The sequence below is a fragment of the Pseudomonas sp. CFBP13508 genome (genome assembly GCF_005233515.1).
In the GTDB taxonomy this organism is placed as follows: Bacteria; Pseudomonadota; Gammaproteobacteria; order Pseudomonadales; family Pseudomonadaceae; genus Aquipseudomonas; species Aquipseudomonas mercuritolerans.
Genome location: NZ_QFZZ01000002.1, coordinates 396,011 through 453,482 on the forward strand (window position 1 = coordinate 396,011; position 57,472 = coordinate 453,482).

At 60.1% G+C, this 57,472-nt stretch carries 52 protein-coding genes, 1 tRNA gene and 1 pseudogene (2 of these 54 cut by a window edge); 25 read left to right on the forward strand and 29 right to left on the reverse strand.

From position 1 onward, the window contains the following. From PspCFBP13508_RS06330 to PspCFBP13508_RS06360, 6 genes are all read left to right on the forward strand, one after another. A protein-coding gene (locus PspCFBP13508_RS06330) for a FecR domain-containing protein (RefSeq protein WP_137213993.1) crosses the window boundary here: on the forward strand, positions 1 to 38 show its 3' end. 928 nt of this gene lie to the left of the window's left edge; the window shows 38 of its 966 coding nt (coding positions 929-966); the start codon falls outside the window, past its left edge; it ends in the stop codon at positions 36 to 38. Positions 39 to 160: 122 nt separating this feature from the next. Continuing rightward, complete coding sequence (locus PspCFBP13508_RS06335; protein ID WP_137213994.1) at positions 161 to 2,746, forward strand: TonB-dependent receptor; 2,586 nt, start codon at positions 161 to 163, stop codon at positions 2,744 to 2,746. A gap of 109 nt (positions 2,747 to 2,855) precedes the next feature. Further along, positions 2,856 to 3,452 (forward strand): biliverdin-producing heme oxygenase, encoded by a 597-nt coding sequence (locus tag PspCFBP13508_RS06340; protein ID WP_137213995.1) that lies wholly within the window; start codon positions 2,856 to 2,858, stop codon positions 3,450 to 3,452. A 162-nt stretch (positions 3,453 to 3,614) separates the two neighbouring features. Next, positions 3,615 to 4,025 (forward strand): YbaN family protein, encoded by a 411-nt coding sequence (locus tag PspCFBP13508_RS06345; RefSeq protein ID WP_137213996.1) that lies wholly within the window; start codon positions 3,615 to 3,617, stop codon positions 4,023 to 4,025. 168 nt (positions 4,026 to 4,193) lie between these two features. Beyond that, on the forward strand, positions 4,194 to 6,332 hold the full coding sequence (locus PspCFBP13508_RS06350) for a methyl-accepting chemotaxis protein (RefSeq protein ID WP_137213997.1): 2,139 nt from the start codon (positions 4,194 to 4,196) through the stop codon (positions 6,330 to 6,332). 191 nt (positions 6,333 to 6,523) lie between these two features. After that, entirely contained in the window at positions 6,524 to 7,891 is a 1,368-nt protein-coding gene (locus PspCFBP13508_RS06360) for a CoA transferase (protein WP_137213998.1), read from the forward strand. Positions 7,892 to 8,068: 177 nt separating this feature from the next. On the opposite strand, the gene arcD (PspCFBP13508_RS06365) is transcribed toward PspCFBP13508_RS06360, so the two are convergent. Further along, positions 8,069 to 9,496: an arginine-ornithine antiporter gene (gene arcD, locus PspCFBP13508_RS06365; protein ID WP_073472012.1), complete on the reverse strand. Its 1,428-nt coding sequence runs from the start codon at positions 9,494 to 9,496 to the stop codon at positions 8,069 to 8,071. 438 nt (positions 9,497 to 9,934) lie between these two features. Between arcD (PspCFBP13508_RS06365) and arcD (PspCFBP13508_RS06370) the strand changes: the two genes are divergently transcribed. The 13 genes and pseudogenes from arcD (PspCFBP13508_RS06370) (at position 9,935) to PspCFBP13508_RS06425 (ending at position 24,890) form a co-directional block, all read left to right on the forward strand. Continuing rightward, complete coding sequence (arcD, locus tag PspCFBP13508_RS06370; protein WP_041479781.1) at positions 9,935 to 11,362, forward strand: arginine-ornithine antiporter; 1,428 nt, start codon at positions 9,935 to 9,937, stop codon at positions 11,360 to 11,362. 35 nt (positions 11,363 to 11,397) lie between these two features. After that, positions 11,398 to 12,654, forward strand: coding sequence for an arginine deiminase (gene arcA, locus PspCFBP13508_RS06375; RefSeq protein WP_016773516.1), 1,257 nt, complete (start codon positions 11,398 to 11,400; stop codon positions 12,652 to 12,654). Positions 12,655 to 12,722: 68 nt separating this feature from the next. Next, a complete protein-coding gene (locus PspCFBP13508_RS06380) occupies positions 12,723 to 13,733 on the forward strand; it encodes an ornithine carbamoyltransferase (RefSeq protein WP_024014074.1) in 1,011 nt (336 codons plus the stop codon). 38 nt (positions 13,734 to 13,771) lie between these two features. Next, positions 13,772 to 13,861, forward strand: a pseudogene (locus PspCFBP13508_RS27580) (metal ABC transporter ATP-binding protein); the annotation flags it as partial. Positions 13,862 to 13,924: 63 nt separating this feature from the next. Further along, positions 13,925 to 14,854, forward strand: a complete 930-nt coding sequence (gene arcC / locus PspCFBP13508_RS06385) for a carbamate kinase (RefSeq protein ID WP_024014075.1) — start codon at positions 13,925 to 13,927, stop codon at positions 14,852 to 14,854. 62 nt (positions 14,855 to 14,916) lie between these two features. Next, entirely contained in the window at positions 14,917 to 15,279 is a 363-nt protein-coding gene (locus tag PspCFBP13508_RS06390; RefSeq protein WP_042607276.1) for a DUF5064 family protein, read from the forward strand. Between the two features lie 383 nt (positions 15,280 to 15,662). Continuing rightward, complete coding sequence (locus tag PspCFBP13508_RS06395) at positions 15,663 to 17,171, forward strand: sigma-54-dependent transcriptional regulator (protein WP_110646607.1); 1,509 nt, start codon at positions 15,663 to 15,665, stop codon at positions 17,169 to 17,171. A 450-nt stretch (positions 17,172 to 17,621) separates the two neighbouring features. Further along, positions 17,622 to 18,005, forward strand: coding sequence for a glycine cleavage system protein GcvH (gene gcvH, locus PspCFBP13508_RS06400; protein ID WP_039758162.1), 384 nt, complete (start codon positions 17,622 to 17,624; stop codon positions 18,003 to 18,005). Between the two features lie 11 nt (positions 18,006 to 18,016). Next, on the forward strand, positions 18,017 to 20,869 hold the full coding sequence (gcvP, locus tag PspCFBP13508_RS06405; RefSeq protein ID WP_137213999.1) for an aminomethyl-transferring glycine dehydrogenase: 2,853 nt from the start codon (positions 18,017 to 18,019) through the stop codon (positions 20,867 to 20,869). Between the two features lie 207 nt (positions 20,870 to 21,076). After that, on the forward strand, positions 21,077 to 22,453 hold the full coding sequence (locus tag PspCFBP13508_RS06410) for an L-serine ammonia-lyase (protein WP_016773512.1): 1,377 nt from the start codon (positions 21,077 to 21,079) through the stop codon (positions 22,451 to 22,453). 110 nt (positions 22,454 to 22,563) lie between these two features. Next, positions 22,564 to 23,688: a glycine cleavage system aminomethyltransferase GcvT gene (gcvT, locus tag PspCFBP13508_RS06415; protein ID WP_137214000.1), complete on the forward strand. Its 1,125-nt coding sequence runs from the start codon at positions 22,564 to 22,566 to the stop codon at positions 23,686 to 23,688. A gap of 403 nt (positions 23,689 to 24,091) precedes the next feature. Beyond that, on the forward strand, positions 24,092 to 24,304 hold the full coding sequence (locus PspCFBP13508_RS06420; protein ID WP_003227496.1) for a cold-shock protein: 213 nt from the start codon (positions 24,092 to 24,094) through the stop codon (positions 24,302 to 24,304). A gap of 97 nt (positions 24,305 to 24,401) precedes the next feature. Continuing rightward, a complete protein-coding gene (locus tag PspCFBP13508_RS06425; protein ID WP_137214001.1) occupies positions 24,402 to 24,890 on the forward strand; it encodes an RDD family protein in 489 nt (162 codons plus the stop codon). Positions 24,891 to 25,068: 178 nt separating this feature from the next. Here PspCFBP13508_RS06425 and nadA read toward each other — a convergent pair whose 3' ends face one another. The 19 genes from nadA to PspCFBP13508_RS06525 all read right to left on the reverse strand — a co-directional run bounded on the left by nadA (position 25,069) and on the right by PspCFBP13508_RS06525 (position 40,125). After that, entirely contained in the window at positions 25,069 to 26,127 is a 1,059-nt protein-coding gene (gene nadA / locus PspCFBP13508_RS06435; protein ID WP_016773509.1) for a quinolinate synthase NadA, read from the reverse strand. 272 nt (positions 26,128 to 26,399) lie between these two features. Continuing rightward, positions 26,400 to 26,475: transfer RNA gene (locus tag PspCFBP13508_RS06440), tRNA-Lys, on the reverse strand. Positions 26,476 to 26,537: 62 nt separating this feature from the next. Next, complete coding sequence (gene queC / locus PspCFBP13508_RS06445; RefSeq protein ID WP_071173362.1) at positions 26,538 to 27,230, reverse strand: 7-cyano-7-deazaguanine synthase QueC; 693 nt, start codon at positions 27,228 to 27,230, stop codon at positions 26,538 to 26,540. A 1-nt stretch (position 27,231) separates the two neighbouring features. Then, positions 27,232 to 27,879, reverse strand: a complete 648-nt coding sequence (gene queE / locus PspCFBP13508_RS06450) for a 7-carboxy-7-deazaguanine synthase QueE (protein WP_041479789.1) — start codon at positions 27,877 to 27,879, stop codon at positions 27,232 to 27,234. 167 nt (positions 27,880 to 28,046) lie between these two features. Continuing rightward, positions 28,047 to 28,886 carry a tol-pal system protein YbgF gene (gene ybgF / locus PspCFBP13508_RS06455; protein ID WP_041479790.1) on the reverse strand — a complete coding sequence of 280 codons (840 nt, stop codon included), beginning with the start codon at positions 28,884 to 28,886 and terminating at the stop codon, positions 28,047 to 28,049. A gap of 6 nt (positions 28,887 to 28,892) precedes the next feature. Then, complete coding sequence (gene pal, locus PspCFBP13508_RS06460; RefSeq protein WP_003178634.1) at positions 28,893 to 29,390, reverse strand: peptidoglycan-associated lipoprotein Pal; 498 nt, start codon at positions 29,388 to 29,390, stop codon at positions 28,893 to 28,895. Positions 29,391 to 29,442: 52 nt separating this feature from the next. Further along, on the reverse strand, positions 29,443 to 30,723 hold the full coding sequence (tolB, locus tag PspCFBP13508_RS06465) for a Tol-Pal system beta propeller repeat protein TolB (RefSeq protein WP_178083739.1): 1,281 nt from the start codon (positions 30,721 to 30,723) through the stop codon (positions 29,443 to 29,445). A gap of 17 nt (positions 30,724 to 30,740) precedes the next feature. Further along, complete coding sequence (gene tolA, locus PspCFBP13508_RS06470) at positions 30,741 to 31,817, reverse strand: cell envelope integrity protein TolA (protein ID WP_130912234.1); 1,077 nt, start codon at positions 31,815 to 31,817, stop codon at positions 30,741 to 30,743. Continuing rightward, positions 31,817 to 32,269 carry a protein TolR gene (tolR, locus tag PspCFBP13508_RS06475; RefSeq protein ID WP_160767866.1) on the reverse strand — a complete coding sequence of 151 codons (453 nt, stop codon included), beginning with the start codon at positions 32,267 to 32,269 and terminating at the stop codon, positions 31,817 to 31,819. The genes tolA and tolR overlap by 1 nt, the downstream gene beginning before the upstream one ends. Positions 32,270 to 32,292: 23 nt before the next feature. Beyond that, a complete protein-coding gene (gene tolQ / locus PspCFBP13508_RS06480; protein WP_008080223.1) occupies positions 32,293 to 32,988 on the reverse strand; it encodes a protein TolQ in 696 nt (231 codons plus the stop codon). After that, positions 32,978 to 33,445, reverse strand: a complete 468-nt coding sequence (gene ybgC / locus PspCFBP13508_RS06485) for a tol-pal system-associated acyl-CoA thioesterase (protein WP_137214002.1) — start codon at positions 33,443 to 33,445, stop codon at positions 32,978 to 32,980. The genes tolQ and ybgC overlap by 11 nt, the downstream gene beginning before the upstream one ends. A gap of 127 nt (positions 33,446 to 33,572) precedes the next feature. After that, positions 33,573 to 34,634: a Holliday junction branch migration DNA helicase RuvB gene (gene ruvB / locus PspCFBP13508_RS06490; RefSeq protein WP_024014087.1), complete on the reverse strand. Its 1,062-nt coding sequence runs from the start codon at positions 34,632 to 34,634 to the stop codon at positions 33,573 to 33,575. After that, a complete protein-coding gene (ruvA, locus tag PspCFBP13508_RS06495; protein ID WP_024014088.1) occupies positions 34,635 to 35,243 on the reverse strand; it encodes a Holliday junction branch migration protein RuvA in 609 nt (202 codons plus the stop codon). 114 nt (positions 35,244 to 35,357) lie between these two features. Next, entirely contained in the window at positions 35,358 to 35,885 is a 528-nt protein-coding gene (ruvC, locus tag PspCFBP13508_RS06500) for a crossover junction endodeoxyribonuclease RuvC (protein WP_016773501.1), read from the reverse strand. Between the two features lie 156 nt (positions 35,886 to 36,041). Further along, positions 36,042 to 36,788 (reverse strand): YebC/PmpR family DNA-binding transcriptional regulator, encoded by a 747-nt coding sequence (locus PspCFBP13508_RS06505; RefSeq protein ID WP_034153419.1) that lies wholly within the window; start codon positions 36,786 to 36,788, stop codon positions 36,042 to 36,044. 119 nt (positions 36,789 to 36,907) lie between these two features. Continuing rightward, on the reverse strand, positions 36,908 to 38,683 hold the full coding sequence (aspS, locus tag PspCFBP13508_RS06510) for an aspartate--tRNA ligase (protein WP_041479793.1): 1,776 nt from the start codon (positions 38,681 to 38,683) through the stop codon (positions 36,908 to 36,910). 98 nt (positions 38,684 to 38,781) lie between these two features. After that, a complete protein-coding gene (locus PspCFBP13508_RS06515; RefSeq protein ID WP_016773499.1) occupies positions 38,782 to 39,003 on the reverse strand; it encodes a zinc ribbon domain-containing protein in 222 nt (73 codons plus the stop codon). Positions 39,004 to 39,133: 130 nt separating this feature from the next. Next, the gene (locus PspCFBP13508_RS06520; protein WP_130912236.1) at positions 39,134 to 39,472 is read right to left on the reverse strand and encodes a ribbon-helix-helix domain-containing protein; all 339 of its coding nucleotides are present in this window, start codon (positions 39,470 to 39,472) and stop codon (positions 39,134 to 39,136) included. 182 nt (positions 39,473 to 39,654) lie between these two features. Further along, a complete protein-coding gene (locus PspCFBP13508_RS06525) occupies positions 39,655 to 40,125 on the reverse strand; it encodes a Dps family protein (protein ID WP_016773497.1) in 471 nt (156 codons plus the stop codon). Positions 40,126 to 40,436: 311 nt separating this feature from the next. On the opposite strand from PspCFBP13508_RS06525, the gene PspCFBP13508_RS27755 reads away from it, so the two are divergent. Next, complete coding sequence (locus PspCFBP13508_RS27755; RefSeq protein WP_137214003.1) at positions 40,437 to 41,039, forward strand: cold-shock protein; 603 nt, start codon at positions 40,437 to 40,439, stop codon at positions 41,037 to 41,039. Between the two features lie 63 nt (positions 41,040 to 41,102). On the opposite strand, the gene PspCFBP13508_RS06535 is transcribed toward PspCFBP13508_RS27755, so the two are convergent. Further along, positions 41,103 to 41,309, reverse strand: coding sequence for a SlyX family protein (locus PspCFBP13508_RS06535; RefSeq protein ID WP_016773495.1), 207 nt, complete (start codon positions 41,307 to 41,309; stop codon positions 41,103 to 41,105). Positions 41,310 to 41,312: 3 nt separating this feature from the next. Continuing rightward, positions 41,313 to 41,738, reverse strand: a complete 426-nt coding sequence (locus PspCFBP13508_RS06540; protein WP_137214004.1) for an HIT domain-containing protein — start codon at positions 41,736 to 41,738, stop codon at positions 41,313 to 41,315. A gap of 888 nt (positions 41,739 to 42,626) precedes the next feature. On the opposite strand from PspCFBP13508_RS06540, the gene PspCFBP13508_RS06545 reads away from it, so the two are divergent. After that, positions 42,627 to 43,991: an OprD family porin gene (locus tag PspCFBP13508_RS06545; protein WP_130912239.1), complete on the forward strand. Its 1,365-nt coding sequence runs from the start codon at positions 42,627 to 42,629 to the stop codon at positions 43,989 to 43,991. Positions 43,992 to 44,108: 117 nt separating this feature from the next. On the opposite strand, the gene PspCFBP13508_RS06550 is transcribed toward PspCFBP13508_RS06545, so the two are convergent. Further along, positions 44,109 to 44,951: a mechanosensitive ion channel family protein gene (locus PspCFBP13508_RS06550; protein WP_137214005.1), complete on the reverse strand. Its 843-nt coding sequence runs from the start codon at positions 44,949 to 44,951 to the stop codon at positions 44,109 to 44,111. Positions 44,952 to 45,101: 150 nt separating this feature from the next. Beyond that, on the reverse strand, positions 45,102 to 45,587 hold the full coding sequence (locus tag PspCFBP13508_RS06555; protein WP_016773491.1) for a YajQ family cyclic di-GMP-binding protein: 486 nt from the start codon (positions 45,585 to 45,587) through the stop codon (positions 45,102 to 45,104). Between the two features lie 139 nt (positions 45,588 to 45,726). On the opposite strand from PspCFBP13508_RS06555, the gene PspCFBP13508_RS06560 reads away from it, so the two are divergent. From PspCFBP13508_RS06560 to PspCFBP13508_RS06570, 3 genes are read left to right on the forward strand one after another with little or no spacing between them, the layout of a single operon-like run. Beyond that, on the forward strand, positions 45,727 to 46,644 hold the full coding sequence (locus PspCFBP13508_RS06560) for a putative 2-dehydropantoate 2-reductase (RefSeq protein WP_137214006.1): 918 nt from the start codon (positions 45,727 to 45,729) through the stop codon (positions 46,642 to 46,644). 45 nt (positions 46,645 to 46,689) lie between these two features. Next, entirely contained in the window at positions 46,690 to 48,726 is a 2,037-nt protein-coding gene (locus tag PspCFBP13508_RS06565) for a HAMP domain-containing sensor histidine kinase (RefSeq protein WP_130910016.1), read from the forward strand. Between the two features lie 3 nt (positions 48,727 to 48,729). Further along, positions 48,730 to 49,314, forward strand: a complete 585-nt coding sequence (locus PspCFBP13508_RS06570) for a cob(I)yrinic acid a,c-diamide adenosyltransferase (RefSeq protein ID WP_137214007.1) — start codon at positions 48,730 to 48,732, stop codon at positions 49,312 to 49,314. A gap of 122 nt (positions 49,315 to 49,436) precedes the next feature. Here the strand turns inward: PspCFBP13508_RS06570 and PspCFBP13508_RS06575 are convergent, their stop codons facing one another. The 4 genes from PspCFBP13508_RS06575 to secA all read right to left on the reverse strand — a co-directional run bounded on the left by PspCFBP13508_RS06575 (position 49,437) and on the right by secA (position 55,270). After that, positions 49,437 to 50,381, reverse strand: coding sequence for a Nudix family hydrolase (locus PspCFBP13508_RS06575; protein ID WP_137214008.1), 945 nt, complete (start codon positions 50,379 to 50,381; stop codon positions 49,437 to 49,439). Further along, positions 50,378 to 51,010: a glutathione S-transferase family protein gene (locus tag PspCFBP13508_RS06580; protein ID WP_137214009.1), complete on the reverse strand. Its 633-nt coding sequence runs from the start codon at positions 51,008 to 51,010 to the stop codon at positions 50,378 to 50,380. The genes PspCFBP13508_RS06575 and PspCFBP13508_RS06580 overlap by 4 nt, the downstream gene beginning before the upstream one ends. Positions 51,011 to 51,188: 178 nt before the next feature. Continuing rightward, on the reverse strand, positions 51,189 to 52,406 hold the full coding sequence (gene argJ, locus PspCFBP13508_RS06585; RefSeq protein ID WP_137214010.1) for a bifunctional glutamate N-acetyltransferase/amino-acid acetyltransferase ArgJ: 1,218 nt from the start codon (positions 52,404 to 52,406) through the stop codon (positions 51,189 to 51,191). A gap of 122 nt (positions 52,407 to 52,528) precedes the next feature. After that, on the reverse strand, positions 52,529 to 55,270 hold the full coding sequence (gene secA, locus PspCFBP13508_RS06590; RefSeq protein WP_130910013.1) for a preprotein translocase subunit SecA: 2,742 nt from the start codon (positions 55,268 to 55,270) through the stop codon (positions 52,529 to 52,531). Positions 55,271 to 55,578: 308 nt separating this feature from the next. Here secA and PspCFBP13508_RS06595 point away from each other — a divergent pair, with 308 nt between their 5' ends. Then, positions 55,579 to 56,034, forward strand: coding sequence for a DciA family protein (locus PspCFBP13508_RS06595; protein ID WP_110646619.1), 456 nt, complete (start codon positions 55,579 to 55,581; stop codon positions 56,032 to 56,034). A 90-nt stretch (positions 56,035 to 56,124) separates the two neighbouring features. Here the strand turns inward: PspCFBP13508_RS06595 and PspCFBP13508_RS06600 are convergent, their stop codons facing one another. Beyond that, positions 56,125 to 57,472: the 3' portion of a helicase HerA-like domain-containing protein gene (locus PspCFBP13508_RS06600; protein WP_137214011.1), read on the reverse strand. Its footprint extends 140 nt past the window's final position; the window shows 1,348 of its 1,488 coding nt (coding positions 141-1,488); its start codon lies beyond the right edge, outside the window — the gene reads right to left on this strand; it ends in the stop codon at positions 56,125 to 56,127.

Below are 57,472 nucleotides of genomic sequence, written 5' to 3' on the forward strand. Positions count from 1 at the left end.
GCCTGCAGGAATTCCCTGCACTGGTGATCCTGAACTGAATGAGAATTATTTTTACTCGATAGCTCGCGGTAGTACGTCTCGTTATAGCCAATGCAATTGATTCGCATCTAACCATGCCGATCAGCACCTATAAAGATTCGTGCGACACGGAGCGCTATCGATGTCCTCACGCCTTACCCGCCAGACTGCTTCCCCTTCCCGCGTACTGTCACTGCTGACTGCGGCCATCCTCATGGCTGGCACCGCACCGCTGCTGGCGGCCACCGAGCAACCGACACGCAACATGGGCGATTACGCCTTCGCCATCGGCCAGCAACCGCTGGTTTCGGCACTGAATGCCTTTACCGCCGTGACCGGTTGGCAGGTCGGCTTGCCGGCAGAGCTGGGGCAGAACGTCTCGTCGCCGGGCGTGCGCGGTTCGCTACCGCCGGAGAAAGCCCTCGAGCGCCTGTTGGTGGGGACCAACCTGAGCTTTCGCAAGCTGAGCAACAACAATGTCGTGCTGGAAAAACGCAACAGCAGCGGCACCCTCAATCTCGATCAGGTGACCATCAGCGCCACTCGCCAGGAACAGTCGGTCAACAGCGTGCCCTCGACGGTCAGCGTGCAGGATCGCCAAGCGCTTGACCGCAACAACGTCAATACCATCAAGGATCTGGTGCGCTACGAGCCAGGCGTTTCCGTTGGCGGTGCCGGTCAGCGCGGCGGCATCAGTGGCTACAACATTCGCGGTATCGACGGCGACCGCATCCTGACTCAAGTCGATGGCGTGGAAATCCCCAACGGCTTCTTCAACGGCCCGTATGCCAAGAGCCAGCGCAACTACGTCGACCCGGAAATCGTCAAGCGCGTGGAAATCCTGCGCGGCCCGGCCTCGGTGCTGTACGGCAGCAACGCCATCGGCGGCGCGGTCAGCTACTACACGCTGGACGCCGACGACATCATCAAACCGGGCAAGGACGTCGGCGCGCGCCTGAAAAGCGGTTACAGCTCCGCCGATGACAGCTGGCTGAAGTCCGCCACCGTCGCCGGGCGCAGCGGTGAGTTCGACGGTCTGCTGCATTACAGCCAGCGAGACGGACACGAAACCGAGTCCTTCGGCGGCAACAACGGCACCGGCCTTGCGCGCACTGCCGCCAACCCGGAAGACGTGCGCGCAACCAACGTCCTGGCCAAGCTCGGCTGGAACTACAACGACGATTCGCGCCTGGGCCTGACCTACGAAAAGTACAAGGACGATCGCGACACCGACCAGAAAAGTGCCTACGGCGGCCCGTACGCCAATGGTGCGCCGACCATCCCGAGCAGCGTCCTGCCCGGCGGTATGTACCAATGGCGCACCGGTAACGACACCATCACTCGCGAGCGTTTCGGCATCGAACACTCGTTCGCCCTCGACAGCCTGCTGGTCGATAACGTTAAGTGGAGCCTCAACCACCAGATCGCCAAGACCGACCAGAGCACCGAAGAGTTCTACTACCCCATCACTCGTAAAGTGCTGCGTACCCGCGACACGATCTACGAAGAAAAACAGTGGGTGTTCGACGCGCAACTGGACAAGGCCTTTGCCATCGGTGACACCGATCACCTGCTGACTTACGGCACCACGATCAAACAGCAGAAAGTCACCGGTTCACGCAGCGGCGACGGCACATGCCTGGCGGTCGGCCGTGGCTGCACGGCGATTGGCGCGACCAGTGCGGCGGATGTACTGGCCAAGGCCTCTGATTTCCCCGATCCGACCATCAACACCTACAGCCTGTTCGCCCAGGATCAGATCAGCTGGAACGACTGGACCTTCCTGCCGGGCCTGCGCTACGACTACACCCAGCTCAAGCCGCACATCACCCGGGAATTCCTCAACACCGTAAATGCCGATGGCAAAGGCACGGTCAGCGACAAGAACAAGACCTGGCACAAAGTCTCGCCGAAATTCGGCCTGACCTATGCGCTGACGGACAACTACACCTGGTACGGCCAGTACGCCGAAGGCTTCCGCACGCCTACGGCAAAATCGCTGTACGGGCGTTTCGAGAACAGCGCCACCGGCTATACCGTTGCGCCAAATTCTGGCCTCGAGCCGGAGAAAAGCAAAGGCTTCGAAACCGGCCTGCGCGGGAATTTCGAGCAGGGTTCGTTCGACGTCGCGGTGTTCTATAACAAGTACCGCGATTTCATCAACGAGGACGCGGTCAAGCCGGGCGATGATCGGTTGACCTTCCAGAGCAACAACATCAAGCGCGCCACGATCAAGGGCGCGGAAGTCAAAGGTCGCTTGAATCTGGACGCGTTCGGCGCGCCGCAAGGCCTGTATACCCAAGGTTCGATCGCCTACGCCTACGGGCGCAACAGCGACAACGGCGAGCCGATCAACAGCGTCAACCCGCTCACCGGCGTGTTCGGCCTCGGTTACGACCAGGACAACTATGGCGGTCTGCTGAGCTGGACCGTGGTGAAGAAAAAGGATCGCGTCGACGACAGCAACTTCAAGTCGCCGGACGGCGTCAGCAGCCAGTTCAAGACCCCGGGCTTCGGCATTCTCGATCTGGCCGGCTATTACAAAGTCAGCGACGACGTCACCGTCAGCGGCGGCGTCTACAACCTGACCGACAAGAAGTATTGGCTGTGGGATGACGTGCGCGGTTACGACAGCGTTGGCGAAGCCTCGGTGACGCAACCGGCCAACCTCGATCGCCTGACCCAACCGGGACGCAACTTCGCGATCAACCTGATCTGGGACATCTGATCCGCCCGGCCTCACTGCGCGTGTTCGCGCCGCGCAGTGGGTTTTTTTTACTGTCCGGCGTCCGCCCGTACGTCTTGTTATCAAGCGCCTCATTTATCAAGGACACCCCATGACTGCCTCGGAAAAAACCCTGCGTTCGCAACGCCTGAACCAGATCACCCATGAGCCGCACAGCAAACTCGATGCGCTGGTCAAAGCCCACGCACCCTTCGAAACCCGCGCCAGCTTCGCCCGTTTCGTCGTCGCGCAATACCTGTTCCAGGCGGAACTGGTCGAGCTGTACAACGATGCCGAACTGACCGAAATCGTCCCGGATCTGCCGGCCCGTTGCCGCGCCGAAGCCGCCAGGGCTGACCTCGCCGACCTCGACACCGAAGTCCCGGCGCCTGTGGCCGGCGCGCTGAAAAACCCGAGCAAGGCGCGGGCGCTGGGCTGGATCTTTGTTTCCGAGGGTTCCAAGCTCGGCGCGGCGTTTTTGATCAAGCGTGCGGTGGCACTGGAGCTGAGCGAAACCTTCGGTGCCCGGCATCTGGCTGAACCGCAAGGTGGCCGCGCCGAGGGCTGGAAAAGCTTTGTGCGCACCCTCGATGCGTTGCCGTTTACCGCTGAGGAAGAGGCGGAAGTTGAGCAAGGTGCACTGGATGCGTTCAACCGCTTTACCGTGCTGCTGGAACGGGCTTATGCCATAGAAGCCGAAGTGGCCTGAAGCAACTCGTATCCCTTGTGGGAGCGAGCCTGCTCGCGAAGACGGCAGCACATTCAACATCAATGTGCCTGATCAACCGCTTTCGCGAGCAGGCTCGCTCCCACAGGGCTCACCACAAATCTGTAAGATCCCCGTTCCGCTTCAGAAGCCGCCGCTGAGCCCATGCCCACACCCGCCGCCTCAAAACTCGCCCGTCTGCTGTTCGGCCTGCTGGCCTATGTCAGTCTCGGCATCGGCCTGATCGCCATTGTCGTGCCCGGCCTGCCGACCACCGAGTTCATCCTCCTTGCCGCGTGGGCCGCGACCCGCAGTTCGCCGCGCTTGAGTGCGTGGCTGGAAAATCACCGCCTGTTTGGGCCGATCCTCAGTAACTGGCGCAACGGCAGGATCATCGCGCGCAAGGCCAAGCTCAGTGCCACCGTCAGCATGCTGCTGTGCGCCACTTTGATGCTGGTGATGCTCGATCACGGCTGGCCGATCTATCTGGCGATTGCCGGCATGGCCATGGGCAACCTGTGGATCTGGTCGCGCCCGGAGACGTCCGTCGCGGTAGTGAAACATTCCTGTAATTAAAGACTTTTCAGCACTTTCCCCTGCGCAAACGTTTAGCGGCGACCGTCCGTCGGCAAGCGCCTCATGCCGTTTCGCTTAACGCCGATGAGCATTGAATGGCGCTGAATGGATTTGGCAAACCGGGCTCCCGGCCCAGCCACCTGTTTATTCCATTCGCGAGATCGCCCCATGTTCGACTCTCTGTCCATTCGCCTGAAAATCGTCCTGCTCTCCGGCCTGTGCCTGCTCGGAGTGGTGGTGCTGATCGTCAGCATGAACATCTACCAGACCAATCAGAACGACGCGCTGGTCAGTCAATCCAGCAACCAGTTGCTCACCGCCAGCGTGCAGAACCTGCTACAGGCCAAGGCCGCCGAACAAGCGGTGCGGGTGCAGAAAACCTTTGGCGAAAGCCTGCTGGTGGTCACCGCCCTCGCCGACCAGATCAAGGATCTGCGGACGATGGCCGCCAAGCGTTCACTCGAAGCCGGTGCCGTTCGGGAAGAGTTGAACCAGAATCTGAAAACCTCTTTCGAGCGCAACGATAAAGTCCTTGGCATCTGGCTGGCCTTCGAACCCAACGGCCTCGACGGCAAGGACAGCGAATTTGCCAACGATGCCGCGCGGCAGTCCAACGAAGCCGGGCGCTTCGCCTCGTACTGGAGCCGTGCCGCCGGCGCCGCGCTGAATACAATCATGGTCGAAGATGACCTGACCAAGACCACCCTCAGCGTCAGCGGCACGCCGTACAACAGTTGGTACACCTGCCCTCGCGACAACAAGCGCACCTGCCTGCTCGACCCGTATGCCGACACCGTCGGTGGCAAGGAAATGCTCATGACGACCATTTCCGTTCCGCTGCTGGTTGATGGCAAAGCGATCGGCGTGGTCGGTGTCGACATCGCGCTCGATGCCTTGCAAGCCGCCGCCGTCGACTCGCAGCGCAGCCTGTTCAACAACGCCGGGCACATGCTGATCGTCTCCGGCAGCGGTGTGCTGGCGGCCGACAGTGCTGACGCGACGCGGGTCGGCAAAAAAATCAGCGACACCCTCGGCGCCGATGGCAAAGACGTATTGCAACTGGTCGGCAGCGGTACGGCAAAAATCCTCGAACAGGGCGACCTGATTCGCGCGGTTTACCCGGTCGACCCGATCGGCAATTCGCGCGCCTGGGGCGTGGTCATCGACCTGCCCGAGCAGGTGCTGCTGGCCGACTCGGTGAAGCTGCAAACGGTACTGGATGATGCGCAAAAAACCGGCGTGATCACTGCGCTGCTGGTAGCGGGCGTGGCCGGTCTGGTCGGCCTGCTGCTGATCTGGCTCACCGCCTCCGGCGTCACCCGTCCGATCAACAGCGTCGCCGACATGCTGAAGAACATTGCCAGCGGCGAAGGCGATCTGACCCAGCGCCTGAACTACAGCAAGAAAGACGAGCTCGGCGAACTGGTGAACTGGTTCAACCGCTTCCTCGACAAGCTTCAGCCGACCATCGCGCAGATCAAACAGAGCATCACCGAAGCACGTGGCACGGCTGATCAGTCATCAGAAATTGCCCGCCAGACCAGCGAAGGCATGCAGGTGCAGTTCCGCGAAATCGATCAGGTCGCCACCGCGTCCAACGAAATGAGCGCCACCGCCCACGACGTTGCCAACAGTGCCTCGAATGCGGCAAACGCCGCCAAGGGTGCCGATCAGTCGGCGAAGGACGGCATGGCGATCATCGAGCGCAGCACCCGCGACATCAATCAACTCGCCGATGAGGTCAGCAAAGCAGTGACCGAGGTCGAAGCGCTGGCAGTCAACAGCGAGCAGATCGGCTCGGTGCTGGAGGTGATCCGCAGCATCGCCGAACAGACCAACCTGCTGGCTCTCAACGCCGCCATCGAAGCCGCCCGCGCCGGCGAAAGCGGTCGCGGTTTTGCCGTGGTCGCCGACGAGGTGCGCAACCTCGCCAAACGCACGCAGGATTCGGTGGAAGAAATCCGCATCGTCATCGAGCGCATCCAGACCGGCACCCGTGGCGTGGTCGCGACCATGCACTCAAGCCAGACCCAGGCGCACAACAACGCCGGGCAGATTCGTCAGGCCGTTGATGCCCTGGGCAAGATCAGCGACGCGGTGACGGTGATCAGCGACATGAACCTGCAGATCGCCAGCGCCGCCGAAGAACAGAGCGCGGTGGCCGAAGAGGTCAACCGCAACGTCTCGGCGATCCGCACCGTCACCGAAACCCTGACCGAACAGGCCACGGAATCGGCAGCGATCAGCAGCCAGCTCAACAGCCTGGCGAGCCAGCAGATGAAATTGATGGATCAGTTTCGCGTGTAACAATCCAGCATAAATCCCTGTGGGAGCGAGCCTGCTCGCGAAGAGGTCGTCATATCCAACATCGGTGTTGACTGACACGACGCCTTCGCGAGCAGGCTCGCTCCCACAGGGGAAACGGGTTCACACCCTGGTTTCATCTGAACCGCGATTCTTTTGCACTATCATCACCCTCTCGCTCCGGAGGGCCTTCGATGACTGATCTGCTCACGTCCATCCAAACCGCACTCGGCCTGCCTCACACGCCAATACCCTTCACCGGTGACGGCGCCCTGCCCTCGGCGTTCGCGGTCACCGAACTGGCCTGCGCCAGCATCGCCGCTGCCGGGCAAGCGCTCAGCGAATTGCTCCACCAGCAAACCGGGCACTTGCCTGCGGTTGCAGTCGACCGCCGTCTGGCCTCGTTGTGGTTTTCCACCTCGCTTCGGCCGATCGGCTGGCAGGTGCCGCCGCTGTGGGATCCCGTCGCCGGCGACTATGCGACCCGGGACGGCTGGATCCGTCTGCACACCAACGCCCCGCATCACCGCGTCGCCGCTGAACGCGTGCTCGGCGCCTGCGCCGATCGTGCCGCAATGGCGGCGAAAGTCGCACAGTGGGCGAGCGCGGAGCTTGAGCAGGCGGTGGTCGATGCCAAGGGCTGCGCCGCCGAAATGCGCAGTTGGACGCAGTGGCAGCAACATCCGCAGGGGCTGGCGGTGAATGCCGAAGCGCTGGTGCAATTCATCGAGCAGACGGACGAGAACCGCAGCCCATGGCAAGGCTCGATCGCACGGCCTCTGGCAGGGATCAAGGTGCTCGACCTGACCCGCGTCCTCGCCGGCCCCACCGCCAGCCGCTTCCTCGCAGGGCTGGGCGCCAACGTCTTGCGCATCGATCCACCGAGCTGGAACGAACCCGGCGTCGTTCCGGAGATGACCGTGGGCAAACGCTGCGCGCGGCTGGATCTGCAAGTGCCAGCGGATCGCGCAGTGTTCGAAGGTTTATTGCAAGACGCCGACATTCTGCTGCACGGCTACCGCGCCGATGCGCTGGAACATCTGGGGTTTGGTATTGAACGTCGAAGGCAACTGGCACCGGGGCTGATCGACGTCTGCCTCAATGCCTACGGCTGGAGCGGCCCCTGGCAGAACCGCCGGGGCTTCGACAGCCTGGTGCAGATGAGCAGCGGCATCGCCGAGGCCGGACAGCATTGGAAGCACAGCGATAAACCGACGCCGCTGCCGGTGCAGGCGCTGGATCATGCGACCGGGTATCTGCTGGCGGCGAGTGCGATCAGATTGCTGACTGAACGACTGGCCAACGGTCGCGGGGGTTCGGCGCGGTTGTCGCTGGCACGGACGGCGAAGCTGTTGCTCGAGCATGGGCCGGCGACGCATGACCCGCTGCGGGCCGAAGATGCGCTGGATCAGGATCCGGCGATTGAACACACCGCGTGGGGCCCGGCGCGCAGATTGCGCGTGCCGGTGCAGGTCAGCGGGACGGTGGTGCGGTGGGATTGGCCGACGACGGAGTTGGGCTCGCATCCTCCGTGTTGGCCCATGAGAAGCCCCTCACCCTAGCCCTCTCCCAGAGGGAGAGGGGACTGATTGGGGGGTATTGGAGAGTTACGCCGACGTGAAAGATTTTCGTCGAATCCATAATCGACTCGATCGCTCAGGTCGATGTATAGCGCCAGACACCTCGGTCGGCCCCCTCTCCCTCTGGGAGAGGGCTGGGGTGAGGGGCGGCTTTTCAGATCACAACGACAACACTCCGCTATACAACCCATACGCCGCCAGCCCCGCCCCGATCACCACGCAGGCAAAAATTCCTTTCTCCACCGTAGTGAAAACCGGCTGGCCCTGTTCACGCTTGGCCTTGGCAAACAGAATCACCCCCGGCGCATACAGCAGCGCCGATAGCAGCAGATATTTCACCCCGCCGGCATACAACAGCCACACCGCGTAAACCAGGGCGATGCCGCCAATCAGCAGATCCTTGGTGCGCTCGGCCGACGCGTGCTCGTAGGTTTCGCCGCGCCCGCTGAGCAGTACCGCGTAGGCCGCTGACCACAGGTACGGCACCAGAATCATTGACGAGGCCAGGTAAATCAGACTGGTGTAAGTGCCCGCCGAAAAAAGCGTGATCAGCAGGAAAATCTGGATCATCACATTGGTCAGCCACAGCGCGTTGACCGGCACGTGATTGTTGTTTTCCTTCTTGAGGAACGCCGGCATGGTCTTGTCCTTGGCCGTGGCGAAGAGGATCTCCGCGCAGAGCAAAGCCCATGACAACAACGCGCCCAACAGGGAAATCGCCAGCCCGACGCTGATCAGCAACGCGCCCCACGGCCCGACGATGTGCTCGAGCACCGCCGCCAGTGAAGGGTTCTGCAGGTTGGCCAGTTCCGGCTGGCTCATGATCCCCAGCGACAGCACGTTGACCAGCACCAGCAGCGCCAGCACGCCGAGAAACCCGATCACCGTGGCGCGGCCGACGTCGCTGCGTTTCTCCGCGCGGGCCGAGTAGACGCTGGCGCCTTCGATGCCGATGAAGACGAACACGGTGACCAGCATCATGTTGCGCACCTGATCCATCACCCCGCCGAAGTTCGGATTGCTGCGACCCCAGATATCGCGGGTGAAGATGTCAGCCTTGAACGCGACGGCCGCGATGACGATGAACATGATCAGCGGCACGACCTTGGCCACGGTGGTCAACTGGTTGATCAGCGCCGCCTCCTTGATCCCGCGCATCACCAGAAAATGCACCGCCCACAACAGCACCGAGGCGCAGCCGATGGCGATCGGCGTATTACCCTGGCCGAACACTGGAAAGAAATAGCCGAGGGTGCTGAACAGCAAAACGAAATAACCGACGTTGCCCAGCCATGCACTTATCCAGTAACCCCAGGCCGACGAAAACCCCATGTAGTCGCCAAACCCGGCCTTGGCGTAGGCGTAGACGCCCGAGTCCAGCTCCGGCTTGCGATTGGCCAGGGTCTGAAAGACGAACGCCAGGGTCAGCATGCCGATCGCAGTGATGCCCCAGCCGATCAGGATCGCCCCTGCATCGGCGCGCGCAGCCATGTTCTGCGGCAACGAGAAAATCCCCCCGCCGATCATCGACCCCACCACCAGCGCGATCAACGCACCAAGGCGCAGCTTTTGCGTCGGTTGCGACATGCAGATCTCCTTGAAAGAGTCGTTGTTGTTTATTTGTAACAACACCCGACTAAAAGCCTAAGGGTAGATGACGTTTATCAGGTAATGCCGAATCTCGCAGGGTTATATATAGCCGACCACGATAAGGCGTAGCACATTAAGTCAGTTTTGTGCACCGATCTTGATTATTCGATTCTGTGCTGAAAACAGATGACCGACATTTGCCAATCGCTGAAAAGCAACTAGCGTCATAGTTCGAAAGCATTAATAGCTATTCCCAAATGCGTCAGCGAAACGTCTCTGGAACGGGCCTTTGAGGCTACAGCGTCATGCCCCGCAACGAGTGGATAAGTCATTCATTAACAATGGAATGTGACCATGCACTGATCCATGTCAGCTGTTCGAACAGACAACAGTACTAGGCTGTGAGCTCTCCTTTCCTGCAATGGAGTCATGCAAATGTCTGAAGCGCCCGGAAAACTAAGACTCGGTGCACTGGTTGCACTGGTAGTCGGTTCAATGATTGGCGGCGGGATATTTTCGTTGCCACAAAACATGGCCGCCAGCGCCGACGTCGGTGCAGTGCTGATCGGCTGGGCCATCACCGCAGTCGGCATGCTCACCCTCGCATTTGTCTTTCAGACCCTCGCCAATCGCAAGCCTGACCTGGACGGCGGTGTCTACGCCTACGCCAAGGCCGGATTCGGCGACTACATGGGTTTCTCATCGGCCTGGGGCTACTGGATCAGCGCCTGGCTGGGCAACGTCGGCTACTTCGTTCTGCTGTTCAGCACCCTCGGCTATTTCTTTCCGATCTTCGGCGAAGGCAATACCCCGGCGGCGGTGATCGGCGCGTCCTTGCTGCTGTGGGGCGTGCATTTTCTGGTGTTGCGCGGGATCAAGGAAGCGGCGTTCATCAACCTGGTGACCACCGTCGCCAAGGTCGTGCCGCTGCTGCTGTTCGTGTTGATCGCGGTGTTCGCCTTCAAACTGGACATCTTCACCGCCGACATCTGGGGCGTGAAAAACCCTGATCTGGGCAGTGTGATGAACCAGGTGCGCAACATGATGCTGGTCACCGTCTGGGTGTTCATCGGCATCGAAGGCGCGAGCATCTTCTCCGCCCGCGCCGAGAAACGCTCGGACGTCGGCAAGGCCACCGTGATCGGCTTCATCACCGTGCTGCTGTTTCTGGTGCTGGTGAACGTGCTGTCGCTGGGCATCATGACCCAGCCGGAACTGGCGAAACTGCAGAACCCGTCAATGGCCGCCGTGCTTGAGCACGTGGTCGGTCACTGGGGTGCGGTGCTGATCAGCGTCGGCCTGATCATCTCGCTGCTCGGCGCGCTGCTGTCGTGGGTGCTGCTGTGTGCCGAGATCATGTTCGCCGCCGCCAAAGACCACACCATGCCGGAGTTCCTGCGCAAGGAAAACGCCAACCATGTGCCGGTCAACGCCCTGTGGCTGACCAACGCGATGGTGCAGGTGTTCCTGATCATCACCCTGTTCTCGGCCAGCACTTACCTGTCACTGATCTACCTCGCCACCTCGATGATTCTGGTGCCGTACCTGTGGTCGGCGGCCTATGCCCTACTGCTGGCGGTGCGCGGCGAGAGCTACGAAGGCTTTGCCGCCGAGCGGCGCAAGGATCTGATCATCGGCGGTATCGCCCTGATCTATGCGGTGTGGTTGTTGTACGCCGGCGGGGTCAAGTACCTGCTGCTGTCGGCCCTGCTCTATGCGCCCGGCGCGATCCTGTTCGCCAAGGCCAAGCTGGAACTCAAACAACCGGTTTTCACCAACGTCGAGAAGCTGATTTTCGCCGCAGTGGTCGTGGGCGCCGTGGTGGCGGCCTACGGTCTCTACGATGGCTTCCTGACGCTGTAACCCCTGATTGAATTGTCATCTGGAGGAACACAGAAATGACCACGGAAAAAGTGAAGTACGGCGTCCACTCCGAAGCCGGGAAACTGCGCAAAGTCATGGTTTGCTCCCCAGGTCTGGCCCATCAGCGGCTGACCCCGAACAACTGCGATGAACTGCTGTTCGATGACGTGCTGTGGGTGGCGCAGGCCAAGCGCGACCACTTCGACTTCGTCACCAAAATGCGCGAGCGCGGCATCGACGTGGTGGAAATGCACAACCTGCTGACCGACATCGTCGCCATTCCCGAAGCGCTGGACTGGATTCTTGAGCGCAAGGTGACCGCCGACTCGGTGGGCCTGGGCCTGATCAGCGAAGTGAAATCCTGGCTGAAAAGCCTCGAGCCACGGCACATCGCCGAATTCCTGATTGGCGGCGTGTCGGCCGATGATCTGCCGGACAGCTTCGGTGGCAAGACCATCCAGATGTTCCGCGATTTCCTCGGCCACTCCAGCTTCATCCTGCCGCCGCTGCCCAACACCCAGTTCACCCGCGATACCACCTGCTGGATCTACGGTGGTGTGACGCTGAACCCGATGTACTGGCCGGCGCGCCGTCAGGAAACCCTGCTGACCACCGCCATCTATAAATTCCATCCGCAATTCACCAATGCCGAATTCGAGATCTGGTACGGCGACCCGGACAAGGATCACGGCAACTCGACGCTTGAGGGCGGCGACGTCATGCCGATCGGCAACGGCGTCGTACTGATCGGCATGGGCGAGCGTTCATCGCGTCAGGCCATCGGCCAACTGGCGCTGAACCTGTTCAACAACAAGGCGGTGGAAAAAGTCATCGTCGCCGGCCTGCCGAAGTCCCGCGCGGCAATGCACCTGGACACCGTGTTCAGCTTCTGCGACCGCGACCTGGTGACGATTTTCCCGGAAGTGGTCAACCAGATCGTCGCCTTCACCCTGCGCCCAGACGAAAGCAAACAGGGCGGCATCGACATCCGCCGCGAAGAAGGCAGCTTCCTCGACACCGTCGCTGCGGCGCTGAATCTGCCGAAACTGCGCGTGGTGGAAACCGGCGGCAACAGCTTTGCCGCCGAACGCGAGCAATGGGACGACGGCAACAACGTGGTGGCCATGGAACCGGGCGTGGTCATCGGCTACGACCGCAACACCTACACCAACACCCTGCTGCGCAAGGCTGGCGTGGAGGTCATCACCATCAGCGCCGGCGAACTTGGTCGCGGCCGTGGCGGCGGCCACTGCATGACCTGCCCGATCATCCGCGACCCGATCGATTACTAATCTTTGAGCCTTCGCCGCGACTTATCGAGCGCGGCCAAGGGGATAACCGAAACCCAAGGAGATCCATCATGGCTTTTAACATTCACAACCGTAACCTGCTCAGCCTGGAACACCACACCCCACGTGAGCTGCGTTACCTGCTCGACCTGTCCCGCGATCTGAAACGCGCGAAATACACCGGCACCGAGCAACAGCATCTGAAGGGCAACAACATCGCCCTGATCTTTGAAAAAACCTCGACCCGCACCCGTTGCGCCTTCGAAGTGGCGGCCTATGACCAAGGCGCCAACGTCACTTACATCGACCCGAACTCGTCGCAGATCGGCCATAAAGAGAGCATGAAAGACACCGCCCGCGTGCTCGGGCGCATGTACGACGCCATTGAGTACCGTGGCTTCAAACAGGAAATCGTCGAAGAGCTGGCCAAGTTCGCCGGCGTGCCGGTGTTCAACGGCCTGACCGATGAATATCACCCGACCCAGATGATCGCCGACGTGCTGACCATGCGTGAACACGCTGACAAGCCGATCCACGAAATCAGCTACGCCTACCTGGGCGACGCGCGCAACAACATGGGCAACTCGCTGCTGCTGATCGGCGCCAAGCTCGGCATGGACGTGCGCATCTGCGCGCCAAAAGCACTGTGGCCGCTGGACGATCTGGTGGCGCGCTGCAAAAAATACGGTGAGGAAAGCGGCGCACGCATCACCCTCACCGAAGATCCGAAAGAAGCGGTCAAAGGCGTCGACTTCATTCACACCGATGTCTGGGTATCGATGGGCGAACCGGTGGAAGCCTGGGCCGAGCGTATCCAGCAACTGCTGCCGTATCAGGTCAACGCCGACCTGATGAAAGCCACCGGCAACCCGCGTACCAAGTTCATGCACTGCCTGCCGGCCTTCCACAACAGCGACACCAAGGTCGGCAAACAGATCGCCGAACAATATCCGCACCTGAAAAACGGCATCGAAGTGACCGACGACGTGTTCGAGTCGCCAGCCTGCATCGCCTTCGAGCAAGCGGAAAACCGTATGCACACGATCAAGGCGATTCTGGTCTCGACCCTGGCTGATCTCTGACGCCACAGCGCTCCCACTGAAGGAACCGGAAACCCAATGTGGGAGCGAGCCTGCTCGCGAAAGCGTCAGATCAGACAACATCACTGTTGAATGACATACCGCATTCGCGAGCAGGCTCGCTCCCACAGGGATTCCGGTTCCGACAGGGGGATCGAATCGTTTGTCATTCCTCTGCTTAGAAGGATTGCACCATGCGTATCGTCGTAGCCCTGGGCGGTAACGCCCTGCTCCGCCGTGGTGAGCCGATGACCGCTGACAATCAGCGCGCCAACATCCGCATCGCCACCGAGCAAATCGCCAAGATCCATCCCGGCAACCAACTGGTCATCGCCCACGGCAATGGCCCGCAAGTCGGTCTGCTGTCGCTGCAAGCGGCGGCCTACACCTCTGTCACTCCCTACCCGCTGGACGTGCTCGGCGCCGAAACCGAAGGCATGATCGGCTATATCATCGAACAGGAACTGGGCAATCTGCTCGACTTCGAAGTGCCGTTCGCCACCCTGCTGACCCAGGTCGAAGTCGACGCCAACGACCCGGCCTTCAAGAATCCGACCAAACCGATCGGCCCGGTGTACGAGAAAGCCGAAGCGGAAAAACTCGCCGCCGAAAAAGGCTGGGCGATTGCCCCGGATGGCGACAAATTCCGCCGCGTGGTCGCCAGTCCACGGCCGAAGCGCATCTTCGAAATCCGCCCGATCAAGTGGCTGCTGGACAAGGGCAGCATCGTCATCTGCGCCGGTGGCGGCGGCATTCCGACCATGTACGACGAGCAACGCAACCTCAAAGGCATCGAGGCGGTGATCGACAAGGATCTGTGTTCGTCGTTGCTTGCCGAGCAACTGGAAGCCGACCTGCTGGTGATCGCCACGGACGTCAATGCAGCCTTCATCGATTACGGCAAACCAACCCAGAAAGCCATCGCCGAAGCGCACCCGGACGAACTCGAACGCCTCGGCTTCGCCGCCGGCTCCATGGGACCGAAGGTGCAGGCAGCCTGCGAATTCGCGCGCCATACTGGCAAGGTCGCGGTGATCGGTTCGCTGGCCGATATCGAAGCCATCGTCCAGGGCACCGCCGGTACGCGGGTCAGCACGGCGAAGCCGGGGATCAGCTACCGATAACAATAAACGCCGGGGCAGGCTCAAGGCCTGCCCCGCCTCCATGCCTTGAAAGGAGTAGCTCAATGGCCCAGTTCGAACCCGGTCACCTGCACATCGAGCGGCACGCGTTGACCGACGATGACGTCAATTACAACGTGCATCTGGACTATGAAGTGTTCACCGATCCGCAGAAAGGCAAAGGTATTCAGTTCACCCTGCACGGCAGCATGCAGGGCAAGGACATGAAGGAGACGTTTTTCCTGCCCAAGGAAGAAGCCTACAACTTCGCCCGCGATGTCACGCGGATCGCCGAGAAGTACGGAATTCCCAAGACCCACAGCCAGATCGGCTCGGTGCACAAGCATTACGATCTGATGTTTGAAGACATTCGGCAGAAGTTGAATATGCAGTCGGGGGATCCGGTGAACCTCGAGCATTTCGAATAAAAATCAAAAGCCCCTCACCCTAGCCCTCTCCCGGAGGGAGAGGGAACCGATTGGGGATGCTGCAGCATTGCGTCGACCTGATCCTGCATCACTGAATCCATAATCGCCCGGTACTTTCAGGTCGATGCATAACCCCAGACACCTCGGTCGGCTCCCTCTCCCTCCGGGAGAGGGCTGGGGTGAGGGGGCGGCGCTGGCGACATTTCAAAAAGCGTCCCGATCCGGCTTTACCGAATCCATAGCCGCCCGGTACTTTCAGGTCGATGCATAACCCCAGACACCTCGGTCGGCTCCCTCTCCCTCCGGGAGAGGGCTGGGGTGAGGGGGCTTTTGATTTAAGGCATACTTGCCCCCCTCCGCTCTGCAGATCACTGAACCGCCCCATGCGTATTCACGTCAGTTTCATCGACCGCGTCGGCATCACCCAGGAAGTCCTGGCTATCCTCGGTGGGCGCAATCTCAATCTGGATGCGGTGGAGATGATCCCGCCGAACGTCTACATCGACGCGCCGACCCTCAGCCCGCAAGTGCTCGAAGAACTCAAAGACGCGCTGTTTCGCGTGCTCGGCGTGGAAGCGGTGACCGTGGTCGATATCCTGCCCGGCCAGCGTCGGCATCTGCAGCTAGATGCCTTGCTCGCAGCGATGACCGACCCGGTGCTGGCCCTCGACAGCGCCGGCAAGGTGCTGCTGGCCAACCCGGCGCTGATTGCCCTGTACGGTCGCGAACCGGCCGGCGAAAGTGTCTCGGCGTTGTTCAACGATCCCGGTCTGCTCGACACCCTGCTGGAAAACGGCTTTCGCCTGCCGCTGCGCGAGATCACCGTCAACGGCCAAACCCTGCTGCTCGACGCCACGCCGATCACCGACGCCGGCGCCCTGCTGACCCTGTATCAACCGAACCGCATCGGCGAACAACTCTCGGCACTGCATCACGATCACGCCGAAGGCTTCGACGCGTTGCTCGGCGAGTCTCCGGCGATTCGCACACTCAAGGCCCGCGCGCAACGCGTCGCCGCCCTTGATGCACCGTTGCTGATTCAAGGCGAAACCGGTACCGGCAAAGAATTGGTGGCCCGTGCCTGTCACGCGATCAGTGCGCGGCACAGTGCTCCTTTTCTGGCGTTGAACTGCGCAGCGCTGCCGGAAAACCTCGCCGAAAGCGAACTGTTCGGCTACGCCCCCGGCGCCTTCACCGGTGCGGCGCGTGGCGGTAAACCGGGGCTGATGGAACTGGCCAACCAGGGCACGGTGTTTCTCGATGAAATCGGCGAGATGTCGCCGTACTTGCAGGCCAAACTCCTGCGTTTTCTCAACGACGGCAGCTTCCGCCGTGTGGGCGGCGATCGCGAAGTGAAGGTCAACGTGCGCATCCTCAGCGCGACCCACCGCGACCTGGAAAAAATGGTCAGCGAAGGGCTGTTCCGCGAAGACCTGTTCTATCGCCTCAACGTGCTCAACGTCGAAGTGCCGCCGCTGCGTGAACGCGGTCAGGACATCCTGCTGCTGGCGCGCTACTTCATGCAGCAGGCCTGCGCGCAAATCCAGCGCCCGGTTTGCCGCCTGGCGCCGGGGACTTACCCCGCCCTGCTCGGCAATCGCTGGCCGGGCAACGTACGGCAATTGCAGAACGTGATTTTCCGCGCAGCGGCGATTTGCGAGAGCAGCCTGGTCGATATCGGCGACCTCGACATCGCCGGCACTTCAGTGGCGCGCCAGGCCGATACCGACGTCGACAGCCTCGAGCAAGCGGTCGAATCGTTCGAAAGAGAGCTGCTCGAGAAGCTCTACGTCAGCTATCCCTCGACCCGGCAACTGGCGAGCCGCTTGCAGACCTCGCATACCGCCATTGCCCATCGCCTGCGCAAATACGGCATTCCCAATAAACCCTGACTCACCGCGCATCCCTTTTGAAGGAAATTCCCCATGTGGGAGCGAGCCTGCTCGCGAAAGCGGTCTATCAGCAAAATGGCTGGCGCCTGACACACCGTATTCGCGAGCAGGCTCGCTCCCACAGGATTTATGGCGGATTCGAAATCCGTCCAAAAACGACCTCCACCTGTACCGAAAGCGCTACAGCGGAACGATATCGATACACCCGCCTGTGACCAGCGCTGCGCAACGCTTTGATCCCGTTCAGCTTTTCTCCTCGCCCCAAGCTGTAGCGATTTCGCTACAACAGCAACATCCCAACAAACATCAAAACAACACAAGCCATTGATTTATATAGATAAATTAACCTTGGCCGCATTCTTGCTACCTGCCTCCTCATCTATTAAGGGCTTCCCCGCCCCAAGCTTTCCACCGCGTCCACCAGACGAGTCTGGCCCCTGAGGAGTTTCCATGAGCGAGTTGCGTTTTACTGAAGATCACGAATGGCTGCGCACCGAAGCCGACGGCAGTGTCACTGTCGGCATCACCGCATTCGCGCAGAACGCCTTGGGCGACGTGGTGTTCGTGCAACTGCCTGAGCTGCAGGCTTACGAAAAAGGCGCTGAAGCCGCCACCGTGGAATCGGTGAAAGCCGCCAGCGGCGTGTACATGCCGCTCGATGGCGACGTGCTGGAAGTCAACCCGGCGCTGCAAGACGCTCCTGAGCTGGTCAACGAAGATCCCCTGGGCGAAGGCTGGTTCTTCCGCTTTCAGCCAAGCGACGCCGCCGCTGTCGGCAAACTGCTCGATCAGGACGCTTACGACCGTCTGATCAAAGCCCAAGCCGAAGCCTGAGGAATTACCCCATGACCGCTATCAATCTCGGCACCGCCAACGAATTCATCGCCCGTCACATCGGCCCGCGCGCCGGTGACGAGCAAGCCATGCTCAACAGCCTCGGCTTCGACTCGCTCGAAGCCCTGAGCGCCAGCGTCATCCCGGAAAGCATCAAGGGCACCAGCGTGCTGGGCATGGACGACGGCCTCAGCGAGGCCGACGCCCTGGCGATGATCAAATCCATCGCTGGCAAAAACCAACTGTTCAAAACCTACATCGGCCAGGGCTACTACAACTGCCACACGCCGTCGCCGATCCTGCGCAACCTGCTGGAAAACCCGGCCTGGTACACCGCTTACACCCCGTACCAGCCAGAAATATCCCAGGGCCGTCTCGAAGCGCTGCTGAACTTCCAGACCATGATCAGCGACCTCACCGGCCTGCCGATCGCCAACGCCTCCCTGCTCGACGAAGCCACCGCCGCTGCCGAAGCCATGACCTTCTGCAAACGCCTGAGCAAGAACAAGGGCAGCCACCAGTTCTTCGCCTCGATCCACAGCCATCCGCAAACCCTCGACGTGCTGCGCACCCGTGCCGAGCCGCTGGGTATTGACGTGGTCGTGGGCGATGAGCGCGAACTGACTGACGTGACGCCATTCTTCGGCGCGCTGCTGCAATACCCGGCGAGCAACGGTGATGTGTTCGACTACCGCGAGCTGACCGAGCGCTTCCACGCCGCCAACGCTTTGGTCGCTGTTGCCGCTGATTTGCTGGCCCTGACGCTGCTGACGGCACCGGGCGAATTCGGTGCCGACGTCGCCATCGGTTCGGCGCAACGCTTCGGCGTGCCGCTGGGCTTCGGTGGCCCGCACGCTGCTTACTTCTCCACTAAAGATGCATTCAAGCGTGACATGCCGGGCCGTCTGGTGGGTGTCTCGGTTGACCGTTTCGGCAAACCGGCGCTGCGTCTGGCGATGCAGACCCGCGAGCAACATATCCGCCGCGAAAAGGCCACCTCGAACATCTGCACCGCGCAAGTGCTGCTGGCCAACATCGCCAGCATGTACGCCGTCTACCACGGCCCGAAAGGCCTGACCCAGATCGCCAACCGCGTGCATCAACTGACCGCGATTCTGGCCAAGGGCCTGACCGCGCTGGGCGCTCAAATCGAGCAGGCAAACTTCTTCGACACCCTGACCGTTGCTACCGGCGCACACACCGCCGCGCTGCACGACAAGGCGCACGCTCAGCAGATCAACCTGCGTGTGATCGACGCTGCACGTCTGGGCCTGTCGGTCGACGAAACCACCACGCAGGCTGATATCGAAACCCTGTGGGGCTTGTTCGCCGACGGCAAGACCCTGCCGGACTTCGCTGCGCTGGCCGCCTCGGTGCAGAGCACCATTCCTGCTGAGCTGGTGCGCCAGTCGCCGATCCTCAGCCACCCGGTGTTCAACCGTTATCACTCGGAAACCGAGCTGATGCGCTACCTGCGCAAACTGGCGGACAAGGACCTGGCGCTGGATCGCACGATGATCCCGCTGGGCTCGTGCACCATGAAACTCAACGCCGCCAGCGAAATGATCCCGGTGACCTGGGCCGAATTCGGTGCACTGCACCCGTTCGCCCCGGCCGCACAAAGCGCCGGTTATCAGCAACTGACCGATGAGCTGGAAGCGATGCTCTGCGCCGCCACCGGTTACGACTCGATCTCGCTGCAACCGAACGCCGGTTCGCAAGGTGAATACGCAGGTCTCCTGGCGATCCGCGCCTACCACCAGAGCCGAGGCGATGAGCGCCGCGACATCTGCCTGATCCCGTCGTCGGCCCACGGCACCAACCCGGCCACCGCACAAATGGCCGGTATGCGCGTAGTCGTCACCGCATGCGATGCCCGTGGCAACGTCGACATTGAAGACCTGCGCGCCAAGGCCATCGAGCACCGCGAACACCTCGCCGCGCTGATGATCACCTACCCGTCGACCCATGGTGTGTTCGAAGAAGGCATCCGCGAGATCTGCGCGATCATTCACGACAACGGCGGCCAGGTGTATATCGACGGCGCCAACATGAACGCCATGGTCGGCCTCTGCGCACCGGGCAAGTTCGGCGGCGACGTTTCGCACCTGAACCTGCACAAAACCTTCTGCATCCCGCACGGCGGTGGCGGCCCGGGCGTCGGCCCGATCGGCGTCAAATCGCACCTGACCCCGTTCCTGCCCGGCCACGGCCAGATGGAACGCAAGGAAGGCGCGGTCTGCGCGGCGCCGTTCGGCAGCGCAAGCATTCTGCCGATCACCTGGATGTACATCCGCATGATGGGTGGCGCCGGTCTGAAGCGCGCTTCGCAACTGGCGATCCTCAATGCCAACTACATTTCCCGTCGCCTCGAAGAGCATTACCCAGTGCTGTACACCGGCAGCAACGGCCTGGTGGCGCACGAGTGCATTCTTGATCTGCGTCCATTGAAAGACAGCAGCGGCATCAGCGTCGATGACGTCGCCAAACGCCTGATCGATTTCGGTTTCCACGCGCCGACCATGTCGTTCCCGGTCGCCGGCACGCTGATGATCGAGCCGACCGAAAGCGAATCCAAGGAAGAACTCGATCGCTTCTGCGACGCGATGATCCGCATCCGCGAAGAAATCCGCGCAGTGGAAAACGGCACCCTGGACAAGGAAGACAACCCACTGAAAAACGCCCCGCACACCGCAGCGGAACTGGTTGGCGAATGGACCCACCCGTACAGCCGCGAGCAAGCGGTGTACCCGGTCGCGTCGCTGATCGAAGGCAAATACTGGCCGCCGGTCGGCCGTGTCGACAACGTCTTCGGCGATCGCAACCTCGTCTGCGCCTGCCCGTCGATCGAAAGCTACGCTTAAAGGAATGAAGGGGCTGAATATCGGCCCCGATTTCAGCAACATCCTAGATCCCCCTGTGGGAGCGAGCCTGCTCGCGAAGGCGCCATTTCAGTCAACGTAAATGGTGGCTGGTCCGACGCTTTCGCGAGCAGGCTCGCTCCCACGAGGTATCTACACCGATTTCAAAAACTGCGCCAATCCCCATAACAAGAAACCGGAGAACCACTCATGTCGTTAAGCGTGTTCGACCTGTTCAAGATTGGCATCGGTCCCTCCAGTTCCCACACCGTCGGCCCGATGCGCGCCGCTGCGCGCTTCGCCGAGGGCTTGCGCCGTGAAAACCTGCTGACCAGCACCGCCAGCGTGCGCGTCGAGCTGTACGGTTCGCTTGGCGCCACGGGTAAAGGTCACGGCAGCGACAAAGCCGTGCTGCTCGGCCTCGAAGGCGAACATCCGGACACTGTCGACACCGAAACCGTCGCGGCGAGGCTGCAAGAGATTCGCGGCAATGGCCGACTGAATCTGCTCGGTGAACACAGCATCGCGTTCAACGAGAAAGAACACCTGGCGATGATCCGCAAACCGTTGGCCTACCACCCCAACGGCATGATCTTTCGCGCCTTCGATGCGGCGGGGATTCAGATCCGCAGTCGCGAGTACTACTCGGTCGGCGGTGGTTTCGTTGTCGATGAAGATGCTGCCGGCGCCGATCGCATCGTCGAAGACGCCACGCCGCTGACCTTCCCGTTCAAAAGTGCCAAGGATTTGCTCGGTCATTGCGCCACCTATGGGCTGTCGATCAGCCAGGTGATGCTGACCAACGAGAGCGCCTGGCGCCCGGAAGCCGAAACCCGTGCCGGCCTGCTGAAAATATGGCAGGTGATGCAGGACTGCGTTGCTGCCGGCTGCCGAAACGAGGGGATTTTGCCGGGCGGTTTGAAGGTCAAGCGCCGGGCGGCGGCGCTGCATCGGCAGCTGTGCAAGAACCCGGAATCGGCGCTGCGCGATCCGCTGTCGGTGCTCGACTGGGTCAATCTTTATGCACTGGCGGTCAACGAAGAAAACGCCAACGGCGGGCGCGTGGTCACCGCTCCCACCAATGGCGCGGCGGGCATCATTCCGGCGGTGCTGCATTACTACATGCGTTTTATTCCCGGGGCGAATGACGACGGCGTCGTGCGTTTTTTGCTGACCGCTGCCGCGATCGGCATTCTTTACAAGGAAAACGCTTCGATCTCCGGCGCCGAAGTCGGTTGTCAGGGTGAAGTCGGTGTGGCCTGCTCAATGGCGGCCGGCGCTCTGTGCGAAGTGCTCGGCGGCAGCGTGCAACAAGTCGAGAACGCCGCGGAAATCGGCATGGAACACAACCTCGGCCTGACCTGCGACCCGATCGGCGGTCTGGTGCAGGTGCCCTGCATCGAGCGCAACGCGATGGGTTCGGTGAAAGCCATCAACGCGGTGCGCATGGCCATGCGTGGCGACGGTCAGCATTTCGTCTCCCTCGACAAAGTCATCCGCACCATGCGCCAGACCGGCGCCGACATGAAAAGCAAATACAAGGAAACCGCCCGCGGCGGCCTGGCGGTCAACATTATCGAATGCTGATTACGAACTCAGCCAAACGTAACTAGCTCCCTCTCCCTCCGGGAGAGGGCTGGGGTGAGGGGCTCTTGATCTTGCCTCTCACCCGCAACCCAAATTCAAAGGAGCCACGCATGTCCACCGAAACCTTGTCGAAAACCCCGCTACACGCACTGCACCTCGAACTCGGCGCGCGCATGGTGCCGTTCGCCGGCTACGACATGCCCGTGCAATACCCGCTCGGCGTGATGAAAGAACACCAGCACACCCGTGAGCAAGCCGGGTTGTTCGACGTATCGCACATGGGCCAGATTCGTCTGACCGGCGCCAATGCGGCCAAAGCCCTGGAAACCCTGGTGCCGGTGGACATCATCGACCTGCCGGTGGGCATGCAGCGTTACGCGATGTTCACCAACGAAAGCGGCGGCATCCTCGATGACCTGATGGTTGCCAACCTCGGTAACGACGAGTTGTTCCTGGTGGTCAACGCCGCGTGCAAGGATCAGGATCTCGCGCATCTGCAAAAACACATCGGCGATCAGTGCACCATTACGGCGCTGTTCGAAGAGCGCGCCCTGCTCGCCCTGCAAGGTCCGGCAGCCGTCACCGTGCTGGCGCGTCTTGCGCCGGACGTGGCGAAGATGACTTTCATGCAGTTCAAGCGTGTGTCATTGCTCGGCGTGGACTGCTTTGTCAGCCGTTCGGGCTACACCGGTGAAGACGGGTTCGAAATCTCCGTCCCGGCCGCCGAAGCGGAAAAACTCGCCCGCGCCCTGCTCGCCGAACCAGAGGTCCAGGCCATTGGCCTCGGTGCGCGTGATTCGCTGCGTCTGGAAGCCGGCCTGTGCCTGTACGGTCACGACATGAACACCGAGACCACACCAATTGAAGCCAGCCTGCTCTGGGCGATCTCCAAGCCACGCCGCCCTGACGGCGCACGGGCCGGGGGTTTCCCGGGCGCCGAGCAAATTTTCGCGCAGCAACAAAATGGCGTCGCACGCAAACGCGTCGGCCTGCTGCCACAGGAGCGCACCCCGGTGCGTGAAGGCGCAGAAATCGTCAACGAGGCCGGCGAGATCATCGGCAGCGTCTGCAGCGGCGGCTTCGGTCCGACCTTGGGCGGGCCATTGGCGATGGGTTACCTTGACAGCGCTTACGTCGCGCTCGATACACCTGTGTGGGCCATCGTCCGTGGGAAAAAGGTGCAAATGCTTGTAAGCAAAATGCCATTTGTTGCACAACGCTACTATCGCGGTTGATCGACTGTTTCTATAAGTAACGCGATTGCGTTATACGTGCACTAATGTGTAACGCAATCGCCATAAAACAGTGCGTTTTTTAACATCCGTTTCGAATATGAACGTTGCTTATAACGTTTGCTGAAAATAGAACCAGACAATCGTCTAAGACTGAACTAGTGTGCTGACGAACTGCCACGAAGAGCAGTAAAACCGGGGCCTTCGCAGGGCTTGTTTTTTCTCCCGTAGTTGGCGTAGAGTTTGTCCACTGTGTTTGCATGGGTCAGCTTGGAATCGTGACCTGGGCAGTAGCCTACAAGTTAGCTACATCCCGCTCGACGTCTTCTTACTCCTTGCAACCAGCTCCAGTACTCTTTCATGTGAAAGGGGCTGTCATCAATTTATGCGTCAAAGGAAATAAGAAATGTCCACACGTCAGAGCGGTACCGTCAAGTGGTTTAACGACGAGAAAGGTTTTGGTTTTATCACTCCAGAAAGCGGTCCGGATCTGTTCGTACATTTCCGCGCCATTCAGGGCAACGGCTTCAAGAGCCTGAAAGAAGGCCAGAAAGTGACTTTCGTTGCTGTGCAAGGCCAAAAAGGCATGCAGGCTGACGAAGTACAAGCAGAAGCCTGATCTTCTGATACGAAAAAGCCCCTGATATTGATATCAGGGGCTTTTTTGTGCGCGCCAATCCGTAAAATGGCGCTTCCATTCGCGTCCCGAGGCTGCCATGTCGAAACACCTGCTCACGCCGCAAGGGGACTTTCCTCCCGTTGCTCTCGGTCGTCGTCTGGCGGCAATGTTCTACGACTTCCTGCTGTGCACCGCCCTGCTGATCGTCACCGGCTTCATCTATAAGTTGATCCAGGCCGCGATCATTGGCGAAGAACGGCTGCGGGTGATGACCGACGCCGGCCAGCTCGATGGTGATCCGCTGTATTCCACGGTGCTGCTGTTGGTATTGTTCGGCTTCTTCGCCAAGTTCTGGACCCATGGCGGGCAGACACTGGGCATGCAGGTGTGGGGCATCCGCGTGCAGAACGCCAACGGCACGGCCATCAGCCTGTGGCAGGCGCTGTTGCGCTTTATGGTGTCGATAGCGTCGTGGTTGTGTATCGGGTTGGGGTTCTTCTGGTCGCTGTTCGACAAGCACAAGCGCACCTGGCATGACATCTATTCGGATACGCGCGTGGTGCGAATTCCAAAGAAGAACAAATAATTTCCATACTCAGGAGTCCCCCCTGTGGCGAGGGGATTTATCCCCGTTGGGTGGCGAAGCCGCCCCAAAATCAACCACCACGGTGTATCAGACACGCCGCGTGCGCTGCTTAACGACCGCTACGCAGCCGAACGGGGATAAATTCCCTCACCACAGGGCTCACTCCTACAAATGGTACTCAGGCGTTACCGGCCAGCTTCATCCGCGCTGCCTGGGTGAAGTCCAGCATGCGCTTCAACGGGCGGATCGCCTGGGGAATCAGCGCCGGATCGACAAAGATCTCGTTGGTGCCTTCCTTCAAGCTCTTGAGCGTGCGCTCCAGGGTGTTCATGGCCATCCATGGGCAATGCGCGCAACTGCGGCACGCCGCGCCGTTACCGGCGGTTGGCGCTTCGATGAAGACCTTGTCCGGGCACAGCTGCTGCATCTTGTAGAAGATGCCACGGTCGGTGGCGACGATCAGGGTCTTGTTCGGCAGGCTTTGCGCGGCAGCAATCAACTGACTGGTGGAACCGACGGCATCCGCCAGTTCGATCACCGAAGTTGGCGATTCCGGATGCACCAGAATCGCCGCGTCCGGATACAGCGCTTTCATGTCTTCGAGCTGCTTGGACTTGAACTCTTCGTGAACGATGCAGGCACCGTCCCAAAGCAGCATATCGGCGCCGGTCTTGCGCTGAATGTAAGTGCCCAGGTGCTTGTCCGGACCCCAGATAATCGTCTCGCCGTTGTCCATCAGGCTTTCGACGATCTCCAGTGCGCAGCTCGAAGTCACCACCCAGTCAGCCCGAGCCTTCACGGCGGCGGAAGTGTTGGCATACACCACCACGGTACGTTCCGGGTGCTGGTCGCAGAACGCCGAGAACTCATCGACCGGGCAACCCAGGTCCAGCGAGCAGGTCGCCTCCAGGGTCGGCATCAGCACGCGTTTTTCCGGGTTGAGAATCTTTGCCGTCTCGCCCATGAACTTGACGCCGGCGACCACCACGGTCTTGGCCGGGTGCGCGTTGCCGAAGCGGGCCATTTCAAGGGAGTCGGAAACACAGCCGCCGGTTTCTTCGGCCAGGGCCTGAATCACCGGATCGCAATAAAAGTGGGCAACCAGCACCGCGTCCTGAGCCTTGAGCTCGGCGGCGATGGCGGAACGGTAATAAGCCTCCTCTTCTGCCGTCAGCGGTTTGGGCTGTTTGGCGTCGAGGTGGGCTTGAACCAGAAGGCGTTCGGAAATCTGCGTCATGTTCGCAAGACCTGCAGGCGCATTCGCGCGAAAGTCGAGTATACACCCGGCTCCGGACCGCTAGAGGGTACCGCCGGGAGAGTGAGTATCATCAGGCACGGGACAGCGTTGAAGCTGCGCAAGGCTACAGAATATCCCGTTGATACAAAAGATGATTCTGACCTGTGTCAGGTCGGGTCGCACTGAAACATCGAACGCCCGAATTGCAGGCAAAAAAAAACCCGGAAATCCTCACTTTCGTGGGCCTTCCGGATTTTCTAAACCGCCAAATATGGTGGGTCGTGTGGGATTCGAACCTACGACCAATTGGTTAAAAGCCAACTGCTCTACCAACTGAGCTAACGACCCGCTGTGTGGTGGCGCGTATAATACTGATTTTTAAGGACTATTCAACACCTTTTTTGAAAAAATCAAAAATAAGGGGTTGGATCGTCCACACCAGCTGCCGCGAAGCCTTCTGCACGCAGGCGGCAGCTGTCGCATTTGCCGCAGGCGCGGCCGTCATCGTCGGCCTGATAGCAGGAAACGGTCAGCCCGTAATCAACGCCGAGCTTCACGCCCGCCTGGACGATCTGCGCCTTGCTCAGGTTCTGCAGCGGAGCCTGGATGCGGAAGCCATTGCCTTCCACGCCAGCCTTGGTCGCCAGATTGGCCATGCGCTCAAACGACTCGATGAATTCAGGACGGCAATCCGGGTAACCGGAATAATCCACCGCGTTGACGCCGATAAAGATATCGCGGGCGCCGAGCACTTCGGCCCAACCCAGTGCCAACGACAGGAACACCGTGTTGCGCGCCGGCACGTAAGTCACCGGAATGCCTTCGCCCAGCTCTTCCGGAATGTCGATGCTGGTGTCGGTCAGCGCCGAGCCGCCCATGCCATTGAGGTTCAGTCCGATGACCTTGTGCTCGACCACACCCAGATCGCGAGCAACGCGGGCGGCGGCGTGCAATTCAGCATGCGAGCGCTGGCCGTAATCGAAGCTCATGGTGTAGCAAGCGTAGCCTTCGGCGCGCGCCATCGCGACGACGGTGGCCGAGTCGAGGCCGCCCGAAAGCAGGATAACGGCACGTTTTTCGGTAGTGTTCAGTTGTTCAATCATCTCAGCGCCCCGGCTCATCATTCCATAGATATTTATGCAACTGCAGTTGCAGCCGCACTGGCAGGTTGTCTGCCACCACCCAATCCGCCAGATCCCTGGCATTGAGGTCATGATGACTTGGGGAGAACAGCACTTCACCCGCACGTCGATCAAGCCCGTACTGGATCAGTTTCGATACCGCCCAGTCATAGTCTTCCCGCGAGCAGATGACAAACTTCACCTGATCGTTGCGGGTCAGCAGTTCGATGTTCTCGTAACGATTGCGATGGGCTTCTTTCGAGCCCGGCGTTTTCAGATCGACGACGCGACTGACACGCGGATCGACAGCGGATACGTCAAGGGCGCCGCTGGTTTCCAGCGACACCTCGTAACCGGCATCACACAAGCGTTCAAGCAAAGGAATGGCGTTCGGCTGGGCCAACGGCTCACCGCCGGTGACACAGACGTAGCGCGGACGATATCCGGCCACTTGCTCAAGAATGTCGTCGAGGGTGCGGACGGTGCCGCCGCTGAACGCATAAGCGCTGTCGCAGTACTGGCAACGCAACGGGCAACCGGTCAGGCGCACGAAAACCGTGGGCAGCCCGGCAGTCCGAGTTTCCCCCTGCAACGAGTAGAAAACTTCGGTGATTCTCAATGTGTCTTGCATAGTCGCCACGGGCGTAACAGCTAAACAGGCTGTCCGCCTCCGTCAGGCACTTCAGGCAATCCCGCCAACGCGTAGACCACAAGAAGCGTGTTTCAGAAAAAGGGCGTGAATTCTAACGAAAAAACCCGCGACAAGCGCGGGTTTCTTCAAAACACGGATAAACAGGCTTACATGCGCTGCAAATCACGCTGGGCCAGCTGCGCGGCGGAAGTGCCCGGATATTGGGACACCACCTGCTGCAGAATGCCTTTGACCTTGTCGGTGTGACCGAGGCGGCGCTCTACGTCAGCCAGCTTGTACAGCGAGTCCGGCACTTTGTTGTGCTTGGGATACAGCTGCGAAACCTTGGCAAAGGCCTGACCTGCACCTTGCAGATCCCCCTTGGCCAGGTTCACTTCGCCCAACCAGTACTGGGCGTTGCCCGCGTACTGGCTGTTGGGGTATTTGCGCAGGAAAGCGGCAAAGGCCTGGCTGGCCTTGTCGAAATCCTTGGCTTTGATCAGGTCGAAAGCGGCATCGTAATACAGCTTTTCTTTCGCCGGATCAGCCGGTTCGCTACCCGCGGCAGGGGCCTGGGCTGCCGCAGCAGCACCCGCGCCTGCGGCAGCACCGGCAGCAGCACTTGCATCGCCACCGGCAGAAGAATTCTCGGGAGTCGCGGCTGGTGCAACGCCGGATCCTATGCGCCGATCAAGATCCTGGTATCGCTCCAGGGATTCCTGCTTCATGCGCGCAACCTGATTCTGCAGTTCTTCGATCACGCCCTGTTGGCGCGAGATCTGATCCTGCATCTGTTGCAATTGGTTGAACAGCATGCCTTGTGCCGAGGCAGGGGCCGAAGCCGCTCCCCCGGCATAGGCGCCGTTCGTACCGTAACCCGCAGGCGGATAACTGCTCCCGCTATTGTTATAACCGGAGTTGTCATCGACCACAGGAACCGCAGCCCACGCCGCAAGCGGCGCGAGGCTGAGAGCCAGAACAGTTACAGCACGACGGCACGTTCGCATATCGAATTACTTACGCAGTTCGACGCGACGGTTCTGGGCCCAGGACTGCTCGTCGTTGCCGGTAGCAACTGGACGCTCTTCGCCGTAGGAAACCAGTTCCAGCTGAGCTGGGGAAACACCTTGCAGTACCAGGTAGCGCTGAACGGCTTTCGCACGACGCTCGCCCAGTGCCATGTTGTACTCACGAGTACCACGTTCGTCGGTGTTGCCTTCCAGAACAACGCGAGCGCCGTTTGCTTTCAGGTCTTTGGCGTGAACGTCCAGAGCGCGCATGGCTTCTGGCTTCAGGTCCGAGCTGTCGTATTCGAAGTAGAAGGTGGTGATTGCGCGCAGAGCAGCTTCTTCGCTCAGGGAACCGTCAACGGCACCAGTGTTTGCGCCGTAACCAGCGTTTGGATCAACAGCGCCTTCACCGGCGTTGTCGCCGCCTTTGGACGAGCAACCTACAGCTACAGCCATGGCCAGAGCCAGCGCAGCAAATTTACCAAACTTCAGCATTTCCATCGTGAAACTCCTAATGAACCCCAGTGTGTTAAGTAAAACGTGTAGCGCCCGCTCACTTCAGGTAAGGGGACCAGGACGGTTCTCTGACTTCGCCTTGAGCGGTAGGAAGCGGGAGCCTCACGCGCCCATTAATGGACACGAGCATCAAGACTCCCCGGCCCTGTTGGCGGGTGGCGTAGATTACCATGGTGCCGTTGGGCGCAACAGTAGGTGACTCGTCCAGAGTGCTATCAGTGAGGATCTTTACACTACCCCGCTGCAGATCCTGAGCTGCCACCTTGAAATTGGTGAAGCCATCCTGACGATGAATCATCACCAAAGTCTTTTCATCAGCCGACAGTTTCGGGTTGGCGTTGTAGTTGCCAACGAACGTCACACGCTCGGCACCACCGCCACTGGCGCTGGTTTTGTAGATCTGCGGCTTGCCGCCACGGTCCGAAGTGAAGTAGATGGTCGAACCATCCTTGCCCCAGAACGGCTCGGTGTTAATGCCTGGGCCGGACGTCACACGGGTGATCTGACGCGAACCGAGGTTCATCACGTAGATGTCCGGGTTACCGTCTTTGGACAGCACGAACGCCAGGCGATTGCCATCCGGCGACCAGGCTGGCGCGCCGTTGAGGCCTTCGAAGTTGGTGATCTGCTCACGGCGACCGGTGTCGATGTTCTGCATGAAGATGCGCGGACGCTTCTGCTCGAACGATACGTAGGCGATACGCTTGCCGTCCGGTGCAAAACGTGGCGACAGAATCGGCTCGCGCGATTGCAGCAGAGTCACTGCGCGGGCGCCGTCATAGTCGGAACGCTGCAGGGTGTAGCGCGTGTTCTTCTCGGAGAAACGCTCGGCCGTCACGTACAGCAGACGTGTCGAGAACGCGCCGTCGATACCGGTCAGTTTCTGGAACGACTGATCGGAAATGAAGTGCGCCATATCACGGATCTGGTCGGTCGTGCCGGAAACACTGCCGTCAGCCACTTTCTGTTCGGTAGCGACGTTGAACAGTGCCCACTGCACCTGCAGGCGACCGCCCGCCGGGGCGATGCTGCCGACCATCATGTATTGAGCACCTACCGCCTTCCAGTCACGGAAGATGATTTCGCTCGGCTGGCTTGGCTGGCTGATCATGTTGGCTTTCGGAATCGGCGAGTAGTAGCCCGAGTTGCGCAAGTCGTTGCCAATGATTTCAGCCATGTCGTCTGGCAGCACGGCGCCGCCCTGCATGCCGAACGGTACGACGGCGATCGGAGTAGCCCGATCGCTGCCGCTGGTGACCAGAATGTTCTTTTCATCTGCCGCCGCGATCCCTGCCATGCAGCAGATCACGACCAGCATTCCTCGAAGAAGGTTTCTCACAAGGCTAGATCCTCAGGTGTGAATGTCATCTTGAATGAACGATACGGAGCGAAATCGCTCGGCTTCATTCCCTGCATTTCTGTCAAACGTCCAATATTCTTCACTGCCGCGACTGCCGAAGCATCGAACGGACCGTCACCACTGGACTTGGATACGGTGACCGAAGTCACGGTACCGTCCGGCAACATGCCAATTTGCAGCACGACCGTCATGCCTTTGCGCGCCGAAGGAGGACGAGCCCAGCCTTCTGCTGCGCGAGCGCGAATCAGATCATCGAAACTGCCGGCGACTTCGTCACCCTGCTCATCGGCCAGGGCCTGCTGGCGCTGCGGCGTGTCGGAAAGCAGATCTGCCAGGGCCTGAGCCTTTTTGTCTTCGGCGGATTTGCGTGCCGCTTCCTGCGCTTTCTTCTTCGCAGCGTCGGCAGCAGCTTTCTTCTTCGCGTCTTCGGCGACTTTCTTTTTCGCCTCTTCAGCTTCAGCTTTCTTCTTGGCGTCTTCGGCGGCTTTCTTTTTCGCGTCTTCGACGATCTTTTTCTTGGCTTCTTCGGCAGCGGCTTTCTTCGCCTCTTCCTCAGCAGCCTTCTTCGCTTCGTCTTCGGCCTTCTTCTTGGCTATATCAGCCAATTGTTTCTCTTCGGCCTTTTTCGCTTCGGCTTTCTTCGCGTCGTCGGCTTTCTTGGCTTCATCAGCCTTTTTCGCTTCGTCCGCTTTTTTCGCCTCGTCGGCCTTCTTGGCTTCCTCGGCCTTTTGAGCCGCTTCCTCTTTCTTTTGTTCCGCCGCCTTCACCGCTTCCTGTTCGATCTTTTTCTGCTCCATCTGCTCGACTTCGGTCTGGCGCGCGGCGGATTTCTTCGCCTCACCCGCAATCTTCTGATTGGTCTGGGTGGTCGCCTGACTTTTCGATTTCAGCTGGTACAGAGTCGCCTGGACAATCGGCTTGGCCGGCGGCAGCTCGGGCGTGAAGGCAAAACTGACGAACAGCATGCCGAACACCAGCACGTGCAGGACAATTGCCAGAACACTAGGCCAGAAGTAGCTTTCCGAGGCGGACGGCTCTCGCTGTTGCTGCATCAGGGGGCCTCGGTAATCAGACCAACGTTACCGACCCCGGCTTTCTGCAACCCGCCCATGGCACCCATGACGGCGCCGTAGTCGACAGTCTTGTCGCCACGAATGAACACCTGGGTGCGTTTGCCGCCCTCGGTGCCGGCGCGGATGATCTTGGTCACCGCGTCGGTCATTTGCGGCAGGGTCATGGCCCTGTCCTGTTGCTTCTCGGTGTCGACTTCGCTGCCAAGGTTCCAGTAGTAGGTCTTGTCAGCCTTGATCGAAATGGTCAGGACCTGGGTGTTGTTGTCCTGCGGCAAGGCTTCGCTGGAAACCTTGGGCAGATCAACTTTCACGCCCTGATTGAGCATCGGCGCGGTCACCATGAAGATGACCAGCAGCACCAACATCACGTCGATGTAGGGCACCACGTTCATCTCGGCGACCGGCTTGCGCTTTTTGCGGGCTCGAGCGATTAAAGCCATCGGGAAATACCTGCTTATTCTTCGCTGGTGTGCACTTTGCGGTGCAGGATCGCCTGGAATTCATCGGCGAAGGTGTAGTAGCGGCCCAGCAAGGTTTCGCTGCGCGCAGCAAAACGGTTGTAAGCGATGACCGCCGGGATCGCAGCGAACAGGCCGATCGCGGTGGCGATCAGGGCTTCGGCGATACCCGGAGCAACGGTGGCGAGGGTCGCTTGCTGGGCGCTGGCCAGGCCGCGGAAGGAGTTCATGATCCCCCACACGGTACCGAACAGACCGATGTACGGGCTGACCGAACCGACGGTGGCGAGGAACGGCAGGCTCTGCTCGAGTTTCTCTTCTTCGCGCGAGATGGCCACGCGCATGGCACGGGCGACACCTTCCATCACCGCTTCTGGATCGACCCCTGGCTGCTGACGCAGACGGGAGAACTCCTTGAAGCCGGCACGGAAGATCTGCTCCACGCCCGAATCCGGATCAGGGTTGCTGCCAGCCTGACGGTACAGTTTGGACAGGTCGATACCCGACCAGAAGCGCTCTTCGAAGCTCTCCAGGGCGCGTCGACCGGCACGCAGCAAATTGCTGCGCTGAAAGATCATGATCCATGAGGTCACCGATGCGGCCACCAGGGTCAACATTACCAACTGCACCACGATGCTGGCATTGCTGACCAGGCTCCACATGGAGGAATGGTCGACGACGTTAGCTTCCACGCTTTATCTCCTGCTTTGAGTGTGTACCCGGGCCGACCGCGTCGGCGAAGGCCGCACGCAGGTCTTCGGGAAGGGCCCGGGGTTTCAAACTGTCGGTGCGCACGCAGGCCACCAAAAACTGCCCTTCGCAGAGCAGCACATTATCCGTGGCCCGCCTGACCTGCTGTTTGAAGCGCAGGCTGGCACGGTTCAATTCGATTACATCAGCGCTTACCAGCAGCTCGTCATCCAGTCGCGCCGGCGCGTGGTAGCGCGCTTCGCTGGAATGCACGACGAACAACAGGTCCTCTCCGGCAAGCTGCGATTGGGCAAAGCCCAGTTCCCGTAGCCGCTCGGTTCGAGCCCGTTCCATAAACTTGAGGTAATTAACGTAATACACGATGCCGCCCGCATCGGTGTCCTCGTAATAAACGCGACAACGATGTGCGAACGGCTCAAGCCCGTTTTGCGCGCGCATACTCTAGTGCTTACTCCTCAGGTTGCCAATCCGGCCAGACAACTGTTTTTCGTGGTTTCAACGCTTTAACGCAAAAGTACCGTCGTCTGACAGTACAAACCCTGAATAAATCACCAGCAAATGTGTATCAATCGTCGACGGCGTCGAGAAACTCGTCTGCCACGGGCATCTCGCCCATGCGTGACGGAACATTCAAACCGAAATGCAGATAGGCATGCCGCGTCACCACCCTGCCCCGTGGCGTGCGCATGATATAGCCCTGCTGGATCAGGTACGGCTCGAGCACGTCTTCAATGGTGTGGCGTTCTTCACTGATCGCCGCCGCCAGACTGTCGATACCGACCGGGCCGCCGTCGAACTTCTCGATCATGGTCAGCAGCAGGCGTCGATCCTGATGATCGAAACCGTGCTCGTCGACATCCAGCAGATTGAGCGCCAGATCCGCCACCGCTTTGGTGATGTGGCCCTTGGCGCGGACTTCGGCGAAGTCGCGCACCCGACGCAGCAGACGGTTGGCAATTCGCGGCGTGCCACGGGCGCGACGGGCGATCTCGAACGAACCTTCCGGATCCAGCGGCAGACCGAGAATGGCTGCCGAACGACTGACGATCGTAGCCAGATCCGCCGTGCTGTAGAACTCCAGGCGCTGGACGATACCGAAGCGATCACGCAGCGGGTTGGTCAGCATGCCGGCGCGGGTGGTGGCGCCGACCAGAGTGAACGGCGGCAGATCGAGTTTGATCGAGCGCGCCGCCGGCCCCTCGCCAATCATGATGTCGAGCTGGAAATCTTCCATCGCCGGATACAGCACTTCTTCAACGATCGGCGACAGACGATGGATTTCGTCGATGAACAACACATCGTGCGGCTCGAGATTGGTCAGCAACGCGGCCAGATCACCCGGGCGCTCCAGCACTGGCCCGGAGGTGCTCTTGATCGACACACCCATTTCCTGGGCAATGATGTTCGCCAGCGTGGTCTTGCCCAGCCCGGGCGGACCGAAGATCAGCGTGTGGTCGAGGGATTCGCTGCGGCCACGGGCGGCCTGGATGAACAGTTCCATCTGCTCGCGCACGGTCGGCTGGCCAATGTAGTCGGCCAGGCTGACCGGGCGGATGGCCCGGTCCTGGACTTCTTCGCGCTCGCGCGGGCTGTGCGCGGCGGCGATCAGACGATCAGCTTCAATCACTTAAATCATTCCCTTCAGAGCGCGGCGGATCAGGTCTTCGCTGCTCAGGTTCTTGTCTTTGATCGCGGAAATCGCCTTGCTCGCTTCCTGCGGCTTGTAGCCCAGGGAGATCAACGCGCTGACCGCATCGGTCTCGGCGCTGTTGACCGGCGCCGGGCCGTCCGGCTGATTGGGCACCAGCGCGAACATCGCCGGCGAGGTTTCCCAGGCCTTGAAGCGATCCTTCAATTCCACCAGCAGACGCTCGGCGGTCTTCTTGCCAACCCCCGGCACCTTGGTCAACGCCGAAGTGTCCTGAGACTGCACGCAGCGCACCAGCTCATCGACTTCCAGGCTCGACATCAACGCCAGCGCCAGTTTCGGTCCGACCCCGTTGAGCCGGATCAGCTCGCGAAAGAAGTCTCGCTCACGCTTGCCGGCAAAACCATAGAGCAATTGCGCATCTTCGCGTACGACCAAATGGGTGTGCAGGGTCAGCGGTTCACCGACCGACGGCAGCCGATACAGGGTGGTCATCGGCACTTCCACCTCATAGCCGAGGCCATTCACATCGAGAATCAGGTGCGGCGGCTGTTTCTCAGCCAGGGTGCCGCGCAAGCGTCCAATCACGTTTTGAATCCTTGAGCGCTGGCCAGCCGTGGGCTGGCGACGATTGAAGGTGGCTTGCACGCCGGCAACACAGGCACCGCAAAGCCACTTTCAGGAAAATTGATGCTGATGCTATCAGAGACGCAGGCGCCCGCCACGACTGCGTGCGGTTCCCAGCCCGTGCGGCAGCAGGCTTGAGCGCGTGTGCGCATGGCAAATGGCGATCGCGAGGGCGTCGGAGGCGTCGATCTGCGGCTTGCTGGTCAACTTGAGCATGTGCATGACCATCATCTGCACCTGCTCCTTATTGGCCGCACCGGTGCCGACCACGGCCTGTTTGACTTGCGTGGCGGTGTACTCGGCGATTTCCAGACACTCTTCGGCGCCGGCGACAATCGCAGCGCCCCGCGCCTGTCCGAGCTTCAGCGCCGAGTCGGCGTTTTTCGCCATGAACACCTTTTCGATGCCCATGGTCACCGGGCCGTAGGTCTTGATGATTTCGCGCACGCCGCGATAGACGATTTGCAGACGTTCATGAAGCTCGCCGGAGCCGGTGCGAATGCAGCCCGAAGCCACATAAATGCAGCCGCCCCGCCCGGTATCGCGAACGATCCCGTAACCGGTAATGCGCGAACCGGGGTCGATACCAAGAATTAGAGTCATAACGCCTGCAGATTCATAAAAACGATTTACCTGACAGCCAATAGCAAATGTGGGAGCGAGCCTGCTCGCGAAGGCGGTATGTCAGCACATACAGGTGCTGAATGACACACCGCTTTCGCGAGCAGGCTCGCTCCCACAGGGAAGACTAGTCGCTTATCAGCCAAGCTGAGCGGCGACGTCTTCCGGGATATCCGCGTTGGAGTAGACGTTCTGCACGTCATCCAGATCCTCAAGCATATCGATCAGCTTGAGCACCTTCTCCGCACCTTCCAGATCCAGCTCGGCACTGGTGGTCGGCTGCATGACGATTTCCGCGTCGTCACCCTTGAACCCGGCCGCTTCCAGCGCGTTACGCACCGCATAGAAGCTGGTGAACGAGGTGAACACGTCGATCGAACCATCTTCGTGGGTGACCACGTCATCAGCGTCGGCTTCAAGCGCCGCTTCGGTCAGTGCGTCTTCATCGACGCCCGGGGCGAAGCTGATCTGGCCCTTGCGCTCGAACAGATACGCCACCGAACCGTCGGTGCCGAGGTTGCCGCCGCACTTGCTGAACGCGTGGCGCACCGCTGCGGCGGTACGGTTGCGGTTGTCGGTCATGCACTCGACCATCACCGCCACGCCGCCCGGGCCGTAGCCTTCATAGGTCAGTTCTTCAACGTTGTCCGCTTCAGTGGCACCGGCACCGCGCGCGACGGCACGGTCGATGATGTCGCGGCTCATGTTGGCGCTCAACGCCTTGTCCAGAGCCAGGCGCAAACGCGGGTTGGAACCCGGATCGCCGCCACCCTGACGGGCCGCAACGGTCAGTTCACGGATCCACTTGGTGAAGATCTTGCCCCTCTTGGCATCCTGACGTTCTTTGCGGTGCTTGATGTTTGCCCACTTGGAATGACCTGCCATAACTTGCTCCGAATGCTCTTTGAAACCTTGCCCGCCCTGCCAAGGCAGCGGCCGGCAATTGAAAAATTCGACCTGAGAAAGAAAAAAGGCGCATCCGAAGATGCGCCTTCAGGCCCGTCTTACTCAGCCTTTGGCGTTTCGCGCAGGCGAATGTGCAGCTCGCGCAGTGCCTTGGCATCCACTACGCCCGGAGCCTGCGTCATCACGTCGGCAGCACTCTGGGTTTTCGGGAAGGCGATCACTTCACGGATCGACTGGGCGCCGGTCATCAGCATCACCAGACGGTCCAGACCGAAGGCCAGACCACCGTGCGGCGGTGCACCGTACTTCAGCGCGTCGAGCAGGAAGCCGAATTTCTCTTCCTGTTCCGCTTCGTTGATGCCCAGCAGACGGAATACCGCTTGCTGCATTTCCTTGCGGTGGATACGGATCGAGCCGCCGCCCAGCTCGGTGCCGTTCAACACCATGTCGTACGCACGGGACAGTGCGCCGGCCGGGTTGGCTTCGAGTTCCTGCGGGGTGCACTTCGGTGCGGTGAACGGGTGGTGCAGCGCCGAGAAGCTGCCGTCGTCGTTCTCTTCGAACATCGGGAAGTCGACGACCCACATTGGCGCCCACTCGCAGGTCAGCAGCTTCAAGTCGTGACCGAGCTTGATCCGCAGCGCGCCCAGGGCTTCGCTGACGATCTTGGCCTTGTCGGCACCGAAGAACACGATGTCGCCATCGACTGCGCCAACGCGATCGAGGATCACGTTGAGTTTGTCTTCCGGGATGTTTTTCACAATCGGCGATTGCAGACCTTCAACACCGGCAGCGCGCTCGTTGACCTTGATGTACGCCAGGCCCTTGGCACCGTAGATGCCGACGAACTTGGTGTAATCGTCGATCTGCTTGCGCGGCATGCTCGCCCCGCCTGGAACACGCAGTGCGGCGATGCGGCACTTCGGATCGTTGGCCGGGCCGCTGAACACCTTGAAATCGACTTCCTTGAGCTGGTCGGCAACGTCGACCAGTTCCAGCGGAATACGCAGGTCCGGCTTGTCCGAACCGTAGCGGCGCATGGCTTCTTCGAAGGTCATGTGCGGGAATTCGCCGAATTCCAGATTCAGCACTTCCTTGAACAGATTGCGGATCATCTGCTCGGTCAGGCCCATGATCTCTTTTTCATCGAGGAAGCTGGTCTCGATGTCGATCTGGGTGAATTCCGGCTGACGGTCGGCACGCAGGTCCTCGTCGCGGAAGCACTTGGCAATCTGGTAGTAACGGTCGAAGCCGGCCACCATCAGCAGTTGCTTGAACAGCTGCGGTGATTGCGGCAGGGCGAAGAACGAACCGGCGTGGGTACGACTCGGCACCAGATAGTCACGCGCGCCTTCCGGGGTGGCCCGGGTCAGGATCGGCGTTTCGACGTCAAGGAAGCCATTTTCGTCGAGGAAGCGACGGATGCTGGTGGTCATGCGCGAACGCAGACGCAGCTTCTCGGCCATTTCCGGACGACGCAGGTCGAGGAAGCGATAGCGCAGGCGGGTTTCTTCGCCGACGTCGGAGAACTCGTTGAGCGGGAACGGCGGGGTTTCCGACTCGTTCAGCACTTCCAGTTCGTAACCGAGCACTTCGATCATGCCCGAAGCCATGTTGGCGTTGGTCGCACCGGCCGGACGCAGACGTACCTTGCCGGTGATCTTCACGACGTATTCGCTGCGCACGCGATCGGCGGCGGCGAAGCTCTCGGCGCGATCCGGGTCGAACACCACCTGGGCCAGACCATCACGATCACGGATATCGAGGAAAATCACCCCGCCGTGGTCGCGGCGACGGTGCACCCATCCGCAAAGGGTAATTTCCTGGCCTTCCAGGCTTTCGTTCAGTTGGCCGCAATAGTGGCTGCGCATCATGGTGTGGTTCGCTTCTCGTAATTCGAAATTCGGTGGAGTAACCGTCGCCTTCAAGCAAGGCGGCAACTCACGCGTGTCGTTCGTTCAGGGTTGGTACCCTAGTCAGCTTTGTCGCCACCGGCCAGATTCTTCTTGGCTCCGGTCTTGAAATCGGTCTCGTACCAACCGTTGCCGCTGAGGCGAAAACCCGGCATGGACAGCTGCTTCTTCAGTTCGGGCGCCTGGCAGGCAGGGCAGTCGACCAACGGTGCGTCGCTGATCTTCTGAATGGCTTCCAACTGATGACCACAGGAAGCACATTGGTAATCGTACATTGGCATGGGGGTGTCTCGGCGATCAGATTGCTGCCGCGCGCAGGGCTTTGCGGCGAAAGCGCGGGATTATATCGATTAAATGCGGGCTGTGCAGCCGTAACACTGCACAGCCCGCAACCTCGTTGCAACCGCCGTTTCAGCGCGAAACGGTGGGTGCGAGGTCTTTGATCCCGTTCATGACGCAAACCACCCGCACCAACGCACTGAAATTCTTCACCCCGCCGTGACGCAGATGCACCTCGCGGTCGACATGGGATAACAGTGTGCTGATCGAACAGTGGTTATCCTCGGCCATGCCGCCGAGGATATTCCAGTAGACCTGCTCCAGGCGCAGACAGGTCGCAAATCCGTTGAGGCGAATCGATCGCGACAACGGCCGGATCAGATTCATGTCGAACTCGCTGACAAACGGGTCGACTTTTATTACGTGCCGCGAAGCCGACATCCTGTCGCTTCGCCTGTCTTCTTCTACCATAGCGTTGACACTCCTTTGCCATGACTGCTGATTTATAAGGCAACATCCTTGCGCCTTCATAAAAACCCAGTGACAAAGTCAGCGCCATACGATTTGTTGACCAGCCTCGTAGGATAAGCCAACGCCAACGGTAAGAGTCTGGACAGCACGCGGACGACCTCAAGCCGTCCGCAGCGGCCGGATCATTCCTCGAGCAGCGCGCGCAGCATCCACGCGGTTTTTTCATGCACCTGCATACGCTGGGTCAGCAGATCGGCGGTCGGCTCGTCGCTGACCTTGTCCAGCAACGGGAAGATGCCGCGGGCGGTCCGGGTCACTGCCTCCTGGCCTTCGACCAATTGCTTGATCATGTCTTCGGCGCTCGGCACACCGACTTCTTCCTTGATAGAAGAAAGACGCGCGTAGGTCGCGTAGGCCCCCGGTGCCGGGAAGCCCAGCGCACGAATCCGCTCGGCGATCGAATCGACGGCCAGCGCCAGCTCGTTGTATTGCTCTTCGAACATCAGGTGCAGCGTGCGGAACATCGGGCCGGTGACGTTCCAGTGAAAGTTATGGGTTTTCAGATACAGCACATAGGTGTCGGACAGCAGTCGCGACAACCCTTCGACGATGGATTTGCGGTCTTCTTCGCTGATACCGATATCAATTGCCATGCTTACCCCCTAACAGTGATTGGATTCATCCAGCAGGTTCAGCCCCACTTTAGCAAGGCAAGCGCCAGCTCGCAGCTATCAATCCGTGATCAGGCTGCGACAAATCGACCGTTTCTCTGCCGCTGGCCGGGCTGATTTGAGTAGCCGCAGGCTTTGCTGTTAAATAGGCAGTGTGTCGCCATGCCCCATTTTCCGGGGGTGTTGCGCATAGGCTGATCCGTGTACGTGTCCACCGCCTCTTATTTCGTCCTGAAGCGAACCGTGCGCCTTCAGCTCTTCCTTGTGAGCCGTCATAACGTGAGCCAATCAAAATGTTGAAAATCGTCCACCTGCTAATGGGCGCAGCAGCCTTGCTGCTGTCGTTCATACCCAGCCTGAAAGCCGAAGCCGTTCCTTATCTGCAACAACCCGATGCACTTTACCTGGCCTTTTTCGGCCTGCTGAACCTGGTCATCGCTCCAGTGATCCCCTACTGGAACAAAGGCCCGCGCCAGCATCTGCAAAATCTGGTCAGCGCCCTGCTCGTGCTGACTGTCGTCCTGCAAACCTTGACCCTGATCGCGCCGATGCCGGTCATCGCTGGCCAGCCGGCGGTGTTGTTCAGCCTGGTGATCGCCCTGGTTGCCGTGGTGCTGCACCTGGCCGTCAGCTTCTACAAATCGTCACCAGCCGCTGCGCCAACCAGCTATGACATGAGCAATCGCGATACCGGCACCGTGAAGTGGTTCAACACTTCCAAGGGTTTCGGCTTTATCTCCCGGGACTCCGGTGATGATATTTTCGTGCACTTTCGCGCCATTCGTGGCGAAGGCCACCGTGTTCTGGTCGAAGGCCAGCGCGTCGAGTTCTCGGTGATGAACCGCGACAAAGGCCTGCAAGCCGAGGACGTGATCGCCGCTCTGCCGCGTCGCTGATCCAAAGCAAAAAAACCGCGAACAGCCTGGCTGTCCGCGGTTTTTTTATGCCTGGCGAATGGTTCAATAATGCGGTGGCGGCGCGTCTTCTTCAAAGGCACCGAACTGCCCGACCATTTCTTCGTGACGCTTGATCAGCGCCTCCATCTGCAATTGCAGGCGCTCGATGACTCTCTGCTGGGCCACCAGCACATCGTTCAATGCCTGAATAGTGTCATCCTGAAAGGCCAGACGGCTTTCCAGATCGGTTACGCGCTCTTCAAGGCTCATGACTCAGCCCTCCACAAAGGTGAATTCTTCGGTCAGCACCAGACGCAAGCGCTCGCGAATGGCTGCTACCTGTTCCGCGCTGTACGGCCTAGCCGGATGCTTGCCCCAGACCGGCGCCGGCCACGCAGCATCGTCACGTTTACGTACGATCACATGCATGTGCAACTGACTGACAACGTTACCCAGGGTTGCCACATTCAGCTTGTCGGCGTCGAAGGAATCCTTGAGCAACTCGGCCAGGGTGGTGGTTTCCCGCCAGAGCTGGTGCTGGTCGGCGACATCCAACTGAAACAACTCGCTTATATCCTCGCGACGAGGCACCAGGATGAACCACGGGTAATTGCTGTCGTTGGACAGCAACAGCCGGCACAACGGAAAGTCGCCGATGACCAGGGTGTCCTGTTGAAGTCGTGAATCCAAAGCAAACACTGTGAGTACTCCCGCTGATCCTATAACTCAGCTTAGCGGCCGCCCCTAGAAGCAGCGCGCCAAGCGACAGAACGGCAGCATACCTGCGAATGCAGCGGGCTTCACGCGTCCCCTCGGCGGTAATTCAGCAAGCGCGCCGACATGAGACATTTATCTCGCCGACGCACCAATACAGCCCCGGACATGAGCCTTGACGTGAAGGGCCGCATGAAAATCCTTGATCTGTCGACCCTCGAATCGCGCGGCGCCAGATTTACTTGCGTCCAGTGGTGATTTTTTTGCACCAAAACTGCACAACACGTCTACGCTCACTGGGTCGGGCATCCGCCAAATACTCACTGCGGGGTGAACCGGTAACGTTTTTGGTTGTCTTGCGCACCTTTGGTGCGTTGCAACACCATTGGGAGAATGTCGTCAAGCCTGCAACAAAACCGGCCCGAGGCCCCGTTTTCACAAGGTTTTCACATATGCGGGCGCATTGCAGAAAAATAACCGCAGCGATTTTGCGGTTTGTGCACGCTTGTTGCATTCGTAACGTTATGGACTATAAGCGCACCACGGGAAGTGGTCGCCTGAAGCCAATAAAAACAGTGGCAGGGTTGCCCGATGGAGATTCAAGTGTTTTGCCAGGGACTCTTTTTTAGCGATGCAAAAAGGCCCGGAAACAGCGATAAAGTTGTCAGTCCGGCTGCATCGGTACTGTGAATTTGCGACATCCAGCGCTCCTTTTGCGACAACGCCGTAAAGAAGCTGAAAGGTTGGTTTCGCAAGTATCGCCAACATTGTCGGCGTGATATAAGTTTGCGCCGACACAAAAAGAAAGAGCCGCCCAGATAATAAAACAGGTGGGACGGCAGTACTCTTCTAAAACCAAAGGAGCAAATCACGATGCGCGTGATGAAGTGGAGCATGATCGCACTGGCAGTTGCTGCAGCAGCCAGTACTCAAATGGCTACGGCCGCCCCGTTTGTAAGTGACCAGGCTGAAGCCAAAGGTTTCGTTGAAGACGCCAAGCTCGACCTGCTGGTACGTAACTATTACTTCAACCGCGACAACAAGAACCGTAATGCTGACGTAAAAGACTGGACTCAAGGTCTGCTGGGCAACTTCAGCTCTGGCTACACCCAAGGTACTGTTGGTGTCGGTATCGATGCATTCGGTTATCTGGCCATCAAACTTGACGGCGGTGACGGTACCTCCGGTTCGGGCAACATGAGCCGTAGCGACACCGTTGACCCGCTCAACGGCTCCCGTGACGTCAATGACAGCCAGGGCAAAGCCGGTGCAGCGGTCAAATTCCGCGTTTCCAAAACCGAGCTGAAATTCGGCGACATGCAGCCTAGCACCGCACCAGTGTTCGCTGTGGGCGGCTCGCGCATCATTCCTCAGTCTGCCAGCGGTTTCCAGCTGCAGAGCAGCGAAATCCAGAACCTTGACCTCGAAGCCGGCCACTTCTACTCGTCGACCAGCCAGGACAAGAACTCCCGTGATGGCGAGCTGTACTCCAACTACTCAGGCATCGATTCCGACTCCATCGACTATTTCGGCGGCAAGTACGGCATCACCGACAACCTGAGCGCATCGCTGTACGGTGCCAAGCTGGAAGACATCTGGAACCAGTACTACGCGAACGTGAACCTCACCACACCATTCGGTGGTGACACGTCGTTGAACACTGACTTCAACATCTACCGCACCACCGATACCGGTGACAAGAAGGTAGGCGACATCAGTAACACCACATTCTCCCTGGCAACTGCGCTCTCGTTCCTGAAGGCACACACCATCACTATTGCCTTCCAGAAGGTCAACGGCGACACACCATTCGACTACATCGGTGTGGGCAAGAACAACCGTGGTGGCGATTCGATTTTCCTTGCCAACTCGATTCAGTACTCTGACTTCAACGGTCCAAACGAGAAATCCGCGCAGATTCGTTATGACCTGAAGATGGCTGAATATGGCGTTCCGGGTCTGAGCTTCATGACTCGCTACGTTAAAGGCTGGGACATTGACGGCTCTGGCTTGGCAGCTAACAGTCAATACCGCGACAGCCTAGGAAATCCGCTCTACGGTGATGATGGCAAGCACCACGAGACTAACCTGGAAGTCAAATACGTAGTTCAGAATGGTCCGGCCAAGGATCTTTCGTTCCGTGTTCGTCAGGCTTGGCATACTGCCAACGCAGACCAGAGTGAAGGCGATGTCAAAGAGTTCCGCCTGATCGTCGACTACCCACTGTCGATCTTGTAATCGCCAACAGTTAGTTTGCGATAATAAAAAAGGGCCCATCTTCGGATGGGCCCTTTTTATTGGTGCTTCATTCAACTAATGCCTTGCCAACAATTCAGGCACTTAGTTAGCAACCTATCATTGCGTCGCCGATTCCTGCACTACGCGTATAACCCGCTGCGGAAATGGAATATCAATCCCGGCAGCCTTCAAACGATCCCGCGCCTGTTCATTGAACATGAACATCACATCCCAATAATCCGCAGTTTTAACCCATACGCGCAGGGAAACAGTGATCGAACTGTCGCCCAATGTCGAAATCACTGCCTGTGGCTCCGGGTCCTGCATGACGCGGGGATCCTTGGCCAGATCCAGCAGTACCTGACGGGCCTTCTGCAGATCCGCTTCGTAATCAACGCCGACATCAAAAACGACTTTACGGGTTGGCTGACGATTGGTGTTGGTGATGATGCCGTTCGACAGGTTGCCGTTGGGCACGATGATGGTCTTGTTGTCGCCGGTACGCAGCACGGTGTGGAAAATCTGAATGCTGTCGACGGTACCCGCTACACCTTGGGCTTCGATCCAGTCACCGATGCGGAACGGGCGGAACAGCAGAATCAGCACGCCGCCCGCGAAGTTCGCCAGGCTGCCCTGCAAGGCCAAGCCAATCGCCAGACCCGCAGCACCGATAGCCGCAACGAACGAGGTGGTTTCGACGCCGATCATCGACGCGACGCTGACAATCAGCAGCACCTTGAGAATGATGTTGGCCAGGCTGCTGATAAAGCCTTGCAGCGCGAGGTCGGCATTGCGCAGAGCCAGCAGACCGCCGAGTTTTTGCGTGACCTTGTTGATCAGCCACCAGCCGATCGCCAGGGTAATCACTGCCAGCAGTACACGGCTGCCGTATTCCATGATCATCGGGATCCACGCCTGGGACGCCTTGACCAGGTGGTCCACTTCAGCATTCAAATCCATGTTCTATCTCCTGATTTCCGGCTTCCCGGGGTGTACACAAAAAATGTGGGAGCGAGCTTGCTCGCGAAAGCGGTTTGTCAGTCAACTCATCGCTGAATGAAACACCGCATTCGCGAGCAGGCTCGCTCCCACATAGCCTTCAGACCAAGCTTAGTCGCGGAAGTTGTTGAACTGCAGCGGCATGCCGAATTCCTTGGCACGCAGGGCCGCGATGGCTTCCTGCAGGTCGTCGCGTTTCTTGCCGGTGACACGCACCTGCTCGCCCTGAATGGCGGCCTGGACCTTGAGCTTGGCTTCCTTGATGTGGCCAACGATCTTCTTCGCCAGCTCTTTGTCGATGCCTTCCTTGAGGATGGCGTCCTGCTTCATCAGTTTGCCCGAAGCGTAAGCGTCCTTGACCTCGAGGCACTGCACGTCGATCTTGCGCTTGGTCAGCGCCAGCTTGAGGATTTCGATCATCGCTTCGAGCTGGAACGCGGCTTCGGCGGTGAGGCTGACGGTCAGGTCCTTTTCCTTGAACTCAAAGCTGCCCTTGCCTTTCAGGTCATAACGACGATCGAGTTCCTTCACGGCGTTCTCGACCGCGTTGGTGAGTTCGTGTTTGTCCAGTTCGGATACCACGTCGAACGACGGCATGTAATCTCTCCAATAAAAAGGCGCGCTCGATGTGCATGGAGCGCGCTTGGCTTGCGGTTAAAATCGGGCTCATTATAACGGGTCTTTCCTACCGATACGGCGAGCCGCACATGCCTGCAAGCAATCGAGCAAAAAACTGATGTCGACCACCTGGCACGTACTTGGCGCCGGCAGCCTCGGCACACTCTGGGCGACACGTCTGGCCCGCGCCGGCTTGCCGGTGCGGCTGATCCTGCGCGATGCGGCGCGTTTGCAAAGCTATGCGGCAGTGGGCGGCTTGACCCTGGTAGAAAACGGACAAGCTCATGCCTATGCAGTTCCCGGCGAAACCCCGGACAGCACCGAGCCGATTCGCCGATTGCTGGTCGCGTGCAAGGCCTATGACGCCGAAGAGGCCGTCGCCCGCCTCGCTTCCCGCCTCGCGCCGGACGCCGAACTGATCCTCCTGCAGAACGGCCTCGGCAGTCAGGACGCCGTCGCCGCGCGGGTGCCACAGGCGCGCTGCATCAGCGCCTCCAGCACCGAGGGCGCGTTCCGCGATGGCGATTGGCGCGTGGTGTTTGCCGGTCACGGCTTCAACTGGCTGGGCGATGGCGCGAATCCGCTGGCGCCGGTCTGGCTGGACGATCTGCAAGCGGCGAACATTCCCCATGAATGGAGCGCTGACATCCTCACTCGGTTGTGGCGCAAACTGGCGCTGAACTGCGCGATCAACCCGTTGACCGTGCTCCACAATTGCCGTAACGGCGGGCTGAGCGAGCATCACTGCGAAGTCGCCACACTCTGCGCCGAACTGGCTGAACTGCTCGAACGCTGCGGCCAACCGGCTGCGGCGGACAATCTGCAAGCGGAAGTCGAACGAGTGATCCACGCCACCGCCGCCAATTACTCTTCGATGTTTCAGGACGTCGCCAACCAGCGCCGCACCGAGATCAGCTATCTGTTGGGCTACGCCTGCAAAGTTGCCGAGCGGCATCAGTTGAACCTGCCGCATCTGCACCAGTTGCAGCAACGTCTGATCGCTCATCTGCACAAGCGTGGATTGCCCAGCGACTGAGCAGCCGCTAGGCTGACGACTTGTTCCCCTGCTGCGATAAACCTGATGCCATTGCGCCAGCGCCTTGAAAACCTGCCGGTCGGCCAGAAACTGCTGGCCGCCCTGCTGGTGTTGTTGACCACGGTTCTGCTGGTCGCCAACCTGACCTTTATCAGCGCCGCCTATTACATTTCTCAGGAAAGCATGGCGCCACAGGCCTTGCAGACCATCGGCCGGCTGATCGCCAACCCGAGTCTGGTCAGCGATGCGCTGGAGTCTCCGCGCAGCGCCGAGCGCCTGCTCAAGGAACTCGACAGTTATTCACCGCTGCGCGCCGCCGCCCTGTACGACGGCAAGGGCGAACGCCTGGCGCAAGTGCAGCGCGGCGAAAAACTCAGTCTCCCCGAGCGTTACCGCCACGTCGAAGCGTGGCAACTCACCGAGTTTCGCAGCAATCAACTGATCACCCTGCCCCGCCCCGGCGCCGCACCTGGGCATCTGCTGCTGGTGGCCAGCAGCGAACTGCCGATGGCGTTCTACACCGGCACCCTGACCGCCAGCCTCGGTATCCTGATCTTCAGCGTACTGCTGTGGCTGGTGATTGCCCGGCAGATCAAGCGCCTGATCACCCGGCCGATTCATCAGCTTGAGGAATTGTCCCGGCAGGTCACCCGCGAAGAGAATTACGCCCTGCGCGCTGCACGCGGCAACCATGACGAAATCGGCAGTCTGGCCGAGGCGTTCAACACCATGCTTTCGCGCATCGAAGCGCGCGAGCAGCAGCTCAAACGCGCCCGCGACGACTCGCAGGCCGCCTACGATCAGGCGCAGGGGCTGGCCGAGGAAACCCGCCACACCAACCGCAAACTGGAGCTGGAAGTCCAGGTGCGCAGCAAGATCGAGAAGAAACTCACCGGCTTCCAGAATTATCTCAACAGCATCATCGACTCGATGCCGTCGGCGCTGATCGCTCTCGACGAGCAGCTTTACGTCACCCAGTGGAACCAAGAGGCCAGCGCGCTCTCCGGCACGCGCCTGGACGAGGCGCTGAATCAGCCGATCTTCCTCGCCTTCGAACCGCTCAAGCCGTTTTTGCCGCAGCTCAAGGCCACCGTCGAACAGCACACCGTGGCCAAAGTCGATCGGGTGACCTGGTTCAAGGACGATGAACCCAAGCATTACGCCCTGACGTTTTATCCGCTGATGGGCGGTGCCGGGCGTGGCGTGGTGATCCGTATCGATGACATCACCCAGCGTCTGTCGCTGGAAGAAATGATGGTGCAGTCGGAGAAGATGCTCTCGGTCGGTGGCCTTGCGGCCGGCATGGCCCATGAAATCAACAACCCGCTTGGCGCGATACTGCACAACGTGCAGAACATTCGTCGGCGTCTGTCGGCGGATCTGCCGAAGAACATCGAAACTGCCGAACAACTGGGCATCGAACTGGACACTGTGAACCGCTACCTGCAAGGCCGCGAAGTCCCGCAACTGCTCGACGGCATTCAGCAGGCCGGCGCCCGCGCGGCGAAAATCGTCACGCACATGCTCAGCTTCAGCCGCCGCAGCACCCGGCAAATGGCGCCGTGCGATCTGCCAGCATTGATTGATCAAGCCGTGGAAATCGCCGGCAACGACTTCGACCTGGCCATCGGCTTCGACTTCAAGGGCCAGGCGATCATTCGTCAGTTCGACCCTGCCCTCGGTCCGGTGCCGGGCACCGCCAACGAGCTGGAACAGGTGTTGCTCAATCTGCTGAAAAACGCCGCGCAGGCCATTCATCAGCGCGAAGACGACAGCGAGCCGGGCCGGATCATTCTGCGCACCCGGCTCAATCCGCCGTGGGCCGAGATTCAGGTCGAGGACAACGGCATCGGCATGAGCGAGAACGTGCGCAAGCGTACCTTCGAGCCGTTCTTCACCACCAAGGAAATCGGCCAAGGCACCGGGCTTGGCCTGTCGGTGTCCTATTTCATCATCACCAATAACCATAAAGGCCAGATGGAAGTGCAGTCGGCGCCCGGCCAGGGCACTTGCTTCACCCTGCGTCTGCCGCTGGCGCAACCTGCGCCGTTGACCACCGAAACCAATTCACTACCGAGGTAACCCATGGGCTTTCGCTTGTCGAAGATCTACACCCGCACCGGCGACAAAGGCGAAACCGGCCTCGGTGACGGCCGCCGCGTTCCCAAGGATCACCCGCGCATCGAGGCGATCGGCGAGGTCGATACGCTGAACAGTCAGGTCGGCGTACTGCTGGCCGGTTTGATCGCCGAGCGAGAGTTGCATCCGGGGCTGAATGAAATCATTGAGGTGTTGGCGCCGTGTCAGCATCGCTTGTTCGACCTGGGCGGCGAGTTGGCGATGCCTGAATATCAGGCACTGAACGAGGCTGAAATCGAGCGTCTGGAAGCGGCGATTGATGTGTGGAATGAAGAGCTGGGGCCGCTGGAGAACTTCATCTTGCCAGGTGGTTCGATGTTGATTGCGCAGGCACATGTCTGCCGCAGTCTGGCGCGCAGTGCCGAGCGCCGCTGTCAGCATTTGAACTCGATTGAGCCATTGGCCGGGGTTGGCCTGGCGTATATCAATCGGTTGTCGGATTTGCTGTTTGTTGTGGCGCGGTTGATTGCGCGGCGGCAGGGAGTCGCGGAGATTCTCTGGCAGCCGGCTGCGAAACCTGAAGGAAAGTAGCGCCTGTCAGGACGCTTCGCGAGCAGGCTCGCCCCCACATTTGACTGCGTTCTGACTGAAGAAATGCAATCCACTGTGGGAGCGAGCCTGCTCGCGAAGAGGCCGCTAGCCTCAATCTAGAATCAAGCTTCCGGCCAAAACGCCCGAATCCCCGCCACACCCTGAGCCCCAACACCCCAAGCCTTCTCGCGTTCCGCCGGCCCTACTCCACCGAGCAGAAACACCGGTTTACTGAAATCGTCGATCAACGCCTGCGCCTGCTCCCACCCCAACGGCTGTGCATCCGGGTGCGTCAGCGTCGGCTGCACCGGCGACAGGGTGACAAAGTCGACGCCCATCTGCTCGGCCAGCGCCAGCTCTTCAGCGTTATGGCACGACGCCGCGAGCCAGCGCTCCGCCGGCAACGGACGCCCTGCCGCTGCGTATTTACGCAGTTGCGCAGCGGTGATGTGCCAACCAGCAGACGGGAAATCGCCGAGCCATTCGAACGGCCCTTTGATCATCAACTGTGCCTTGCCCGCACACAGGCCCACCGCATCGACCGCCAGATCACGGTATTTCGGGTCGTAGCCGTTGGGTGCGCGCAGCTGGATCAATTTGATGCCGCCGGCGATCGCCTTCTGGATGCCGCGCAACAAGGCGGGGCCTTCCAGATCCTCCGGAGTGATCAGGTATTCGGCAGGCAAACGCGCCGCCGCGACGATCGGCTGGTTGGCCGCCGGGAACTCATAGTTGATCAACTCCTTGGCGCTGACCCAGGCCAGTGGCTGGCCTTCCGCACCGTGGGGTTCGCCGCTGAATGCCGAGACTTCCCAGACATCCAGCAACACCTGTTTGTCCGGGTAATCGTGGCGAACCTTGATCAGCGGACGCGCAGCATCAACGACGATGCCCAGCTCTTCGTGCAGCTCACGAGCCAGTGCCGATTCGACCGACTCGTCAGCCTCGACCTTGCCACCGGGAAATTCCCACAAGCCGCCCTGATGCTGGGTGTCGGCACGGCGGGCGATAAGGATTTTGCCGGCGCCGTCACGAATGACGGCAGCGGCGACGTGGACGCGTTTCACGGGTTCAATTCCTCCAGTCCAGCCTTTTGCCACGCTTTGAAGGCGGGCCATTGGTAGACGGTTTCAACATAAGCTTCGTCGACTGCCGGCAACTTCACCTGATAGGTGCGCAGGCGCACGGCGATCGGCGCGAAAAAAGCGTCGGCGAGGCTGACACGACCGAACAGGTAAGGCCCCTCTTCCGTCGCTGCCGCGCGGCATTCGGCCCACAGCGCGAGCATGCGTTCGATATCGACCTTCACTTCTGGCGGCACCGGGTTCAGCGGTGCGTCCTGGCTGAGGTTGAACGGCATGTGGTTACGCATGGCGAAGAAGCCGCTGTGCATCTGTGCGCAGGCCGAGCGGGCCTGGGCGCGGGCGAAGGTATCGCTCGGCCAGAGTTGCTCGGACGGAAACTGTTCGGCGAGGTATTCGGCGATGGCCAGCGAATCGGCGATGGTGCCACGGGCGGTTTGCAGCAGCGGCACCTTGCCGGTCGGCGAGTGCTTGAGCAGACGCTCGCGGGTGTCGGGCTTGCCGAGCTTGATCAGCTCTTCGCTGTAGGGTGCGCCGGTCAGTTCAAGCGCCAGTGCCGCACGCAGGGACCAGGAGGAAAGCAGTTTGTCGCCGATGATCAGGTGCAGGGACATGGTGTGGCGCCTTTTCGTCAGAGGAAACTTCAAGATTTATTGTGTCGCAACCTCCGCTTTCGCGAGCAAGCTCGCTCCCACAGGTTCTGAGGTGTACACAACATTTGCGAACGGCCGTAACCACTGTGGGAGCGAGCTTGCTCGCGAAGAGGCCGGCAGCCCACTCCCACACCTTGAATCAAGTACGGTATTCAGCGTTGATCTTCACGTATTCATGCGACAGGTCGGTGGTCCAGATGGTTTCGCTGCAATCGCCGCGACCCAGTTCGATACGAATGGTGATTTCTTCCTGCTGCATCACCGCCGAGCCCTGGGCTTCAGTGTAGGTCGCGGCGCGGGCGCCACGGCTGGCGATGCACACGTCGCCGAGGAATACATCAATCTTGCTCACGTCCAGGTCCGGGACACCGGCACGGCCGACGGCGGCAAGGATGCGGCCCCAGTTCGGGTCGGAGGCAAACAGTGCGGTCTTGATCAGCGGCGAGTGGGCCACGGTGTAACCGACGTCCAGGCATTCCTGGTGGTTGGCGCCGCCATTCACTTCAACGGTAACGAACTTGGTCGCGCCTTCGCCGTCACGCACGATGGCCTGGGCGACGTCCATGCACACTTCGAACACCGCTTGCTTCAGCTTGGCGAACAGCTCGCCTTCAGCGCGGGTGATCTCAGGCAGCGCGGCCTTGCCAGTGGCGATCAGCATGCAGCAATCGTTGGTCGAGGTGTCGCCGTCTATGGTGATGCGGTTGAACGACTTGTTCGCACCGTCGAGCATCAGGTTGTGCAGCACGTCGCGGGAGACTTTGGCGTCAGTGGCGATGTAACCGAGCATGGTCGCCATGTTCGGGCGAATCATGCCGGCGCCTTTGCTGATGCCGGTGACAGTGATGGTCACGCCGTCATGCTCGAACTGGCGGCTGGCGCCCTTCGGCAGCGTGTCGGTGGTCATGATGCCAGTGGCGGCGGCTTCCCAGTTATTCTCCGACAGATCATCCAGCGCAGCTTGCAGCGCGCCTTCGATCTTCTCGACCGGCAGCGGCTCGCCGATCACGCCAGTGGAGTACGGCAGAATCTGGCTGGCATCGACGCCGGTCAGCTCAGCCAATTTAGCGGTGGTGCGCTCGGCGGCAGCCAGGCCCGGTTCGCCGGTGCCGGCGTTGGCATTGCCGGTGTTGGTCAGCAAGTAACGCACGGCGTTCTGTACGCGCTTTTTCGCCAGGATCACCGGCGCGGCGCAGAACGCGTTCAGGGTGAACACGCCAGCCACGGTCGAACCTTCAGCACATCGCATCACTACCACATCCTTGCGCCCCGGACGCTTGATGCCGGCCGAGGCGATACCGAGTTCAAAACCGGCAACCGGGTGCAACGTTGGCAAAGGACCAAGACCAACAGCCATGAATGCGCTCCTTACTCAATGATGTCAGCACCGCCACGGGAAAGGACGGTGGGATAAATGGCAAAACGCCGCGACGGCAGGAGCCGGTCGCGGCGCGGGGTGTTCAGCGATTGAAACGGGTTTTACTGGATCTGCCCGTGGCAATGCTTGTATTTCTTGCCCGAACCGCAGTAGCACAGTTCGTTGCGGCCCAGCTTCTGCTCGTTGCGAACCGGGGCAGCGGCGGTGGCCAGTGCCACATCGACCTCTTCACCCAACGCTTCCGGCTGATCCAGCCCAGGCGCTTCGGCGTGTTCGAACTGCATGCGCGCAGCCAGTGCTTCGGCTTCCTGACGCAGGCGTTGCTCTTCGGCTTCCGGATCTTCGCGACGCACCTGAACGTGCGAGAGCACGCGGATCGAGTCGCGCTTGATCGAATCGAGCAGCTCGGAGAACAGCGTGAAGGATTCGCGCTTGTATTCCTGCTTCGGGTTCTTCTGCGCATAGCCACGCAGGTGAATGCCGTGACGCAGGTGATCCATGGTCGACAGGTGGTCTTTCCACAGGTCGTCGAGTACGCGCAGGACGATCTGCTTCTCGAACGAGCGCAGCGCCTCGGCACCGGCCTGGTCTTCTTTCTCGTTGTACGCCGCCATCAGCTCGGTCATGAGCTTTTCGCGCAGGGTTTCTTCGTACAGGTGATCGTCTTCGTCGAGCCATTGCTGGATCGGCAGTTTCACGCCGAAATCGCTTTCGATCGACGCTTCCAGACCGGCAACGTCCCACTGTTCTGGCAGCGATTGCGGCGGAATGTGCGCGCTGACGGTAGCGTTGAGCACGTCCTGACGGAAATCGGCGATGGTCTCACCGATGTTGTCGGCGGCCAGCAACGTGTTACGCATGTGATAGATCACTTTACGCTGTTCGTTGTTGACGTCGTCGAACTCGAGCAGTTGCTTGCGGATGTCGAAGTTGCGGCCTTCAACCTTGCGCTGCGCCTTCTCGATCGCGTTGGTCACCATGCGGTGTTCGATCGCTTCGCCCGGCTGCATGCCCAGGGCTTTCATGAAGTTCTTCACGCGGTCAGACGCGAAGATGCGCATCAGGCTGTCTTCCAGCGACAGGTAGAAGCGGCTCGAACCGGCATCGCCCTGACGGCCGGCACGGCCACGCAGCTGGTTGTCGATACGGCGCGATTCGTGACGCTCGGAAGCGATGACCTGCAAGCCGCCGGACTCCAGCACTTGCTGGTGACGCTTCTGCCAGTCGGCCTTGATCTGGGCGATCTGCTCAGGGGTAGGGTTTTCCAGCGAAGCGACTTCCACTTCCCAGTTGCCGCCCAACAGGATGTCGGTACCACGACCGGCCATGTTGGTGGCGATGGTCAGCGCACCCGGACGACCGGCCTGAGCGATGATTTCAGCTTCTTTTTCGTGGAACTTGGCGTTAAGAACCTTGTGTTCGATGCCTTCTTTGACGAGCAATGCGGACATGTGCTCGGAGGTCTCGATGGTCGCTGTACCCACCAGCACCGGACGACCGGCCGCCATGCTTTCCTTGATGTCGGCCACGATCGCCGCGTATTTCTCTTCGGCGGTGAGGAACACCAGGTCGTTGTAGTCTTTACGCGCCAACGGCTTGTTCGGCGGAATGACCATGACTTCCAGACCATAGATCTGGTGGAATTCGAACGCTTCGGTGTCGGCGGTACCGGTCATGCCGGACAGCTTGGTGTACAGACGGAAGTAGTTCTGGAAGGTGGTCGAGGCCAGGGTCTGGCTCTCAGCCTGGATGTTCAGACCTTCCTTGGCTTCGATGGCCTGGTGCAGGCCTTCGGACAGACGACGACCCGGCATGGTACGACCGGTGTGTTCGTCGACCAGTACGACCTGACCGTCCTGGACGATGTATTCGATGTTGCGGTTGAACAGTTTGTGCGCACGCAGACCGGCGTAGACATGGGTCAGCAGACCGAGGTTGTGCGCCGAGTACAGGCTCTCGCCTTCGGCCAGCAGGCCTACGCGGGTGAGCATTTCTTCGATGAACTGGTGACCGGCTTCGTTGAGTTCGACCTGACGGGTCTTTTCGTCAACGGTGTAGTGACCGGCCTTGGTGACCTGGCCTTCGACTTCCTCGACGTGCAGTTCCAGCTGCGGGATCAGTTTGTTGATCTCGGTGTACAGCTTGGAGCTGTCCTCGGCCTGACCGGAAATGATCAGCGGGGTACGCGCTTCGTCGATGAGGATGGAGTCGACTTCGTCGATCACGGCAAAGTTGAGTTCGCGCTGGAATTTTTCATCCATGCTGAACGCCATGTTGTCGCGCAGGTAGTCGAAACCGAATTCGTTGTTGGTGCCGTAGGTGATGTCGGCGGCGTAGGCGGCGCGCTTCTCTTCCGGCGGCTGGAACGGCGTCACGACGCCGACGGTCAGGCCGAGGAATTCATACAGCGGGCGCATCCAGTTGGCGTCACGGCGGGCCAGGTAGTCGTTCACGGTCACAACGTGCACGCCCTTGCCGGACAGTGCGTTGAGGTAAACACCCAGGGTGGCCACGAGGGTCTTGCCCTCACCGGTGCGCATTTCGGCAATCTTGCCTTCGTGCAGGGTCATGCCGCCGACGAGTTGCACGTCGAAGTGGCGCATGCCCATCACACGCTTGCCGGCCTCGCGGGCTACGGCGAAGGCTTCCGGCAACAGCTTGTCGAGGGTTTCCCCTTTGGCAATACGGGCCTTGAACTCGGCGGTCTTGGCGCGCAATTGATCGTCCGAAAGGGCCACCATTTGCTCTTCGAAGGCATTGACGAGCTGCACCGTCTTGAGCATGCGTTTGACTTCACGCTCGTTCTTGCTTCCAAAAAGTTTCTTTAACAAAGGCGCAAACATATCGGCAGGATCTTCCACACTAAAGGGATGGAGGGCGGCCCCGTGAGTCGCCCGTGCAGCCCTCATGGCCGCATGCGAACGAGCATTCTACCCGGAAACGGTGGTGAGGAAAGTGGCGATGTTCCACGATGCTGGCACTGCGCTTTGACGGGGCTCACTTAAAATAGGGGCGTTTTGCTCAACTTCAACCCGTCGGGGGAAAGAAGTCAGGCGTTGATTTAATGAGCAAATCAGGGACAAAAGCAATGGCCCAGAGGTTCCGCAGCTTTCTGCTAACATGGCGCCTCTGTTATCTCAGGTGTTCAATCATGGCGTTTCGCCCTCTCACGGCCAGAGCACCCGCCGTTCTGTTACGTGAAGCCAAACCGCTCAAAGCCATCCTCGGCCATGCCCAGCGCCTGGAGCATTTGCAGCGCCTGCTCGAAAGCCAGCTGCAACCGGCCGCCCGCGAGCATTGCCGGGTGGCCAAATGGCGCGAAGGCGAGCTGTCGCTGGTGGTCACTGACGGCCATTGGGCGACGCGCCTGCGCTATCAGCAGAAACGCCTGCAACGGCAGCTGCAATTGTTCGAAGAGTTCGCCAACCTGACGCGGATCAAATTCAGCGTGCGCCCGCCGATCATTCAGCACCGGGCGGTTGGGCACACGATGGATCTGTCGAGCAGTGCGGCGGAGACGATTCAGTCGACGGCCGACGGGATCAGCGATCCGGGATTGCGCGCGGCGCTGGAGCGGCTGGCGGCGCATGCCAAAGGTAAAGCCTGAAGTAAAAGCAAAAGATCGCAGCCTTCGGCAGCTCCTACAGAATGAATGCATTTCAACTGTAGGAGCTGCCGCAGGCTGCGATCTTTGCTTTTAGCGGCGCTTGCTGCCTCCGAGCAGGGAACCCATCAACCCGCGCACCAACTGCTTGCCGAGATTATTGGCCGCCTGACGCATCGCCGATTTCAACGCCTGCCCTGCCGCCGTGCCGAGGAATTCTCCCGCACGATCAGCCAGGCTCGGCTCTTCGGCTGCGGCTTTGCCTGCCTGTGTTTCGGCCTCGGGCGCCAGCCCTTTGCGTCCCATCAAGATCTCATAGGCCGACTCACGATCGATCGGCTTGTCATAGCGCCCCTTGAACGGCGAGCCGGCGATCAGCACGGTGCGCTCGGTTTCGGTCAGCGGACCGATCCGCGATTGCGGCGGTGCCACCAGCACGCGCTGAACCATTTCCGGCGTGCCCTTCTCGGTCAGCGTGCCGACCAGCGCCTCACCAATACCTAACTCAGTCAGCACCGACAGACTGTCGAACGCCGGATTCGGCCGAAAGCCATCCGCCACTGCCCGCAGGGATTTCTGCTCTTTGGCGGTGAACGCACGCAGGCCGTGTTGAATGCGCAAGCCCAACTGCGCCAGCACGTCATCCGGCAGATCCGCCGGCGACTGGGTGACGAAATACACGCCAACACCCTTGGAACGAATCAAACGCACCACTTGCTCCAGGCGTTCCTGCAACGCCTTGGGCGTGTCGCCGAAGAGCAAGTGCGCTTCATCGAAGAACAGCGCCAGCAGCGGCTTGTCAGCATCGCCGCGCTCGGGCAGTTGCTCGAACAACTCGGCCAGCAGCCACAGCAGGAACGTTGCGTAAACCTTTGGCGCCTCGTGCACCAGCCGACTGGCGTCGAGCAGATGGATGCGTCCACGCCCATCGGCGGTGGGTTGCAGAATGTCTTCGAGTTGCAGCGCCGGCTCGCCGAACAGGGCTTCGGCGCCCTGCTGTTCCAGTGTCGCCAAGCGGCGCAGCAGCGCCTGGCTGGAACCGGTGGTCATCAGCGCCGCGTCTTCGCCCAGCAGCTGCGGATTGTCCTTGAGGTGATTGAGCAGCGCTTTCAGATCCTTGAGATCCAGCAACAGCAAGCCTTCGCGATCCGCCACCTTGAAAGCCGCGTACAACGCCGACTGCTGACTGTCGGTCAGCTCGAGCAGGCTGCCGATCAGCAGCGGGCCCATTTCGCTCAGGGTGGTGCGCAGCGGATGTCCGGACTCACCGTGGATGTCCCACAGAGTCACGGGATAAGCCTGCGGCGTGTGACCGAGCCAGGGCATGCCGGCGATGCGCTCGGCCACTTTGCCCTGCGGGTTGCCGGCAGCACCTAGGCCGCACAGGTCGCCTTTGATGTCAGCGGCGAACACCGCGACACCGGCGTCGCTGAACGCTTCG

Coding starts and splice junctions, on each gene's coding strand:
- PspCFBP13508_RS06535 (WP_016773495.1), bottom strand. CDS start 41,309: ATGAGCCTTGAAGAGCGCGTAACCGATCTGGAAAGCCGTCTGGCCTTT.
- arcC (WP_024014075.1), top strand. CDS start 13,925: ATGCGTATCGTCGTAGCCCTGGGCGGTAACGCCCTGCTCCGCCGTGGT.
- PspCFBP13508_RS06515 (WP_016773499.1), bottom strand. CDS start 39,003: ATGCCAATGTACGATTACCAATGTGCTTCCTGTGGTCATCAGTTGGAA.
- ruvC (WP_016773501.1), bottom strand. CDS start 35,885: ATGACTCTAATTCTTGGTATCGACCCCGGTTCGCGCATTACCGGTTAC.
- PspCFBP13508_RS06380 (WP_024014074.1), top strand. CDS start 12,723: ATGGCTTTTAACATTCACAACCGTAACCTGCTCAGCCTGGAACACCAC.
- PspCFBP13508_RS06550 (WP_137214005.1), bottom strand. CDS start 44,951: ATGGATTTGAATGCTGAAGTGGACCACCTGGTCAAGGCGTCCCAGGCG.
- arcA (WP_016773516.1), top strand. CDS start 11,398: ATGACCACGGAAAAAGTGAAGTACGGCGTCCACTCCGAAGCCGGGAAA.
- nadA (WP_016773509.1), bottom strand. CDS start 26,127: ATGACGCAGATTTCCGAACGCCTTCTGGTTCAAGCCCACCTCGACGCC.
- pal (WP_003178634.1), bottom strand. CDS start 29,390: ATGGAAATGCTGAAGTTTGGTAAATTTGCTGCGCTGGCTCTGGCCATG.
- aspS (WP_041479793.1), bottom strand. CDS start 38,683: ATGATGCGCAGCCACTATTGCGGCCAACTGAACGAAAGCCTGGAAGGC.
- ybgC (WP_137214002.1), bottom strand. CDS start 33,445: ATGCGCGCGCAAAACGGGCTTGAGCCGTTCGCACATCGTTGTCGCGTT.
- PspCFBP13508_RS06560 (WP_137214006.1), top strand. CDS start 45,727: ATGTCGACCACCTGGCACGTACTTGGCGCCGGCAGCCTCGGCACACTC.
- gcvH (WP_039758162.1), top strand. CDS start 17,622: ATGAGCGAGTTGCGTTTTACTGAAGATCACGAATGGCTGCGCACCGAA.
- queE (WP_041479789.1), bottom strand. CDS start 27,879: ATGCAAGACACATTGAGAATCACCGAAGTTTTCTACTCGTTGCAGGGG.
- PspCFBP13508_RS06565 (WP_130910016.1), top strand. CDS start 46,690: ATGCCATTGCGCCAGCGCCTTGAAAACCTGCCGGTCGGCCAGAAACTG.
- ybgF (WP_041479790.1), bottom strand. CDS start 28,886: ATGCGAACGTGCCGTCGTGCTGTAACTGTTCTGGCTCTCAGCCTCGCG.
- tolA (WP_130912234.1), bottom strand. CDS start 31,817: ATGCAGCAACAGCGAGAGCCGTCCGCCTCGGAAAGCTACTTCTGGCCT.
- PspCFBP13508_RS06340 (WP_137213995.1), top strand. CDS start 2,856: ATGACTGCCTCGGAAAAAACCCTGCGTTCGCAACGCCTGAACCAGATC.
- PspCFBP13508_RS06425 (WP_137214001.1), top strand. CDS start 24,402: ATGTCGAAACACCTGCTCACGCCGCAAGGGGACTTTCCTCCCGTTGCT.
- PspCFBP13508_RS06420 (WP_003227496.1), top strand. CDS start 24,092: ATGTCCACACGTCAGAGCGGTACCGTCAAGTGGTTTAACGACGAGAAA.
- argJ (WP_137214010.1), bottom strand. CDS start 52,406: ATGGCTGTTGGTCTTGGTCCTTTGCCAACGTTGCACCCGGTTGCCGGT.
- PspCFBP13508_RS06570 (WP_137214007.1), top strand. CDS start 48,730: ATGGGCTTTCGCTTGTCGAAGATCTACACCCGCACCGGCGACAAAGGC.
- PspCFBP13508_RS06335 (WP_137213994.1), top strand. CDS start 161: ATGTCCTCACGCCTTACCCGCCAGACTGCTTCCCCTTCCCGCGTACTG.
- PspCFBP13508_RS06505 (WP_034153419.1), bottom strand. CDS start 36,788: ATGGCAGGTCATTCCAAGTGGGCAAACATCAAGCACCGCAAAGAACGT.
- PspCFBP13508_RS06360 (WP_137213998.1), top strand. CDS start 6,524: ATGACTGATCTGCTCACGTCCATCCAAACCGCACTCGGCCTGCCTCAC.
- PspCFBP13508_RS06555 (WP_016773491.1), bottom strand. CDS start 45,587: ATGCCGTCGTTCGACGTGGTATCCGAACTGGACAAACACGAACTCACC.
- PspCFBP13508_RS27755 (WP_137214003.1), top strand. CDS start 40,437: ATGTTGAAAATCGTCCACCTGCTAATGGGCGCAGCAGCCTTGCTGCTG.
- PspCFBP13508_RS06345 (WP_137213996.1), top strand. CDS start 3,615: ATGCCCACACCCGCCGCCTCAAAACTCGCCCGTCTGCTGTTCGGCCTG.
- PspCFBP13508_RS06395 (WP_110646607.1), top strand. CDS start 15,663: ATGCGTATTCACGTCAGTTTCATCGACCGCGTCGGCATCACCCAGGAA.
- PspCFBP13508_RS06545 (WP_130912239.1), top strand. CDS start 42,627: ATGCGCGTGATGAAGTGGAGCATGATCGCACTGGCAGTTGCTGCAGCA.
- PspCFBP13508_RS06410 (WP_016773512.1), top strand. CDS start 21,077: ATGTCGTTAAGCGTGTTCGACCTGTTCAAGATTGGCATCGGTCCCTCC.
- PspCFBP13508_RS06520 (WP_130912236.1), bottom strand. CDS start 39,472: ATGGTAGAAGAAGACAGGCGAAGCGACAGGATGTCGGCTTCGCGGCAC.
- queC (WP_071173362.1), bottom strand. CDS start 27,230: ATGATTGAACAACTGAACACTACCGAAAAACGTGCCGTTATCCTGCTT.
- gcvT (WP_137214000.1), top strand. CDS start 22,564: ATGTCCACCGAAACCTTGTCGAAAACCCCGCTACACGCACTGCACCTC.
- gcvP (WP_137213999.1), top strand. CDS start 18,017: ATGACCGCTATCAATCTCGGCACCGCCAACGAATTCATCGCCCGTCAC.
- PspCFBP13508_RS06525 (WP_016773497.1), bottom strand. CDS start 40,125: ATGGCAATTGATATCGGTATCAGCGAAGAAGACCGCAAATCCATCGTC.
- arcD (WP_073472012.1), bottom strand. CDS start 9,496: ATGTCGCAACCGACGCAAAAGCTGCGCCTTGGTGCGTTGATCGCGCTG.
- arcD (WP_041479781.1), top strand. CDS start 9,935: ATGTCTGAAGCGCCCGGAAAACTAAGACTCGGTGCACTGGTTGCACTG.
- PspCFBP13508_RS06580 (WP_137214009.1), bottom strand. CDS start 51,010: ATGTCCCTGCACCTGATCATCGGCGACAAACTGCTTTCCTCCTGGTCC.
- PspCFBP13508_RS06390 (WP_042607276.1), top strand. CDS start 14,917: ATGGCCCAGTTCGAACCCGGTCACCTGCACATCGAGCGGCACGCGTTG.
- PspCFBP13508_RS06350 (WP_137213997.1), top strand. CDS start 4,194: ATGTTCGACTCTCTGTCCATTCGCCTGAAAATCGTCCTGCTCTCCGGC.
- tolB (WP_178083739.1), bottom strand. CDS start 30,723: ATGCTGGTCGTGATCTGCTGCATGGCAGGGATCGCGGCGGCAGATGAA.
- secA (WP_130910013.1), bottom strand. CDS start 55,270: ATGTTTGCGCCTTTGTTAAAGAAACTTTTTGGAAGCAAGAACGAGCGT.
- PspCFBP13508_RS06595 (WP_110646619.1), top strand. CDS start 55,579: ATGGCGTTTCGCCCTCTCACGGCCAGAGCACCCGCCGTTCTGTTACGT.